This is a genomic window from Microbacterium sp. M1A1_1b (assembly GCF_053345565.1).
In genome coordinates this window covers 55467-110998 of record NZ_JBKFAJ010000003.1, presented here as the reverse complement: position 1 = coordinate 110998, position 55532 = coordinate 55467, and the positions used below count along the sequence as shown (strand labels likewise).

Here is a 55532-nt window from a genome sequence, read left to right as displayed (position 1 = left end):
CTCGTTGACGGTTCCCCGGGAGTCGGTCGAGCCCCGGTGCTCTCACGTGCCGTACAGCCTGCTCCTGGAACGGGCGGCGTGTCCGCAGTCGGAGCGAACACCCAGTCGGAGCGAACCCCCAGACGTCAAATCGCAACATCGCTCGGTTTTGTGCCAGGCTGGGGAAGCAACCCGCTCGCCGACGAACCGAGGTGCAGGCAATGACGCCAACGAACCCACGACGACCCATCACGAGACGACAGCTGTTCGGATTCGGGATCGGCGCCGCAGCGACCGGCCTGCTGGCCGGCTGCGCGGTACCGGGGTCGACCAACGTCAACAAGGCCGCACTCGTGCCGGCCGCAGCGAGCGGCGAGACCGTGACGCTCACCTACTGGGCCTGGCTCAAGGACCTGCAGAAGGTCTGCGACGTCTGGAACGCCAAGAACCCGAAGATCCAGGTGCAGGCCAACTGGATCCCCGGCGGCAACTCCGGCGGGTACCAGAAGATGTACTCCGCGCTGGCCGCGGGCGGCGGCCCGGACATCGGGCAGGTCGAGCTCCGGCAGATCCCCGAGTTCATGCTGGCCAACGGCCTGGTCGACCTGGCCCGGTACGGCGCGAAGGACTTCCAGTCGAAGTACGACGAGGCCGCCTGGGCGCAGGTCGAGTTCGTCGACGGGGTCTACGGCATCCCCCAGGACACCGGCCCGATGGGCTTCTACTACCAGACCGCGATCCTCGAAGCCGCCGGCGGCGAACCCCCGTCGACGTGGGACGAGTGGAAGGTGCTGGCCGACAAGGTCCGGAAGACCGGCAAGCAGAACTACCTCGAGGTGTTCCCGGTCGCCGACGCCTCACCGTTCGCGGCCTACGCCCAGCAGGCCGGGGCCCGGTGGTTCAAGGTCGACGGGGACGAGTGGGTCGTCGACATGACCGACGACGCCACCATGAAGGTCGCCGACTTCTTCGACGGCTGCATCGACGACGGGCTGGTCGACACCAGCGCCGGTGCGTACTCCCCCGGCTGGTACGCCGCGTGCGCCAACGGTCGGATCGCCGCGGTGACCAGCGCCAGCTGGGGTGACGCCCTGATCGAGTCGATCCAGGGCGGCAAGGGCAAGTGGAAGGTCGCCCCCATGCAGAAGTGGGACGCGTCCGGCTTCGGCTCGAGTGCGATCGGCGGTTCGAGCGCCGCGGTGCTCGCCAACGCCAAGCACCCGAAGGAAGCGCTCGAGTTCATCACCTGGATGACCACCTCGGAAGAGGGCATCAACGCGATGATCCAGTACTGCGGCATCGGCTGGTCCCCCGCCAAGGACTACATCGGCGCCCAGCGCCAGAAGCCCTCGGCGTGGTTCTCCGGCCAGAACTACAACGAGGACGTCTTCGTCCCCGCCGCCAAGGAGCAGAACGTCGACTGGTCGTGGTCGCCCGTGACGCAGTCCGCGTTCACGTCGCTGCAGAACCAGTTCCGCCGCAAGATCACCGGCAACCTCAAGCTCTCCGACGCCGTCGAGCTCGCCCAGGCCGAGATCGTGCAGTCGTTCAAGGAAAAGGGCCTCAGCGTCAGGACGGCACGATGACCACGCAGCAGACACGACCCGCCTTCCGCACCAGCACCAAGGCCACCCGCGCCCAGAAGCGCGCACCGTGGGTCCTGCTCGCCCCGTTCCTGGCGCTCTTCCTGCTGACGTTCATCATCCCGATCATCAGCGCCCTGTTCCAGAGCTTCACGACCGTCGACCGCAAGGGCCTGTTCGGCGAGGACGGCGTCACCGGGCGGTTCGCCGGGTTCGACAACTACGTCACCGCGCTGAACGACTCGGGCTTCGTCGCCTCGATCGGCCGGATGCTGCTGTTCGGCGTCGTGCAGGTCCCGGTGATGATCATCGCGTGCACGATCCTGGCGCTGCTGCTGGAGTCGGCGAGCGCCCGCTGGCCCGGTTTCTTCCGCGCCGTGTACTTCATGCCGTACGGCGTGCCGGGCGTCATCGCGACGATCCTGTGGTCGTTCCTGTACGTGCCCGGGCTGTCGCCGATCGTGTCGCTGCTGCAGTCGATGGGGCTGCAGCCGGACTTCCTCGGCGCCAACAGCGTGCTGTGGTCGATCGCGAACATCGTCACGTGGACCTACACCGGCTACAACATGCTCATCATCGTGGCGCAGCTGAAGTCCATCCCCGGCGAGGTCTACGAGGCCGCCAAGATGGACGGCGCCGGCCCGTTCCAGGTCGCGTGGCGCATCCAGATCCCGCTCATCGCCCCGGCCCTGGTGCTGACGACGGTGTTCTCGATCATCGGCACGCTGCAGCTCTTCGCCGAGCCGCAGATCCTGTCCACGGTCGCCCCGGCGATCGACACCGAGTACACGCCGAACTACGCCGCCTACACGAACGCGTTCGCGTTCAACGAGTACGGCGTCGCGAGTGCGCAGGCGGTCATCATCGCGCTGGCCGCGTTCATCCTGTCGTTCGCGTTCCTGGCGTTGACGAACCGGCCGCCCAAGAACGAGCGCGACCAGCGCAAACGGGCCAGGCGAGACGGCCAGGAGGCCCGGCGCGCGCTCCAGACGCGACCGTCCGCCGTCCGCACGGCCACCAACCAAGCCGACCAGGGCCTCCAGTCCGGGTCCGGAACGCAGCACGGAACGACGGGGGCACGCGCATGACCAGTGAACGACTCGACCCACCGCACTCGCAGGCTCCTGCGGCGCTGGCGTCGCGGCGCCGCTGGCGCGTCGCCCAGAGCTCCAGCGCGCGGTCGACCGCGCAGAGCGCGCCGCCCGTCGACACGACGTCCATCTCGGCGCACCAACGGCGCAGGCTCGACCGGTCCGGCAAGTCCCAGATCGTGGTGACCGGCATCCTGGTCATCGTCGCGATCTACTTCCTGGTGCCGCTGTACTGGGTCGTCATCGCGGCCACCAAGACCACCGGCGCGCTGTTCGCGACGAACGGGTTCTGGTTCGGCGGCGACTTCGCCCTGTTCAGCAACATCCAGCAGGTGTTCACGTACGACGGCGGGATCTTCGTCCGCTGGATCGCGAACAGCATCCTGTACTCCGGGGTCGGTGCGGTCCTGGCGACGTACTTCGCCGCCGCCGGTGGGTACGCCCTGGCCAAGTACGAGTTCCGCGGCCGCCAGCTGGTGTTCGGCACGATCCTGGGCGGCGTGCTGGTCCCCGGGACCGCCACCGCGCTGCCGCTGTTCCTGCTGTTCTCGACCATGGGCCTGACCGACACGTACTGGAGCGTGCTCATCCCGAGCCTGGTCTCGCCGTTCGGGCTGTTCCTGTGCCGGGTGTACGCGGCGGCCTCGGTCGACACCGCGCTGATGGAGTCCGCACGACTCGACGGTGCCAGTGAGCTGCGCATCTTCCACACCATCGTGTTGCGACAGCTGACCCCGGCCCTGGTGACCGTGTTCCTGTTCCAGGTCGTCGGCATCTGGAACAACTTCTTCCTGCCGCTGATCATGCTGGCAGACCAGAAGCTGTATCCGATCACACTGGGGTTGAACAACTGGCGGGCCCAGGTGGACCGGCTGCCCGAGTTCTACCAGCTCACCACCGGCGGGGTGCTCGTCTCGGTCATCCCGCTCGTCATCGCCATCATCGTCCTGCAGCGCTTCTGGCGCGGGGGCCTCACGGAAGGATCGGTCAAGGGTTGACCAACGCCGCCATCGACGACCTGCACACCACCACGCCCGGCTCGGCGTCCCGACTGGCACCACGTGCCTGGTTGCACACGGACGCTCCGGCCCTGTCACTGAACGGGGCGTGGGACTTCCGGTGGTCGCCGGTGGCGGAGGTGCCGCTGCCCGGAGCGGACGACTCGTGGGGCACGATCCCGGTGCCGGCGCACTGGGTGCTGCACGGACACGGCTCGCCGAGCTACACGAACCTGCAGTACCCGTTCCCGATCGACCCGCCGCACCCGCCGGAAGAGAACCCGACGGGCGACTACCGACGGACCTTCGAGGTACCGACGACGTTCGACGCCGCGGCCCGCGTGCTGCTGCGCTTCGACGGGGTGGAGTCGCACTTCCGGGTGTGGCTGAACGACACCGAGGTCGGCTGGGCGACCGGGTCGCGGCTGGCGACGGAGTTCGACGTGACGGACCTGCTGCGGCCGGGCTCGAACGACTTGCGCGTGCGCGTGCACCAGTGGTCGGCGGCGTCGTACCTGGAGGACCAGGACCAGTGGTGGCTGCCGGGCATCTTCCGCGACGTCACCCTGCTGGCGCGGCCCACGGCACCCATCGACGACGTGTTCGTGCGCGCGGGCTGGTCCGCGACGCTCGGCGACGCCGCGACCGCTGGGACAGCGGCCTCGGGTCGGCCGTCGACCGGCACGGGGACCATCACGGTCCCGACGCTCGACGCGGTGTTCCCGGTGCGGTTCGCCGTGCCCGACCTGGGCGTCGACGTCGTGTGGGCCTCCGCCGACCAGGTCGAGCCGATCGTGCTCGAGGGCGTCGAGCCGTGGAGCGCCGAACTGCCGAAGCTGTACGACGCGACACTGTCCTCGGGCAGCGCCGCCGGGGGCACCGAGGGCGGCGAAACGGTCGCACTCCGGCTGGGGTTCCGGACCGTGCAGATCGAGGGCGACCGGTTCCTGGTCAACGGCGAGCGCGTCGTGTTCCACGGGGTGAACCGCCACGAGACCCACCCCGAGCGGGGCCGCGTGTTCGACGAGGCCCACGCCCGCGCGGACATGGCGCTGATGAAGCGGCACAACGTCAACGCGATCCGCACCTCGCACTACCCGCCGCACCCCCGCGTGCTGGACCTGGCCGACGAGCTCGGCTTCTGGGTGATCCTGGAGTGCGACCTCGAGACGCACGGGTTCATCTTCACGGGATGGCAGGGCAACCCGTCCGACGACCCCGCGTGGGAGGACGCCTACCTGGACCGCATCGCCCGCACCGTCGAGCGCGACAAGAACCACGCGTCGATCGTGATGTGGTCGCTCGGCAACGAGTCCGGCACCGGCCGCAACCTGGCCGCCATGTCGAACTGGGTGCACGCCCGCGACTCGGAGCGGCCCGTGCACTACGAGGGCGACTACACGGGCGAGTACACCGACGTGTACTCGCGGATGTACCCGACGCTGCAGGAGACCGAGTCGATCGGTGGTGGCACCCCGACCCCGCTGCTGGAGTGCGGTCCCGCCGAGGCCGCACGGCAGCGGTCGAAGCCGTTCGTCCACTGCGAGTACGTGCACGCGATGGGCAACGGCCCGGGGCAGATCGCCGAGTACGAGGCGCTCGTCGACAAGTACCCACGGCTGCACGGCGGTTTCGTGTGGGAATGGCGGGACCACGGGCTGCTCACGCACACCCCGGACGGCACACCGTTCTACGGGTACGGCGGCGACTTCCACGAGGTCGTCCACGACGGCAACTTCGTGATGGACGGCCTGGTGCTGCCCGACGACACCCCGACGCCGGGGCTGGCGGAGTTCGCGGCCGTCGTGGCGCCGATCCGGATGTCGCTCGGCACGACGACGGTCCTGGTCGAGAACCGGTACCACTCGGCCTCGACCGCGGGGCTGCGCTTCCGGTGGACCCTGTCGCGGAACGGTGTCGTCGAGCACGAGGGACGCCTGGCACCCGGCATCGTCGCCGCACGGCAGTCCGCCACCGTGCCGGTCCCGACCGAAGTGCTCGAGGCTGCGGCTGGGCCGATCGCCCCCGGCGAGGAGCTCTGGCTCGACGTCGTCGCGGAGCTCGCCGGACCGACCGCCTGGGCGGACACCGGCCACGTCGTCGCCCGTGCCCAGACGCTCGTCGCATCGCGCCCGGCGGAGGCCCCACGCGCCTCCGCGCAGGGCTGGGACGGTGACCGACTGGGTGACGCGACCTTCACCGAGCGGGGCGACCTGTCCAGCTGGAAGGGGCACCAGGTCGCGGGCCCGCGGCTCGAGCTCTGGCGCGCGCCCACGGACAACGACCGGCTGGCCTCGCAGGGCGGGTACGAGACGGCTGACCCGGTGCTGACGCACGGTGTCGGTGATCCGGATGCGCCGGCCTCCGCGACGAAGTGGACGGCGCGCGGGCTCGATCGGTTGACGCACCGCCTGGTGAACGTCGAACGGACCGAGCACGGCCTGGTGCAGCGCGTCCGTGTCGCGGCGGCGAACAGCGGCGCCGGCGTCGACGTCACCCACCGGTGGACGCTGACCGACGACGGATTGCTGCTCGACACGACCGCGGTGCCGTTCGGCCCGTGGGGCATCACCTGGCCGCGGATCGGTGTGCGCATCGACCTGCCGGCATCGCTCGTGGACGAGTCCGCGGAGTGGTTCGGGACCGGGCCGCTGGAGTCGTACGCGGACTCGTCGCACGCGGCGCACGTCGGGGTGTTCGGCTCGCCGGTGGCGCTCCTGACCGCGAACTACTCGCGGCCGCAGGAGTCCGGCCACCGTCCGGACCTGCGCACGCTGCGGGTGGGCCCGTTCACGGTGTCGTCGGTCGGCACGAAGCGGACCGGCTTCACGCTCACACCGTGGACGGCACAGCAGGTCGCCCGCGCCGGCCACCCGCACGAGCTGCCGACACCGGGGGCGACCTACCTGTACCTCGACGCCGCCCAGCACGGCCTGGGCTCGCGCGCCTGCGGGCTGGACGTGCTGCCCGAGCACCAGCTCTGGCCCGCGACGACGTCGTGGTCGGTCCTGCTGGGCTGACTGGGTAGGTCGGGCGGATGCCCCCGTTCGACTTCGCCGCGGTGTTCCGGCGCGACCCCGATGCCGACGAGCCCGACCTGGTCACCATCGACGGCACCGACCGGTTCCTGCTGGACGAAGCACCGCACGTGCACGGCGACGCGCTCCGGCAGCCGGGGCAGGTCGCGGTCGTCGACGACCGGAACGGGGTGCTGACCCTCGGGCTGCTCACCGTGCACGGCGCAGCCGACGTCCGGGTCGTGCAGGACTCCCTGAGCGCCGAACGTGCCCTCGAAGCGAACGCGGGCACGTTCGGCCGGCGCGGGTTCCACCACCCGGACTCGCTGCAGGACGCCTTCCGCGGCGCCCGGCTCGTGTTGCTGCGGTTGTCGAAGTCGCTCGACCGTCTGGACGAGGTCGCGCGCGCCGTCGCCCGGTACGCCGCCCCGGACGTGGTGCTGCTGTGCGGCGGGCAGACCAAGCACATGACCCTGTCGCAGAACGACGTGCTGCGGCGGTCGTTCGGCGACGTCGTCGCGAGCCGCGGCCGCGGGAAGTCCCGGTTGCTCGTCGCGCAGGACCCACTGCAGGCGGCCGCGAACCGGGCCGCGCTGACCGCGCCGTGGCCGAAGCACGTGCACGTCGACGACCTCGGCCTGACGCTCGTCGCGCACGGCGGCGTGTTCGCCGGGGCATCGCTCGACCTGGGCACCCGGACGCTGCTCGACGTGCTCGACGACGCTGTGCCGACCGCCCGCGTCGCCGTCGACATGGGCTGCGGGAACGGGGTGATCGCGACCGTGCTGGCTCGCCGCCGCCCGGGCCTGAAGGTGATCGCGACCGACGTGTCCGCGATCGCCGTCGCCTCGACCCGCGCCACGGCGACCGTGAACGGTGTCGACGACCGGGTCCGGGTGCTGCGGACCGACGCGGGCGACGAACTCGATGCGGGGTCGGCGCAGCTGGTGGTCTGCAACCCGCCGTTCCACGCCGACAGCGCGGTCTCCACTGACGCGGCCGAGTCGATGTTCCGGAACGCGGCCACGATCCTGCAGTCCGGCGGTGAACTGTGGTGCGTGTGGAACTCGCACCTGCGCTACCGGCCGGTGCTCGAGCGCATCGTCGGACCGACGCGCCAGGTCACCCGCACGGCGAAGTTCACCGTGACGGCGTCGCGCGTCGGCTGAGCGAGCGGCGCTCGCGTGCGTGGTGCGGGCTCAGCCCTGCAGTGCGGGGATGACCGCCGGGTCGGCCCCGTTCAGGAAGTCGGTCAGGCGCTCGGGTTCGCCCGGCTCCTCGATCGCGATCGCGGCCCGGCGCAGCGCGAACAGGGAGCGCAGCACCCCGCGGTTCGGCTCGTGCGACCACGGCACCGGCCCGGCGCCACGCCACCCGGCCTTCCGCAGCGAGTCGAGTCCGCGGTGGTACCCGACGCGGGCGTAGGCGTAGGACTCGAGCGTGGCGCCACGCTCCCAGGCCTCGTCGGCCAGCAGCGCCCACGCCAGGCTCGACGACGGGTGCGACACGACGACGCTCGCGACCGGGGCGGCGGCGGCCAGGGCGGCATCGACCTCGGGGTCGGCGGGCAGCAGGGTCTCGGGGTTCGACGACGGGGTCGGCAGCAGGTTCTCGGGCATGGCTCCACCCTGTCACGCATGGCCGGGTGCTTGCGCACGCATCGCTCCGAGGCGTAGCGTCAGAGCACTCCGTCGTGACCGCGGAGCAGCGGTGCGGGAGACCGACCGCCGGCTCGGGTCACGGAAACGGGGGTGAACCGACGGAAGAAGTCGCCTTGCGCGTGATCACCGGGACTGCGTCCTCGCAGCAGCTGCCCCTGCGCTGACACCGTGATCACGCCCGACTCGTCGGGCCCGCCCGTTCGTCGGGTGATGCCGCCCCGCTGCGGCTGACGGTGTCGTGCGCCCGCATCGACATCCCGGAGGCACCTCCATGCCCGCGAACCCATCCGTCGTCCTGCACGACCTCACCTTCACCTGGCCGGACGGCACCCCGGCACTCGACCACCTGACCACCGCCTTCGGCTCCGGCCGGACCGGTCTGGTCGGGAGGAACGGGGCCGGCAAGTCCACGCTCGTCCGGCTGGTCACCGGCCGGCTCCAGCCCACGTCGGGCACCGTCACGACGTCGGGTCCCGTCGACCTGCTGCCCCAGCGGCTGGACACCGGCCCGGACGACACGGTCGCCGACCTGCTCGGCGTCGGCCCGCAGCTGCGCGCCCTGCACGCGATCCTGGGCGGTGACGCCGACCCGGCGCACTTCGACGTCCTGGGGGAAGCGTGGGACGTCGAGGAGCGCGCCGCCCTGGCGATCGCCGACCTGGGCATCGGCGACGACCTTGCCCGCCCCGTCGCCACCCTGTCGGGCGGGCAGGCCGTGCTGGTCGCCGTCGCCGGCATCCAGCTGCGTGCGCTGCCCATCGCGTTCCTCGACGAACCGACGAACAACCTGGACCGTCGGGCACGCGCGATGCTGCTCGACCTGGTGGACGACTGGCGCGGGACCCTGGTGCTCGTCAGCCACGACCGCGAGCTGCTGGAACACGTCGACGAGATCGCCGAGCTGCGTGCCGGCGCGATGGCCGTCTTCGGCGGGACGTACGCCGGGTTCGAGGAGCACCTGGCCGTGCAACAGGCCGCGGTCGAACGCGAGGTCCGCGTCGCGGCTCAGCGTCACCGCGCCGAGAAACGTCAGCGCATCGAGGCCGAGACGACCATCGCACGCCGGGCCAAGGCGGGCGAGAAGGCCGGGCGCTCGATGCCGGCGATGTTCCGGAACGAGATGCGCAAGCGTGCCGAGGAGACGGCGGGGCGACTCCGCACTGGGCACGCCGACGACGAGGCCACCGCGCTGGCGACCAAGCGCGAGGCCGAACTCCGGCTGCGCGACGACGAGTCCATCCACGTCGAACTGCCCGACCCGCACGTGCCGGCGTCACGGCGGATCGCGACGATCACCGTGCGCGGCCGGCCGAGCATCGTGCAGGGGCCGGAGCGCATCGCCGTCGGCGGGGACAACGGCGTCGGCAAGACGACCCTGCTCGAACAGCTGGTCGGGGACCCCGGCGCGCGGGAGCATCCGCTGCCGGACACCGGGGCCGTCGCGCACGTCGAGCACATCGCCTACCTGCCGCAGCGGAAGGACTCCCTCGACGACACCGCCACCGTGCTCGAGAACGTCCGACGCCGAGCGCCCGACGTGTCCACCGGCGAGCTGCGGAACCGGCTCGCCCGGTTCCTGGTCCGTGGGGACACCGTCGACCGCCCGGCCGGTGCTCTGTCCGGAGGGGAGCGCTTCCGGGTGGCGCTGGCGGGGCTCGTGCTGGCGGACCCACCGCCGCAGCTGCTGGTGCTCGACGAGCCGACGAACGACCTCGACCTGACGAGCGTCGACCAGCTCGTGGACGCCCTCGGCGGCTACCGCGGTGCGCTGGTCGTCGTCAGCCACGACGACGCGTTCCTGGAGCGTCTGGGGCTCGACGTCCGGCTGGAGCTGGGCACGCGGGCCGGGTGACGCGGGCCCGTTGCGCGCACGCGTCGGGCCCGCGTCAGCGCTTCCGGGTGGGGCGGATCGAGAGCGTCTCGATCGTGCCCCGCTCGGGCAGGTCCACGACCGTTCGGACCGCGTCGGCGACGTCCTCGGGCGCCAGGTAGTACGTGGTGTCGTAGTCCTCGCCGAGCTTCTCGGTGAGCTGGCGCTGCATGTCCGAGTCCGTCCGGCCGGGGTGCACGCTCGACACCCGCACGCCGTTCGCCCGCTCTTCTTCACGCAGTGCGTCGGTGAACGCCCGCAGCGCGAACTTCGACGCGCCGTACACGCCCCCGCCCGGACCCGAGACGAACCCCGATCCGGAGTTGATCGTCACGACGATGCCCCGGCTGCTGCGGAGCGACGGCAGCGCCAGGCGGGTGAGTTCGGCGACGGCGAAGACGTTCGTCGCGAACACGGCCTCCCACGTCGAGCGCGGGGTGTCGGCGACGCGGGTGCCCTGCTCGACGCCCGCCGAGTGCACGAGCACGTCGAGCCGGTCCGGCAGCGCGGGCATCGCGCCTGCGCCCAGGTCACCCACGAACGGCGCGGCGTCCGGCAGCGCGGCCACCACGGCATCGACGGCATCAGCGGAACGGCCGCCGACCAGCACGTGGTGGGTGCGGCCGAGGTCGGCCGCGATCGCGCGGCCGATGCCGCGGGTGGCCCCGGTCACCAGGGCGACCAGCCGGTCTGGAGTCGTGGAGTACGTCACGTGACCCACCCTACGGAAGCCGAGCCGGGCCTCCTGGCCGGAACCGCTGCCAGGGCCGCCTGCCGGGCCTGCAGCTCAGTCCTTCTCGCGCCCGGCGGTCTGGCGGATCTTGATGGCTTCGAGCACGTCCTTGGCGTGCTTCTCGTCCAGCTTGTCGATCTGGCGGGTGTCACGCTCGGGCAGCTGGATGTCCTCTTCGGCGCGGATGCCGGCCTGCAGCTGCCGACCGCGCTCGAGTTCGGCGTCGAACTCGGCACCGAACAGCAGCGCGTTGTTCGTGATCCAGATCCACAGCAGGAACACGATCACGCCACCGAGCGAGCCGTACGTGGCGTTGTAGTTCGAGAAGTTTCCGACGTAGAACCCGAAGCCGACGCTGGCGATGATCCAGATCAGCAGCGCCAGGATCGATCCGCCGCTGACCCACGTGAACTTGGGCTGCTTGACGTTGGGGGCCCAGTAGTAGAGCACCGCGATGATGACGATGCCGATGACCAGCAGGATCGGCCACTGCACGATCGACAGGACGGTGGCAGCGGCCTGGCCCAGGCCGATCAGGTCACCGACGCTACGGGCGAGCGGGCCGCTGACCAGCGCCAGCAGCCCCAGCACGAGCATGACGACCGTGAACACCGTGACGCCGAGCATCGTCGGGCGCAGCTTCCAGATCGGGCGGCCCTCGCGGACGTTGTAGATGCGGTTCATCGCGCGGCCGAAGGCACCGACGTAGCCCGAGGCGGACCAGATCGCGCCGACGATGCCGACGATGAACGTGACCGGCGCCGCGGGCGAGCGGACCAGTCCCTCGACGGGCTTGCGGATCAGGTCGACGACCTGCTCCGACCCGATGCTGCTGACGATCCGCAACAGGGTGTCGATCGTCTTCTGCGGATCCGACACCAGGCCGAGGATCGACACGATCGCCAGCAGGCCGGGGAACAACGCCAGCACGGTGTAGTACGTCAGGCTCGCCGCCAGGTCGGTGCACTGGTCGCCGGAGAACTCGCGCAGCGTCTTGCCGAGCGTGTACTTCAGGGTCGGCTTGGTCAGGTCGGTCGGGCTGTCCGGCTTGCGGGCGTCGTCCGCAGCGGGCTTGCCGTGGTCGTCGGCCATGGTCAGTTCGCCTTCGCGCGCTTGGCAGCCTGCTTGCGGTACTTGTCCGCCTGCTTGCGCACGCGGGCGGTGCGCTTCTGCTGGCTCGCGCGCATCTGGTGGCCCGGGTCCTGCGCGAGCGCTGCCGTGCGCGCCTTCCGACCTGCCCTGCGCGCCTTGCGGCCCTTCCGCCCCGGAGCGGACTCGTCGCCACCCCGGGCACCGAACGGCAGCAGCGCGGTGAACGCGGTCGAGGACGGCGGTGCGGCCAGGTGGCCGGCGGGCGTCCGGGCGATGCGGGCGCCGAGCACGACGGCTGCCACGCCCGCGGCGGCGATCGTGCCGAGGGCGACGAGCGGCGTGGGGTCGCGGTGCCACCGCTGCCGGGTCTTCGCCAGCGCCAGACGGGTGCGCGCGGGCAGGTCGACCTTGTGCCGGATGCGCTCGACCGTGTCGGTGATGCGTTCCCGGGTGCGGACGTTCGCGAGCTCGAGCTCGGGGAGACTGTCGTGCGCCATACCTCGTTCGTACACGGTCGTGGTCGCGGAGTCTCCCGACAGGCCGCGTGACGCGGCATGTGGCGGACGGGAGGCCCGGTGCCAGCCGGCACCGAGCCTCCTGTCCGAACGTGGTCGCGGTGGTCCGAACCGGGCCGCGCCGAGCGCGGGGCTCCGAGCGGGGCCGCGCGCTCCGCGCGTCGTCAGGACGGGACGACGACGTCCTCGGGCAGACCGGACGCGGCGGAGCGGGTGGCCGCCTCCATCAGCGCCAGGCTGCGCAGGTTGTCGCGGCCGCTGGTCTCCGGCGCGGGACCGCCCTGGATCGCCCGCGCGAAGGCCTGCAGGCCACCCTGGCGGTCGTGGTGCTCGGCCGTCGGCAGCTCGACCGACGTCGGCGCCTCGTCACCGGGCTTCCGGATCGTGACGACGTCGCCGGAGACGTCCCCGGGTTCGCCCGCGCGGCTGGTGAACCGCAGCTCGCCGTCCTCGCCCTGGATGCTCCACTCCCCCGCCCACGCGGTGTGCTCGGCACGGCTCAGCCAGCTGCCGCGGTAGCTCACGACCAGGCCGTCCTGCATCTCGATGAGCATCGACGCGACGGCCTCGTCCTGGTACCTGCTGAACGACGGGTAGGTGGCCTTGGCGAAGACCCGCACGGCCTCTTGCCCGGTGACCATGCGAAGCAGGTCGACGTGGTGGATCGCCATGTCGTTGAACATCGCGTGTGGGAAGCGGTAGTGCGGGTGGTCAGCGAAGGGCCGGTCGTTGTCCCACTGGCGGAAGTCGACGTTGATCGCCGACAGCTCACCCACGGCGTCGGCGCGCAGCAGGTCCCGGGTCACCTGCGGGGCGGGGTAGAAGCGGTAGTTCTGGCTGACCTGCAGCACCAGCCCACGTTCCTCGGCACGGTGGACGGCCTCGGCGGCTTCGTCGGCGGTGTTGGCGAAGGGCTTCTCGACCAGGACGTGCTTGCCGGCGTCCAGCGCTTCGAGGGCGAGCGGCACGTGGGTGACGGCCGGCGCCGTGATCACGACGGCGTCGGCGTCGACCGCGGCGAGCGCAGCGGTCAGCGAGGGGAACGCCGCAGTCTCGGGAAGCCCCAGGTCCGTCCGCACGGCGTCGAGGGTGTCGGCGCTCGGGTCGACGATGCCGACCACCTCGACCTCTGACACGGCGGGGATGGCCTCGCGGGCCCAGCTGCCGCCCCACCCTCCGAGACCGACGTGGATGATGCGGACCGGCATGCGGACACTCCTTCGTGATCGACGTGACACCGACCTCGGCGTCACGTCCATCCTGTCAGCAGGGCCCCGTCGAGGGAGCAGGAAACGTCGGGTGCGGGCGCGCTCCCCGACGATTGCTGCTCCCTCGACGGGCCGGGGCGCGCACGGCGGCGTCAGTGCGTGAAGGCGTAGGCGATGAGCGCCATCGTGACGATGAAGCCCGCCAGGTAGTTGATCCACAGGAAGCGCTTCCACCCCGCGTTCGCCGACTCCGCGGCGTCGTCGGTGACGTTCCACCACGGCAGCACGTTGAGCGCGTACGGGATCACCACGACGGCCGCGATGGGCCCCGGGAACGCCGCGAACAGCAGCGCGACGCCCGCGACGACGTACGCCACGAACGCCAGCCGGACGGTCGCCCGCGCGCCGATCACCGTGGCGACCGAGCCGATGCCGCCGGCCCGGTCGGCCAGGACGTCCTGCACGGCACCGAACGCGTGCGAGGCGACGCCCCACAGGAAGAACGCGATGCACACCGCGACGAGCTGCCCGGTCCAGTGCGGCCCGGCGAGCGCCAGGCCGTAGATCGCCGGGGACACGAAGTGCGTCGACGAGGTCAGCGAGTCCAGGAACGGCTTCTCCTTGAAGCGCAGCCCCGGCGCGGAGTAGGCGATGACCGCGAACACGCTGATCGCCAGGACCAACCACGACCACGGTCCACCCAGCAGCACGAGCGCGACCAGGAACGGCACGTTCGTCACGACCACGGCCCACAGGGTGGTGCGGTGCACGCTCTTGTCGAGCAGCGCGCCCTCGACGCCGCCCTTGCGCGGGTTCACCAGGTCGGACTCGTAGTCGAAGACGTCGTTGATGCCGTACATCGCCAGGTTGTAGGGCACCAGGAAGTACACGACGCCGATCAGGAACGCGGCGATCGAGAACCCGCCACCGCCGTCGACGCCGACCCCGCTGCCGAGCAGGTAGGCGGCACCGAACGGGTACGCCGTGTTCACCCAGCTGATGGGCCGCGACGACACGAACAGCGCGCGCATGGTGGACTGCCGGGAGGCAGGGGTCGCCGTCATCGCGGGTCCTCCGGTTCGGGGCGTGGCTGGGTGCGGGTCGTGGAACCGGTCCCGTGAACACGGTCGCGTCCGCCGCTGCGGTCGAACAGCACCCACAGGGCGGGCAGCAGGAACGCGGCACCGATCGCGTACGCCAAGTCCTCGATCGGGAACGCACCGATGCGCACCCCGCTGATCCGGGCCGGGTCGTAGGCGACGATGCTGAGGGTCACGATCACGTTGTTGAACACGACCGTCATGACGAGCAGTGCGACGCCGGCGACGAGCCCGCTCACCAGGGCGATCCGTCGGCCGCTGACCGCCCGGGCCCGTGAGCCAGCGCGACGTGCGGCGACGATGCCGGCGGCGACAGCGACCAGGACGGCCACGGCCAGGAACGGCACCGCGAGCAGCGCGTAGAGCCCGTTCACCGTGTCCTCCGACGAGCGAGTGCGCGCGCCACGACCGGCCGGACGGCGCCGGTCAGGTTCATCGTCGTGTAGCAGAGCAGCAGCAGGAAGAAGAGCTCCTCGAGCGGGACGTCGGGCGCGAGCAGCACGCCCGACAGCAGCTGTGTCGGGCCGATGAAGAAGATGCCGAGGGCCACCCCGGCGACGTCCCAGACCATGAAGAACGCGACGCCGACGACCATCACCGCGGTGGCCCGCCACGGCGCCCGCCAGAAGAACAGGCGGAAGCGGGCGTCGAGCACGACCATGCCCGTCAGCGAGACGAGCAGTCCGAGCAGGTACAGGCCGGGCATCACCCAGCTGCCGTCGCGGACGCGCGCTGCTTCGTCGCCCGCGGGGCCGGACGCGGGGGCACGCCCTCGGCGCGCACGAGCGGGGTCGGCAGGGGTTCGGTCGAGGTGTCGCCGTGGATGCGCTTCAGCAGGACCTCGGCCGAGATCAGGCACATCGGCAGACCGATGCCCGGGATCGTCGACGAACCGGTGTAGTACAGGCCCTCGACCTGCTTCGACTTGTTGCCCTCGCGGAAGAACGCACTCTGCTTGAGGGTGTGCGCCGGCCCGAGCATCGAGCCGCTCCAGGCGTTGTAGTCGTCCGCGAAGTCACGCGGCCCGATGGTCCGGCGCACGCGGATGCGGTCGCGCAGGTCCGGCACGCCCGAGCGCTCGGCGACGACGTCGATGGCACGGTCGGCGATCTGTTCGACCTCGTAGTCGCCGGCACCGTCGATGCCGCCCTTGCCGATGCCCACGTCGGCGGGCAGCGGGACCAGGATGAACAGGTTGCTCGTGCCGGGCGGGGCGACGGTCGGGTCGGTCTCCGACGGGGCGCAGACGTAGATCGAGGCGGGGTCCGGCACGTGCCGGTCGTCGCCGAACACCGCGCCGAAGTTGGCCTTCCAGTCCGCGGTGAACATCAGCGTGTGGTGCAGCAGCCCCGGCACCGGCCCGTCGACCCCGAGGTAGACCAGCACGGCCGAGGGGCCGGGGTCGCGCCGCTTCCAGTGCGACTCGTCGTGGGTGCGGTGCTCGCGGTCGAGCAGCTGCATCTCGGTGTGCCGCAGGTCGGCGGCGCTGACGACGACGTCGGCGGGTGCCACGTGCTGCTCGCCACGACGGTCGCGGTGCACCACGCCGGTGACGTGGCCCTCCTCGACCTGGATGCGCTCGACCTTGGCGCCGGCGACGATCTGCGCGCCCTCGGCCCGGGCGACGCGTTCGACGGCCGAGATCACCTCGGTGATGCCGCCCTTCGGGTACAGCACCCCGTCGGCCAGGTCGAGGTGGCTCATCAGGTGGTACATGCTCGGCGCCGTGTACGGGCTCGTGCCGAGGAAGACGGCCGGGTAACCCAGGACCTGCCACAGCCGGCGGTCGCGGACCGCACTCTCGGCGAAGGTCGACAGCGGCTCGAGCAGCAGGCGCGCGAGCTTGCCCATCCGCAGCAGCACGTCGGGGGCGGCGAGCTTCCGGAAGTCCTGGAACGTGCCGTACAGGAACCGGCGCACGGCCATGTCGTACGTGTCGGCGGCCGAGTCGAGGTACTTCGCCATCCGCTTGCCCGCGCCGGGCTCGACCGACTCGAACAGCGCCAGGTTGTCCTCGCGCGACGCCCGCAGGTCGATCGGGTCCTCGTAGCCCTCGCTGTAGACGCGGTAGCCCGGATCGAGCTTCACCAGGTCGAGCTGTTCGTCGGCGCTGGTGCCGAGCAGCTGGAAGAAGTGGTCGAACACCTCGGGCATCAGGTACCAGCTCGGGCCGGTGTCGAACCGGAAGCCGTCGCGCTCCCACGAGCCGGCGCGCCCGCCCAGCTGGGTGCGCTGCTCGAGCACGGTGACGGCGTAGCCGTCGCGCGCCAGCAGCGCGGCGGACGCGAGTCCGCTGATCCCGCCGCCGATCACGACGGCACGGCGCACGGGGACCTTGCGGGTGGCCTTCGGACCAGAGGCTCGTGGCGGGGTCATCGGGGGCCTCCAGGCTGGGTGGTGGTGACGGAACGGGAACGGAGCGGCGCGCGGCGCGCGAGCACCTGCGCGGCGAGCCGCGCCTTGACGGGGTTGGGGACGCGCACGCGCGTCGTGATCAGCCGGTCCGCCGGGGTGGCGGCGATCCGGTCGTTGAGCTCTTGGAACAGCGCGTGCGCGAGACCGACCGCGGCGCGGGCGTCCTTCGGCAGCAGCGGGACGGTGCGGGCCGCGGTGTCGAGGTCGGCCTGCACGTCCGCGACGAGTCGGCGCTTGGTGGCCTCGTCGAAGGTGCGGACGTCGACCCCCGGGAAGTACGAGCGGCCCAGCACCTCGAAGTCGGCGTGCAGGTCGCGCAGGAAGTTGACCTTCTGGAACGCGGCACCGAGTGCCCGGGCCCCGTCAACCAGCACGGTGTTGTCGAACGTCGGCCGGCCGGCCCGGTAGACGAACGCGCGCAGACACATCAGCCCGACGACCTCGGCCGAGCCGTACACGTAGGTGGCGAACGAGGCGTCGTCGTGCTCGGTCTGGTCGAGGTCCATCCGCATCGACGCGAAGAACGGCCGCGTCAGCTCGGCACCGAACCCGGTCGTCCGCGCGGTGCGTGCGAAGGCGTGCACCACCGGGTTCACCGAGAAGCCGTGCGTCATCGCGCGCTCGGTGTCCTGCTCGAGCTCGTCGAGGACCTGACGGGCGAGCACGGGATCCAGCCCGGCTTCGGTCGCCGGACCATCCACCACTTCGTCCGCCACCCGCACCAGGGCGTAGACGTTCGTGATGTGCTCGCGCGTGTCCTTCGTCAGCAGCCGGCTGGCCAGCCCGAACGAGGTCGAGTAGCGATCGATGACGACGGCGGACGCCGCTTCGGCCGTGGCGTCGTAGAGCGGGAGTCGCGCTGCGTGCGTGCTCCCGGTGCGGTTCGTGGTCACCGGACGCGCTCCACCAGTTCGGACACCAGGGCTTCGAGCCGGACGGCCAGGTCGTAGGGCAGCGCGGCCAGTTCGGCCCGGGCGAGCGCGGTGTGCTCCTGCACCCGTGCCAGGGCAGCGTCGTGGGCGCCGCAGTGCACGAGCAGGCGGCGCATCTCGGCCGCGCGTTCCTCGGTCAGGTCCGGGTCGCCCAGGTACGGCGCCAGCTCGGACCAGCACTCGGTGGTGGCGGCGTAGGCGATGAGCATGGTGCGCTTGCCCTCGCGCAGGTCGCCGATCGCGGTCTTGCCCGTCGCGGCTTCGTCACCGAAGACCCCGAGCAGGTCGTCGACCACCTGGTAGGCGATGCCGATCTCGCGGCCGAACGCCCCGAGCGCGGTGACGACCGCTTCGTCGGCCCCGGCCAGCACGGCCCCGGACTGCAGGGGCGCCTCGAACGAGTACACGCTCGTCTTCGCACGCTCCATCGCCAGGACCTCGTCCACGGTGGGCATCACGCCGTGGGTCAGGTCGACGTCGGCCATCTCGCCCGCGGCGCTGGCGAACACGGCGTCGTCGAACAGGTCGAGCAGCCGGGCGCGTCGTTCGCCGTCGGCACCGCTCGACTCGATGAACCGCGGTGCACCGGCGAGCGCCAGGTCACCGGCGATCACCGCTGCGCTGGTCCCCCGGTGCTCGGCCGTCGGCAGCGGCAGACCGCCCGTCGTGCCGGTGTCGCGGAACGCGCCGGCGACGTTCGGCTGCCCGCGGCGGGACCAGTCTCGGTCGATCACGTCGTCGTGCACCACGAGTGCCGTGTGCAGGAGTTCGTACGCCGCACCGACGTTCGCCGCTGCGTGCACGTCCGTGCCGCCGAGCCCGGCATAGGCGGTGAGCACCATGCGCGGGCGGAAGCGCTTGCCGCCCATGCTCGCCTTGCGGAGCACCCGCCAGAGTTCCTCGGAGGGGCGTCCGAACGCCTGGGCTCGGGCCGACGACACGGTGAAGAACCGTTCCAGACACTCGTCGACCAGCGCGAGGTCGATGTGCGCCACGGTGGCCGCTTCGTCCGTCATTGGCCTAATCTATCGAACTAGATGAACCACTTCCCTGAAACCGTCGTGCTGCTCGGCGAGGACCGTACCCCGATCGGCACCGCGGACAAGTTCGCGGTCCACACCGACCACACGCCGCTGCACCTGGCGTTCAGCTGCCACGTGACCAACAGCGACGGGGATCTGCTCGTCACACGGCGTGCCCTGTCGAAGAAGGCGTGGCCCGGTGTCTGGACCAACTCGTTCTGCGGACACCCCGGTCCGGACGAGTCGTTCGAGGATGCGATCGCCCGGCGTGCCGCCCGCGAACTCGGCATCACCGTCCGCGACGTCCAGCCCGTGCTGCCCGACTTCCGCTACCGCGCGGTCGATGCGTCGGGGATCGTCGAGAACGAGGTCTGCCCGGTGTTCCGCGCCGTGACCGACGACGTGCCCGCCCCGGCCGACGACGAGGTCTCCGAGTACGAGTGGCTGTCCGAGGACGCCCTGCGCAGCGCCGTGTCGGCCGCGCCGTTCGCGTTCAGCCCGTGGCTCGGGTGGCAGCTCGAGCAGCTGCCGGTCCGCGCGCTCGACTGATCCGATCGCCCGCGCGGGACCAGTGCGCGCCCAGGTCGGGACATCGACAATGGTGCGTATGACCCTGACGCAGCGCGATCCCGCGCAGGTGGTGCTCGAGGCCCTGCACGACGACCCGGTGATCGCCAGCGTCAAGGACGAAACCGCGCTGACCGAGGTCCTGCGCTCCGACCGGGCCGTCGTGTTCCTGCTGTTCGGCAGCGTGCTCGACGTCGCCCGGATCGTGCAGCGAGCGAAGGACGCCGGCAAGACCGTCCTGGTCGACGTCGACCTGCTGGACGGGTTCGCCGCGCGTGACGTCGTCGTGACGTGGATCGCCGAGCACACGGCCGCCGACGGCATCCTGTCGACGAAGGCGAACCTGGTCCGCGCCGCCAAGCGTGCCGGCCTGGTCGCGGTGCAGCGCTTCTTCCTGGTGGACTCGTTCTCGTACCACCAGCTCCCCCGCGTGGTCGAGCAGGCGAAGCCGGACGCGATCGAGATCCTGCCCGGGTGCATGCCGCGGGTGATCACCTGGCTGCGGTCGGACACCGACGTGCCCGTGATCGCCGGCGGCCTGGTGTGCGACAAGGCCGATGTGCTGGCCGCGCTCGGCGCCGGCGCGGTGGCCGTGGCGACGTCGAACCGCGACGTCTGGGACATGTGAACTGACGCACTGGGCGTGACCGTCCGGAGGCCCGGTGCCGGTCCGGCGGACCGGCACCGGGCCTCCAGGCGGTTCAGCCCACGATCGCGGCGGTGCGCCGGTAGAGCGCGTCGGTCTGCGCCGTCACGTCCGCGTGGACGCCGCGCAGGGCGTCGTACACCGCGGCGTGCTCGGCTCGCGGCGTGGTCCGGTCACGCTCGACGACCATCGCCCGGGTGGCCGCGTCGAACGACGGGTGCACCCCGGTCGCGACGGCAGCGCAGATCGCCGCGCCACGTCCGGCGGCGCTGTCGCCGACGACCCGGATCGACGGCAGCTGGAAGACGTCCGCCATCACCTGCATCATCAGGTCCGAACTCGACCCGCCGCCCGACACGACGACCCGTCGGAACCGGATGCCGAGCTCGTCGGCCATCGCGTCGGCGCGCTCGCGCATGGTCATCGCGATGCCCTCGAGGATCGAGCGGTACACGTGCGCACGGCCGTGCCGGGCGTCGAAGCCGAGGATGCTCCCCTTGCGGAAGGTCGCGTCCGACGGCGCCAGCCAGTCGAGCACCGTCAGCAGGCCGTCGGACCCGGCCGGGACGGCAGCGGCCTCGCGGTTGAGCAGGTCCTCGACCCGTTCGCCCGCGGCAGCGGCCTCGGCCTCGGTGCCGGCGCCGAGCAGGTCCCGGAACCAGCTGACCGTCCACATGCCCCGCCGGATGCCGCCGCTCTCGTACAGGTACCGGCCGGGCTCCGACCCGAAGTTCGCCCAGAACGAGGACGAGTCCGCGGTGTCGTGGTCGCCGACGGACATGCCGGCGATGTACGTGCCGAGCGACACGAGCAGCGTCGCGGGGTCGCGGAGGCCGCAGCCGAGTGCCTCGACGGCCTTGTCGTTCGCGGTGGCGACGACCGGCAGGCCGACGGGGAGGCCCGTGGCCGCTGCCGCAGCAGCGGTCACGGTGCCCAGGACCGTGCCCGGATCGACCAGTTCGAACAGCTGGTCCGGACGCATGCCGGTGCGGGCATACGCATCCGGATCGGTGGACCAGCGCCACGTGCCGGTGTCGATCGGCCACATGCCCTGGTGGTTCGCGGCGGTGTCCCGGAACGTCCCGGTCAGGCGGTGGCCGATGTACCCGGACGACGTCGTCACCCAGGCGACGTCGTCGTGCTCGGCGACGAAGGGCTGCTCGACGCGGGCGTCCATCCAGCTGAGCACGGGCTGCGCCAGGGACCCGTCGGCACGGAGCATCGCCCGGCAGAACCGGATGGTGCACAGGCCGACACCGGCGATGTCGGCCGGGTCCCCGGTGAAGGCGTCCATCGCGATCCGGCACGCGGCGGCGATGGATTCCCACAGGTCGTCGTCCGGGTGTTCGACGACGCCCGGCACCGGGGTGTGGTTCGGCCGGAGCGGCACACGCCCCTCGGCGACGACGACACCGTGTTCGTCGACGACCGAGACCTTGGACGACTGCGAGCCGTTGTCGATGCCGACCAGGTACCGGGTCACGGGCGCGACGCCACGAAGGTGGTGTCCGGGTCGGCGGCGGCCGGCTGGATGGCACCGGCCGCGGGGAAGATCGTGCCCTTGTTCATGATGCCCTTCGGGTCGAACTGCGCCTTGAGCCCCTGCATGATCGCGAACGCGGAGCCGTGCTCCTCTTCCACCCACGGCGTGCGGTACTTGCCGACACCGTGATGGTGGACCATCGAGCCGCCGTGGCGCAGCGCCTCTTCGACGATGATCGCGTTGAGCGGGATGTGGTACTTCTCGATCTCCTGCTCCGGCTCGCAGTTGATCACGTAGTCGTAGACGAAGTACATGTTCGTGCCGGTCTGGTAGCTGTGCGACGAGTGCCCGCCGAGCATGGTCAGGTCGTCGGCGTGCGGGTACTCGGTGCGGATGCGGTGCATGACCGCGTCGTAGACGTCCGCGACGGCCGACCAGTCCGCCGAGATCTCGGTCGTGTACCCGAGGCGTCCCTCGGTGAGCATGACCTGCTTCTCGGCGTCGATCTTGTCCTGGCCCCAGTTCAGGTCGTCGAACCAGGCCTGGATGAGCGCCGGGTCGACCGGCTCGTGCGGGTGCTGGGCGATGACGCGGTCGATCTCGGCGCTGGTGGCGTCGACGATGCCCTTCGGCCCCTCGGCGACGAAGACGACCACGCACTTGCCCTGCGAGAAGTGCGCGAAGTGCTGGTTGGCGTCCTCGGGCGAGTACAGCCGGACGACCGACGGGTGGAAGCCGTTCGTGATGACCTCGCGCAGGATCGCGATGCCCGTGCGCAGGTCGTCGACGAGCGCGCCGTGGAAGGTGTTGTTCTCGGGCTGGTACTTGAAGACCTTGACGGTGACCTCGGTGATGACGCAGAGCGCGCCCTCGTTGCCGATGACCACGTGGCGGATGTCCGGGCCGGCCGACCGACGGGGAACGGCCTTGATGCGCCGGACGGCGCCGCCGGGGAACACGGCCTCGAGTCCGACGACCATGTCCTCGATCGCGCCGTACAGGGTCGAGAACTGCCCGATCGAGCGAGTGGCCACCAGGCCGCCGTACTGGGCGAGCGGCTTGGACTGCGGCGAGTGCCCGGTGGTCAGGCCGCGCTCGCGCAGCGCGTCCTCCAACCGCTGCAACGGCACGCCGGCCTGCACCGTGACCTGCATGTTCTCCTCGTCGATGCGCAGGACGGCGTCCATCCGCGAGCAGTCGAGCACGATCGTGTCGACGACGCTGGTCTCGAGTCCGCCCTCGGTGCCGGTGCGGCCGGTGCGCGGGACGATGTTGACCAGGGCGTCGTTCGCGAACGCCAGCACGGCGGCGACGTCCTCGGTGGACTCGGCGTTGACGATCGCGACGGGCAGCGGGGCGTCGTGGATGCCGTGCACGGACTGGTACTTCTTGAAGCGGTCGACGCTGGCGTCTGCCAGGTGCTGCTCGTCGGTGTCGATCTGCTCGGGGCGGACGATCGTGGCGAGCTGGGCCAGGATCTCGGAGCGGTCGAGGGTGGCGATCGAGTCGATCATGGGGTGCCTTTCGTTGCGGGCTGGCGGGTCGGGAGAGGTCGAGGAGGGCGGTGGCGGTGGCGGGTCAGCGCACCAGGTAGCCGCCGTCGACGGTCAGGGTGTGGCCGTTGACGTAGTCCGATGCCGGCGAGGCCAGGAACACCGTCGCGCCCATCAGGTCGGCGAGCTCGCCCCAGCGGCCGGCGGGGATGTGGTCGAGGACGCGCTGGTTCGTCGTCGGGTCGGACCGTGTGGCCTGGGTGATCGCGGTCGCGAAGTACCCCGGGGCGATGGCGTTCACCTGCACCCCGTGCTGGGCGAGCTCGTCGCAGTACGCCTTGGTGAAGCCGACGATGCCGTGCTTGGTCGCCGCGTACGCCGGGGACCACTGGCCGCCCAGGAAGGCGAACAGCGACGCGATGTTGATGATCTTGCCGGAGCCCTGCGCCGCGAAGTGCTGGGACACGGCGTGGCCGAGGGCGAACGGGGCCGTGAGGTTGACGGCGACCATCGGGTCCCACTCCTCGCGGCCGAAGGCGTCGACGGTCGCGAGCTTGCAGATGCCCGCGGAGTTGACGAGCACGTCGATCCCGCCCATCCGCTGCAGGCAGGTGTCGACGATGCGGGCAGGAGCGTCGGCGGCGGTCAGGTCGATCTCGAGGAACTCGTAGCGGCGCCCCTCGGCCTCGACCAGCGCGCGGGTCGTGCCGTCGTCGTCGAGCACGCTCGGCACGAACACGTCGGCGCCGGCCTTGGCCAGGGCGAGCGTGAACGCCTGTCCCAGTCCGGAGTTGCCGCCGGTGACGATCGCGGTGCGGCCGGCGAGGGAGAACAGGTCGAGCGAGAAGTCGCGGATGTCCATGTGGGGTCCTTTCGGTGGAGCGGGCGGTGCAGGTGGAGCGGGCGGTGCAGGTCGAGCGGGCGCTGCAGGTCGAGCGGGCGCTGCAGGTCGAGCGGGGTCAGGCGGGGACGGCGTCGGGAGCGGTCGGGGTCGGGCGCCGGGCCAGGTCCCGCTGGCGGACGCGCATCGTGAGGGTGGTCAGGACGAGGCCGATGACGGCCGCGCCGACCAGCACGGCGAACATCGCGGTGTACCCGCCGCCCTGCTGCGGCACGTCGCTGGCAGGGTCACCGGCCCACCATGCGCCGATCGCCGGCAGGAACGCGTCAGGCAGGTAGGCGATCCCCGATGCCAGGCCGATCACGCCGCCGCGCTGGACGAGCGGGACCTCGACCTCGCCGACCTGGGCCCAGTAGACGCCGCGCGAGGTGAAGACCGCCAGGCACAGGACGACCATCAGCGCGATCGCGACCCACACCAGGGCGGGCGACTGCGGCAGGAGGACGAAGCCGAGCGCACCGGCACCGGCCACGACGAAGGCCCAGCGCAGGAAGGCGGGCGAGGACTTCGTCCAGCGGTCGACGAGCACGCCGCCGACCGGACCGCCGACGATCTGGAACACGTAGCTGCGCACGACGCCGATCACACCGAGCAGCGCGACGGGCACCGCGTAGCCGTCCTGCAGCAGCGGCGTCAGGTAGCCGAGCAGCGTGTAGAACGCGTGCATCATCATGATCGAGCAGCCGATCAGCCACGTGTACTTGTTGCGGGCCGCGGCACCGAGCTCACGGAGCGTGACGGTCTGCCGGGCGACACCGTCGAGCGCCGAGCGGTCGGTCCGCACCACCACGAGCACGAGCACCGCGAACACCAGGCAGAGCACGCCGTAGATCCGCATGACGTCCAGCACGCCGCTGGTGCTGGCGATCGCCGCGGCCACGATGCCCGCGCCGACGAACCCGACGATCGTCGACGTCACGCCGCGGATCCCCTCGAGGAAGCCGAACAGCTTGCCCTGCTCGTCGGCCGAGCCGAGCATCGAGACGAGCTTGACCAGCGAGGACCAGTACAGCCCCATCCCGAGCACGGCCATCAGCACGTGGGCGACCACGACGCCGCCGGCACTCGGGACGGTCGCCAGCCAGAGGTCGACCACGCCCGTGCCGCCGAGGGCGACGACGATGAGCGCCTTGGGCGGGAACCGGTCGGCGAACCAGCCGCCGCAGAAGTACATCACCACGGCGACGGCGCCGAAGATGCTGGTCACCTCGCCGTAGCGCTGGATGGTCAGGCCGAGTGCGTGTGCGGTGTCTGCCAGGAAGACGAAGCGGAGGTACGCCACCTGGAAGACGACACCACCGGTCATGGACAGGACGATGAAGCTCGTCAGTCTGCGGGACTTCGACAAGGCCACTCCTTCGTGGGCGGGCGGGGTCTGGTGGGTGGTGGGGTGCACCCCGGGCACGAAAAAAGAACAGCCGACACCCCAGCGTCGTGCGCTGTGGGTGTCGCTGTTCTCTGGTGTCTGGAGCGACTGCCGTCGGGTGAGGACGGCCGATGTTCGATTGTCGATGCATCCGACATACCGGATGCTGGGCAGCACGCTACCCGGTCGGTGAGCGCTTCCACAACTCAGGTGGCGCCCGGTCGCCGGACGTGCATAATGATCTGGCTCGGAATGTGAACGTGCACATGGGCGTGCCACGGCCCCGAGCGGGAAACGAGAACCAATGTCGTCGACGCGGACACAGCCACCGCGGTCGCCCAGCATCCGCGACGTCGCGCGGGTGGCCGGGGTGTCGCACCAGACGGTGTCGCGCGTGCTGAACAACTCCGACGCCATCCGCGCCGAGACCCGCGACAAGGTGCTGGCCGCGATGGAGCAGCTGCAGTACCGGCCGAACCGTGCCGCGCGGGCGCTGGTCACCAGCCGGACGCGCACGATCGGCGTCCTGACGGCCCAGCGCTCCCACTACGGACCCGCCGTCACGATGCAGGCGATCGAGGACGCCGCCGTCGGACGCGGCTACTCGATCACGACCGCGAACATCGCCGAGCCGACGGACACCGCAGTGCGCGACGGGCTGGGGCACCTGCTCGACCAGGACGTCGAGGGGCTCATCGTCATCGCACCGCAGCAGCGGGTGTTCGACCTGATCGAGGAGCTCGGGGTCCGCACGCCCTACGTCACCCTGCGCTCGAGCGTCAACGAGGACCCGACGGCGCTGTGGGTCGACCAGATGGAGGGCGCCCGCCTGGCGACGGCGCACCTGCTCGACCTGGGCCACGAGTACGTCCGGCACATCGCCGGACCCCAGGACTGGATCGAGGCCGACGCACGGATGCAGGGGTTCCTGCGCGAGATGTCCGACCGCGACAAGCCCGTGCAGCCCCCGATCCTGGGTGACTGGACGGCGGACTTCGGCTACCACGCCGGACGCGAACTGCTGCGGTACCGGGACTGCACGGCCGTGTTCTGCTCGAACGACGCGATGGCGCTCGGGGTGGTGCACGCGGCACGGTCGTACGGGCTCGACGTCCCCGGGGACCTGTCGGTCGTGGGCTACGACGACATCCCCGAGGCCAAGCACTTCTGGCCGCCGCTCACCACCGTGCAGGTCGACTTCGCGGACCTCGGCCGACGGTGCGTCGACCTGCTGCTGCCGGACGGCGACGACGAGCTGCGCCCGGTCGAGATCGTCCCGCAGCTGGTGGTCCGCGCGTCCACGAGCGCACCCCGACACCGCGGCTGAGCCCCAGGCTGCCGGGTCGGTCGGATCGCGCGTCCTCCGCCGCACGGGTGGTCGGATCGCGCGTGGTGACCGGGGAGTTCCGACCGCCAACGCGCGATTCGACGTCCTGCGCGCGGATCGGCACGGGGATCGGCGCGGCAGACCGCAGGGCGGGTCAGCGCTTGTCCGGGGAACGCGACCGGGTGGCGGACGGGAGGGCCGGTGCCAGCCCGCACCGTGCCTCCCGTCCGATCCGCGCCACGCCGGGGCAGGGCCCCACCTCGGGGGACACCGAGCGTCCGCCGCCTCGCGGACATGCGGACCGTTACCGAAACGCGACCAATCCGAATTGACACCGGCGACGACGCCATGCGTAGTATTACCTCCGTTCCAGCCGATGTGACCGTTCACATCACGTCACACGGGCTGGGGCACCGGACCCGACAACGAAGTCCGACACAGCACCCTGTGCCCCTTCGTTGCCGCAGCAGGACCACACGAAGGACTGCCGCATCGCAGCGGCAGAAGGAGATGCACTGTGGCGTCAAACCCGATCGACACCGGACTTCAGACCCGGTCGATCACCGCACCCGAGACCATCCTCGAGATGCGGTCGATCACCAAGGAGTTCCCTGGTGTCAAGGCACTGTCCGAGGTGTCGCTCAACGTCCGCGCCGGCGAGATCCACGCGATCTGCGGCGAGAACGGTGCCGGCAAGTCGACCCTGATGAAGGTCCTGTCCGGCGTCTACCCGTTCGGCACCTACGACGGCGAGATCGTCTTCGAGGGCGAAGAGATGCGCTTCTCGAACATCAAGCAGTCCGAGCAGGCCGGCATCGTCATCATCCACCAGGAGCTGGCGCTCATCCCGGAGCTCTCGATCACCGAGAACCTGTTCCTGGGCAACGAGCCGAGCCGCTTCGGTGCGATCGACTGGACCGCCGCGCAGCTGCGTGCGCAGGACCTGCTCGCCCGCGTCGGCCTGCGGGACGACCCGGACACGCAGATCAAGAACATCGGCGTCGGCAAGCAGCAGCTCGTGGAGATCGCGAAGGCGCTGCACAAGGACGTCAAGCTGCTCATCCTCGACGAGCCCACCGCGGCCCTGAACGAGAACGACTCGCAGCACCTGCTCGACCTGATCGTCGGGTTGAAGGCCAAGGGCATCTCCAGCATCATCATCAGCCACAAGCTCAACGAGATCGAGCAGATCGCGGACGAGATCACGATCATCCGCGACGGCAAGACCATCGAGACGCTCAACGTCAAGGCGGACGGCGTCAACGAGGACCGGATCATCCGCGGGATGGTCGGCCGCTCGCTCGAGTCCCGGTTCCCGGACCGCACGCCGAAGATCGGCGACACGTTCTTCGAGGTCCGCGACTGGACCGTGCAGCACCCGCTCGACTCGAGCCGCCTGGTCTGCAAGGGCTCGAACTTCCACGTCAAGCGTGGCGAGATCGTCGGCTTCGCCGGGCTGATGGGCGCGGGTCGCACCGAGCTCGCGATGAGCCTGTTCGGGCACTCGTACGGCACGTTCCTGGGCGGCACCATCCTCAAGGACGGGCGCGAGATCAAGGTCAACACCGTCCAGCAGGCCATCGACGCCGGCATCGGGTACGTCTCCGAGGACCGCAAGGCGCTCGGCCTGAACCTGCTCGACACCGTGAAGCGCTCGACCGTCGCGGCCGACCTGAAGAAGATCTCCAAGGGCGGCGTCGTCGACTCGCTCGAGGAGTACTCGGTCGCCGAGAAGTACCGCAAGATGCTCCGCACCAAGGTGCCCACGGTGGAAGAGAACGTCGGCAAGCTCTCCGGCGGGAACCAGCAGAAGGTCGTCCTGTCGAAGTGGATGTTCACCGACCCCGACCTGCTCATCCTCGACGAGCCCACCCGCGGCATCGACGTCGGCGCCAAGTTCGAGATCTACGGCATCATCCAGCAGCTCGCGGCCGAGGGGAAGGGCATCATCCTGATCTCGTCCGAGCTCCCCGAACTGCTCGGGCTGTCCGACCGCATCTACACCATCTTCGAAGGTCAGATCACCGCTGACCTGCCGGCCGACCAGGCCGATCCCGAATCGCTCATGCGCAGCATGACCTCCGCGCGGAAGGGCGCCACCGTCTCATGAACAAACTGAAACTGCTGTTCGGCAAGGGCAACAGCATCGGCCAGTACGGCATGATCATCGCGCTCATCGTGCTGCTGATCTTCTTCTCGATCACCACCCAGGGCCTGATCCTGCAGCCCACCAACGTGATCAACCTGTTCCTGCAGTACTCGTACATCCTGATCCTGGCGCTCGGCATGGTCATGGTGATCATCGCCGGACACATCGACCTGTCGGTCGGTTCGGTCGCGGCGGTCGTCGGCATCATCGTGGCGCAGTCCATCGCGGTGTGGCACTTCCCGGTCTGGACGGCGATCATCCTCGGCCTGGCCGTCGGTGCCGTCATCGGCGCCTGGCAGGGCTTCTGGGTCGCCTTCGTCCGCGTCCCGGCGTTCATCGTGACGCTGGCCGGCCAGCTGATCTTCCGTGGTGTCAACCAGATCATCGGCAACTCGACGTCGGTCCCCGTGCCGGACAGCTTCACCCCGATCGGCGCCGGCTTCCTCGGCGACTTCGGACCGGACTTCGGCTACTCGAACGGCACCCTGCTGCTCGGCCTGGTGACGATCGCAGCGCTCATCATCATCGAGGCCCGCGGCCGTGCCCGTCGCCGCAAGATGCAGGCAGAGGTCCCGCCGCTGTGGGTCTCCGTCGTCCGCACCGGCATCCTGGTCGCCGTGACGCTCGTCGCCACGTACCTGTTCGGCGCCGGCCCCGTGGGCACCTCGGTCCCGATCGTCGCGATCATCCTGGGCGTGCTGACGATCATCTACGGCTTCGTCACGAAGAACACGATCTTCGGTCGCCAGGTCTACGCCGTCGGTGGCAACTCCAGCGCCGCCGTCCTGTCCGGTGTCTCGGCCAAGAAGGTCAACTTCTTCGTCATGATGAACATGTCCGTCCTGGCCGCCGTCGCCGGCATGGTGTTCGTCGCCTACTCCGGTGCCTCTGGTCCCGCTGACGGCACCGGCTGGGAACTCGACGCGATCGCCGCCGTGTTCGTCGGTGGTGCAGCGGTCGCCGGTGGTGTCGGCACGATCTCCGGTTCGATCATCGGTGGTCTCGTGATGGCCCTGCTGTCGAACGGCCTGCAGCTGATGGGCCTGGAGTCCAACAAGGTGCAGATCATCCGCGGTCTGGTCCTGCTGGTCGCCGTCGCCTTCGACGTCTACTCGAAGTCGCAGGGACGCCCGTCCCTGATCGGCGGCATGCTCCGGCAGTTCCAGCGGAAGGACACCGAGCAGAACACGGTGGCCGCCCAGCAGCCGCGGTCCATCGAGGACCAGCCCGAGAAGGTCACCCTCCCCTAGCCCACCCATCCCCACAGCGGGGCCTCGGCCCCACCCCTCCTCAACGAAGAGAAAGCAATCACATGCGCAAGAAGATCGTCGCCGGCCTCAGCCTGGCGCTCATCGCGGGCCTCGCCCTCAGCGGCTGCTCGTCGCGTGGCTCGGACTCCGGCAGCGGTTCCTCCACCGCGACCATCAAGAAGGGCGACCTGATCGGTGTCGCACTGCCCGCGAAGACCTCGCAGAACTGGGTCCTCGCTGGTGCCGCGTTCAAGAAGTCGATCGAGGACGCCGGCTTCAAGGCCGACATCCAGTACGCCAACGCCGGCAGCCCCGTCCCGGACCAGCAGTCGCAGATCTCGGGCATGATCACCAAGGGTGCGAAGGCCGTCATCATCGGTGCCGCCGATGGTTCGCAGCTCACCTCGCAGGTCAAGTCGGCGAAGTCCTCGGGCGCCGTCGTCATCGCCTGGGACCGCAACATCCTGAACACCAAGAACGTCGACTACTACGTCGCGTTCAACAACTACAAGGTCGGCCAGCTGCAGGCCCAGGCACTGCTCAAGGGCCTGAAGGAGAAGAAGGGCGACGGACCGTACAACGTCGAGCTCTTCGCCGGTTCGGCCGACGACGCCAACGCCACCGTGTTCTTCAACGGTGCGATGAACGTCCTGCAGCCGAAGATCGACGACGGCACCATCAAGGTCGTCTCGGGTCAGACCACCTTCCAGAAGGTGCAGACCAAGGGCTGGCTCGCGCAGAACGCCCAGTCGCGCATGACCGACCTGATCTCGCAGTACTACACGGGTGACACCAAGCTCGACGGCGTCCTGTCGCCGAACGACACCCTGGCCCGCGCCGTCCTCACCGCGACCAAGGCCGCCGGCAAGGACAACCCCGTCGTGACCGGTCAGGACTCGGAGACCGCTTCGATCCCGCTGATCATGCAGGGCACGCAGTACTCGACGATCTACAAGAACACCACGGAAGAGGCCCAGGCGGCCGTCGACCTGGTCTCGACCCTGGCCAAGGGCGACAAGCCCGACACCAAGATCGACAAGACCAACAACTACAACGGTGTGAAGACGGTGCCGGCCATCGAGCTGACCCCGATCCTCGTCACCAAGGACAACGCCGTCGAGGCCTACAAGGGCAACTCGACCCTCGAGGACCTCGCCAAGCAGGGCTGATCCTCAGCACGACCCGACAGGGCCCCGTCCGCGTGAGCGGACGGGGCCCTGTCCTCGTTGCGGCTGGCGGAGCCGGCGAGACTCGGCCCGGCGGACACAACGCGGCCACCGGACGGCGCAACCTGTCCGCCGAGCCGAGACTCGGCTGCGGCGCGAGCGCACGCCGAACGGGAGGCGCGTGGCTGGCTGGCACCGGGCCTCCCGTCCGTCACGGTGCGCGCTGGCGGCGGGGCCGCTGCCCCGAGTCTCGGCCCGGCGGACACAACGCGGCCACCGGACGGCGCAACCTGTCCGCCGAGCCGAGACTCGGCAGTGGCTGGCGCCGTCCGTCAGCGGCTCCGCACCGCGTGGCGGGCGCGCAGGCGGCGCGCTGCCGCGCACAGGTGCGGGACGTCCACTCGGGCAGTCCCGAGCACCACCGCGGGCGTGGTGTCGAAGTAGCGGCGCGTGAGCCGCTCCCCCAGCAGCGAGACGCGCGACCAGGGGATGTCCGGCTCGGCAGCCGTGACCGCGACGGGGAGCATCCGCACGGCCTCGCCGATCTCGACCAGGCGCATCCGCACGGCGTCGTAGACCAGGTCGTCGGGCAGCGCCGGGTCGGACACGTACCGGGCGATCACCCCGCACGCCCGGATGACGTCGTCCAGGCGGTCGCCGAGCTCGCGGTTCACAGCGGGACCGCCGACGCGACGACGTCCTCGCTCATCCCGTCCGCGACCACGACGTCGACGCGGACCCCGAGGACGTGCTCGGCCGCGTCCTGGATCCGCATGAGCGCGAAGATCCCGTGCTCGGGCTGCAGGTCGACCATCAGGTCGACGTCACTGTCGGGGCCGTCCTCGCCCCGCGCGACGCTGCCGAACAGCCGCGGGTTCGACCCGCCGAGTTCGTGGACCAGGTCCACCAGCTGCTCGCGGTGTCGGTGCACGCGCTCGAGCAGGGACGGCCCCTCGGCGACGGGCTCCAGGTCGATCACCGTCAGGAAGCCCGCGGCCAGCAGCAGCCGCTGCAGTGCTGCCAGAGAGGGTTCGCGGCGACCGTTCTCGTAGGTGCTGATGACGCTCTGCGTGACGCCGGCACGGTGCGCGAGCTGGACCTGCGTCAACTCGGCGCGCAGGCGGGCGTCACGGATGAGTTCGGCCGCGGACGGTCGTTGGACGGGCCGTGGCAGGACTGCGGACATGGCGCCACGATACACAACATGCAACATGTTTTGTCGGATTGCGACCGCTCGTTCTACCCCGCCGGTGACCGCGGGCGCGGATCAGTCCCGCTGGGACACGTCCGCGCGGTGGAAGTTCTGCGCCGACCGCGACGGGGTCGGGCCGCGCTGCCCCTGGTAGCGCGACTGGTACTCGGCCGAGCCGTAGGGCTTGTCGGCGGGGCTCGAGAGCTGGAAGAAGCACAGCTGCCCGATCTTCATGCCCGGCCAGAGCTTGATCGGCAGCGTCGCCACGTTGCTCAGCTCGAGCGTGACGTGCCCGGTGAAGCCCGGGTCGATGAAGCCCGCCGTCGAGTGTGTGAGGAGCCCGAGGCGGCCGAGGGAGCTCTTGCCCTCGAGTCGCGCGGCGATGTCGTCCGGCAGCGTCACGACCTCGTACGTCGACCCGAGGACGAACTCGCCGGGGTGCAGCACGAACGCCTCGTCCGGGTCGGTCTCCACCAGCCGGGTCAGGTCGGGCTGGTCGATCGCCGGGTCGATGTGGGGGTACTTGTGGTTGTCGAACAGCCGGAAGTACTTGTCGAGACGGACGTCGATGCTCGACGGCTGGATGAGCGCCGCGTCATGGGGATCGAGGCCGATCCGGCCGGCGGCGAGCTGGGCGGTGATGTCGCGGTCGGAGAGGAGCACGCAACGGATCCTAGCGGCGGCGGCCGGTCCACCGATATGCTGCTCGGCTGCCCGCGCACCGTGCACGGCCAGCGGGAGGAACCGATCGTGTACCGCGTCACCGAACTCGACGTGCCCGCCACCATGACCGACGACCCGGCGAAGGTCCGGGCGTTCCGCGAGTGGGTGGACGTGTCCAACCGCTCCGAGATCGCGGTGCACGGCCTGGCGGAGCTGGCCTGGAAGGCCGAGGAGCAACTCCCCCAGCAGCACGACCCCGATGCCCCGAGCCGGCTGTTCCTGGTGCGTGACGAGCACGACACCGCGGTCGCCGCCGGCTCGTACGACTCCAAGACAGCGCCGGGGACGACCAACTGCTGGGTCTCGATCGGCGTCGACCCGGACCACCGTCGGCGTGGCGTCGGGACGCTGCTCGCCGACCACTTGGAGGGCATCGCCCGGGCCGAGGGACGCACGCAGTGGAAGACCTACGCCGTCTCACGGCAGGTCGGTCCGGCATCGGGCTCCGGGTTCGTGCAGGCCCCCACGGGCTTCGGCGCCGTGCCCGCGGACGAGGCCGGCGTGTGTTTCCTGACCGGACGTGGGTGGCACTTCGGCCAGGTGAACCGGATCAGTCGTCTGGCGCTGCCCGCGGACCCGACGCAGATCGGTCGGATCCGCGCCGAGGCCTCCGCGGCCGCAGGTGCGCAGTACCGCGTGCACACCTGGACGGGCGCGACCCCGGCGCGGTGGGAAGCCGACATCGCGGTGCTCGAGACCCGGATGAGCACCGACGCTCCGCAGGGTGGCATGGACGAGCCCGAGGACGTCTGGACCGTGGAACGCCTGCGGGAGCGCGAGGCCCAGCAGCTGACGGCGCCGCGGACGATGCTCACGATCGCCGTCGAGGACGTCGAGAGCACCACCCTGGCCGGTTTCAGTCAGCTCGCCGTGCCGCACGACGACACGCAGCCGGTGTTCCAGTGGGACACGCTGGTCCTGCGCGAGCACCGGGGACACCGACTCGGGTGGCTGCTCAAGGTCGTCGGGATCGAGACCGTCGAGCGCGACCACCCCGGGCACCCGTCCATCGTCACGTTCAACGCCGAGGAGAACCGGCCGATGCTCGACGTCAACGAGGCGGTCGGGTTCGTCGGCGTCGGCAGCGAAGGCGTCTGGGAGCGCCGCGTCGACGTCCCTGCCCTGTAGCGTCGGACGCATGACACGCTCGCGGGGCTTCGACGCACTGGTCACCGACGGGGTCTTCCTGGCGTACGAGGCGCAGCTGCAGTTCGCCGATCGACACGACGACCACGACCACTGGGACATCGACCTGGCCGCGGGGACGCTCCGCTTCACCGGGCCGCAGCCCGGCGAGTTCCGCATCCAGCTGCTCGGCTCGGCGGCGCCGGGTCCGCGCAGCTGGCTGTGGGGCTGGGCGAACCCGTCGCATTTCCCGCCGTCGGTGCTGGCCGCCGCGACCGCGACCCGGGCGTTCGGCGAGCAGTACGACGTGCCGGAGCTGACGCAGCCCGAGGTGCCGTTCGGTGAGCAGCGCCAGGCCGATCCCGCCGAGGCCGGCTACGAGTTCGGGTGGAGCCTGTCGATCGCGGCACGCCTGGCCACCGGGTCGTGGTTCGCGTTCGGGGCTCCGGTCGGTGGTGGCACACGGGCGTGGGTGCTGCTCGAGGGGATGCTCTTCGACGCCCCGAGCGTCCCCCGCATCGTGCGGGTGTTCGGCGAGGCGATCGGCACCATCGACGTCACCGACCACCGTCGCGCGGTGGGCAGTTGGGCGTCGCTCCGGGGTGTGCCGTGGGACGGCCGGACCCTGACCCTGCCCGACGGCACCGTGTCGGTGGAGTTCGACGAGCTGGGCCGCATCCGGAACCTGCAGGGCTCGGCCGGCCCCGCCTGACGCAGCAGCGGCTGAGGCGGACCGCAGGCGGCGGGGCGGACGTCCGCCGGGCCTCCAGGCTGGAGCGCCTACCATGGAGGGTCCGCGGAACCGCGGACGCACGCACCGCTGGAACAGGTTGATGACCGTCACCACCTCCGAAGCCCCCACGCCAGGCGCGGGTCCGGAATCCGCGCCCCGCACCGCTCGCACCTCGACCGTCGCGACCGTGCTCGCGATCGCGGTGCCGCTCGCCGTCGCGTGCTCGATCCTCGGCATGACCGTGACCGGCGCGTTCACCGCCGACCAGCAGCTCGTGTCCGCCGGCGACCTGGTGCAGTACGGCCTGCCGGTCGCACGCGCCGTGCACGACACCATGGCCGCGCTGACCATCGGGCTGCTGATCGTCGCGGCGTTCGCGCTGCCCGCGCAGAAGGCCGACCACGGGGCGATCTCGAGCGTGCAGCACCGCGCCGTGCGCTGGGCCGCGACGACCGGTGCCGTGTGGTTCCTGGCCGCGGTCATCGGCATCGTCTTCACCGGCGCCAACACGCTCGGGTCCTCGATCACGTCGCCGCTGTTCGCCCGCAACTTCATGGTCTTCGCGTTCCAGGTCGAGATCGGGCAGTCGCTCGTGGTGTCGGCGGTGGCGATCCTGATCGCGACCGTGCTGGCCGCATTCGCCACCCGGGTCACGACGCTCGCCGTCGCCACGGTCTTCGGCCTGTTCGCGCTGCTGCCGCTGGCCCTGTCCGGGCACGCCGCCGGATCACTCGAGCACGCCAACGCGGTGAACTCCCTGGCGATCCACCTGATCGGGGTGTGCGTCTGGGCCGGCGGCCTGGTCGCCGTGCTGCTGCTGCGCACGCGGACCAAGGGCGCCACGGGCCGGGTCGTCGCGCGCTACTCGACGCTCGCCGGGTGGTCGTTCGCAGCCGTCGCGTTCTCGGGCATCGTCAACGCGTCGCTCCGCCTGACCGGCCCGCTCGACCTGGTCACGACGACGTACGGCGCGCTCATCAGCGTCAAGGCCACGATCCTGGTGCTGCTCGGCCTGGCCGGGGTCGTCCAGCGGCGCAAGCTCGTCCCCGCGCTGCTGCGGTCGCCGCTCGACCGTCGCTCGTTCACCCGGTTCGCGCTGGCCGAGGTCGTGTTCATGGCGGTCGCGATCGGTGTCTCGGTCGCCGTCTCGCGCAGCCAACCACCGATCCCGCAGACCCCGGAGACCGGTGAGGACACCCGCTCGGGACTGATCGGCTACCCGTACCCGCCGACGCAGACGCTGCACACGTTCCTGACCCAGTGGCACATCGACTGGGTGTGGCTCGCGCTCGCGGTGGTCGGTGCCGGCTGGTACCTGTTGGCGGTCCGCAAGCTCCGGCAGCGCGGGGACGCCTGGCCGGTCGGCCGGACGATCTCGTGGCTGATCGGGTGTGCGATCTTCATCTGGACGACGTCGGCCGGGCCCTCGGTCTACGGCATGATCCACTTCTCGTCGCACATGATCCAGCACATGCTGCTGATGATGTTCGTGCCGCTCCCGCTGGTGCTCGGCGGCCCGGTGCTGCTGGCGCTGCGGACCCTGCCCGTGCGCAACGACGGGTCCCGCGGTGCCCGCGAGTGGCTGATGCTGTTCGTGCACTCGCGGTACATGCAGTTCATGGCGAAGCCGGCCGTCGCGGGCGTCATCTTCGCCGGGTCGCTCGTGGTGTTCTACTTCACCCCGGCGTTCCAGTTCGCGATGCAGTCGCACGAGTGGCACGTCGCGATGGTCGTGCACTTCGTGTTGAGCGGCTACCTGTTCTTCTGGGTCTTCATCGGCATCGACCCGGGCCCGAAGCGTCCGGCCTACCCGATCCTGATCATCGCGCTGCTGGCGACCCTGGCGTTCCACGCGTTCTTCGGCGTCGCGGTGATGACCTCGCAGTCGGTGTACGCGGCCGACTGGTTCCACGCGCTGGGACAGACCAACGACGTGGGGCTGCTCGCCGACCAGCACACCGGCGGCGGCATCGCCTGGGGAGCGTCCGAGCTGCCGATGGTGTTCGTCGCGCTGCTCGTGGTGCGCAACTGGGTGCGGTCGGACAAGCGCGACGCCAAGCGGCTGGACCGGCAGGCGGAGCGGGACGGCGACGCCGAACTCAAGGCGTACAACGAGCGTCTGGCGGCGATGCGCGACCGCGACTGACGGCGGCGCGCGGCGGGGTGGGCGCGGTCGGGGCCGGGTCGGGGGTCGCGGGCGGAGCACGGTGCGACGTTGATGGCTGGTGCGGTGTCAGTGGTTCCGTGCGAGGTTGTTCCGCCGCACCGAGCCGTCAACCGCGCACGGGGTCCGAACCGAGCACGGTGCGCGGGCTCCACCGAGCCGTCAACCCCGCACGGTGCGCGACCGCGACAGCAGTCAGCGCCCTCAGTCCCCGTGGACGATGCAGACCGCGTCCAGGTCGAGCGCGGCCTCGAGCGCAGCGGAGATGCCCGACTCGCCGTCCGCCCCGGCCGGTGTCACGGTGTCGACCCACCACAGCGGCACAGCGAGCGCAGGAGCATCGGGCAGGATCCGCACGACCTCGTCGAGCGTGTCCACGCGGCGGACACCGAGCACCGTGATGACGGGATGCGTCGCGTCACGGCAGACCTGCAGCATCGGGCCGTCGTCGAGCGCACGGACACCCCACGAGTCGTCGTGCCGCAGCAGCGCCTCGGCCACCTCGCGCACCTCGACCTCGCCGCGGCACAGCAGGGTCACGTCACGGGGCACTGCGGCCACCCGGCAGGCTCGCGCCGACGTGGCCGTCGAGGGTCCCCTCGTCGTGCGCCGGATCGAGCGGAGCTCCGCCGACCAACTGCGCGAAACGGTCTTCGTCGATGCGGTCGAGGAAGGCCTCGAGCGCACCCCAGCCGTCTTCGAGCCGGACGATCAGCCCGTGGTCGTCGCCGGTCTCACGACCGCCGAACGTCGACGTCGAGGTGCGTGGCGGGGGCCAGACGTCGCCGCGGTCGAGGAACGAGGCCGCTTCGGGCCCGACGATGACGGCGAGCGGCGACGGCTCGCCGTGCGCGACCGCCCGCACCAGGTGGTCGGTGTCGCCGCGGCGCTGCATGACGACACCGAACACGGGCACGACGTCCTCGGCGACACGGTGCACGGCGTCGAGCAGGCGTTCCGCCAGCTGCGGGTCGGCGCCGGACTCGGGGATGGTGAGCACGGCGGACATCGTCTCGATCACGACGGTGTCGGTGATGTGCGCGGTCATCGTGGCCGAGAAGCCCTCGCCGACGGCGTACGAGGTGCTGATCCCCGGGGCTTCGTGCTTGGCGTACTGCGTCACGACCCAGCGGTCCCACGGCATGGCGAGCGGCTCGACCGTGCCCCAGCGGTCGGGGCAGGCGCCGACGGTGTGGCACAGGGCCTCGATCGCCGAGCCGATGTCGATCGCCCGCTCGGGGTGGTGCCGCAGCGTCAGGTCGATGCTGATCTGGCGGACGGAGCCGGAGGCCTGGGGGTGCGCGCTCGACGGCGGACCGAGCAACTCGGGTCCGTGCTCGACGAAGTCCTCGATGTGGGTGGCGCGGACCCCGGTCCGCCCGTCGCGCAGGATGCCGTCGGGGTCGACGACGGCCCATGCCGCTCCGTGGGCGCCGAGGGCGTGGCGGAGTGCTGGCGTCAGTGCGGCCCGGGGGCCGGTGCGCAGGACGACGGTGCGTCCGGCGGCCGACGCGCGGTGCAACAGCGACGCGAACGCCTCGGTCAGCCACACCACCGGCGAGTCGGAGTCGACCACGATGGCGGAGCCGATCACGTCGTCGATGAGGGGATGTCTGACCATCCGTGTCCTCCTCGGTCGGGGTCGCTGGAACCCCCTGGACGCTACACACGACCCCGACACCTGTCCGTCAGAGCGCCCGGCTCACAGAAGAGACACGGGAGGCTCGGGGCGGGTCCGACGGAACGGCGCACGGCGGGCGTTCGGCTGGCTTCCAGCGCAGAATCCGCTAAGGTGGTCGAGTCCCGCTGAGCGGGTCTGCGAGTGTAGTTCAATGGTAGAACTCCAGCTTCCCAAGCTGGTAGCGCGGGTTCGATTCCCGTCACTCGCTCCACGTTCTCCCCCGTCGGCTGCCGCTCGCCGTCATGTCCGTCGGAACACCTCAGCGAGCCAAGCGGGGGAAGAGCTGCTCGGCAGCAGAGCGGTGCACCTGTCCCAGTCGGTCTGCGCCCGGGCCGTCGTAGGTGTCCAGTTCGCGGTCGAAGCGGGCGCTCCAGTTCGGGTGCGCGTACGGGAGATCACTGCCGTACAGGACGTGGCCGGGCTCTGCGAACGCCAGCAGTGACGGCAGCGAGGTGGCTGATGCTGACAGCGCGGTGTCGAAGTAGAACCTGCGCAGGCCCGCTTGCATGCGCTCCGGCGTGGTTGCGGGGTTGAACATGGCGGCGGCGCTGAACCGGCTGGCGGCGTAGGGCAGGAACCCGCCGGCGTGGGCGAGGATCACGCGGAGATCCGGGTACCGGTCGAAGACCCCGTGCGCGACGAGGTCCACGGCAGTGCGTGTGGTGTCGAACGGGAAGTCCAACAGCGCCGTGGGCATGCCCGGCAACGGCGTGATCGGTGGGGCAGTGGGGTGCACGAACACCACGGCCGAGCGCGCGGCGAGTTCTGCCCACAGCGGCTCGTACGCGGGGTCTCCGAGGTACCGCCCGTGCGCGTTCGACAGCATCAGGACGCCGTCGGCGTGGAGTTCGTCGAGTGCTCGCACGGCTTCGGCGACGGCGCCGTCGAAGTCGGGCAGCGGCAGCACGGCGAAGTGCCCGAACCGGTCCGGCTGTTCCCTGACGAGTTCGGCCTGGTCGTCGTTCAGTTCGCGGGCGAGTTCACGGGCGGCGGCGTCGTCACCGAAGTGGACACCGGGGGCGCTGATCGACAGCATCCCGGTCTCGATCCCCGCCGCGTCCATCATCGCGATCGCCGATCGGGGGCTCCATTCCGGCATCGCCCAACCGCCGATGGTCCGAGGGCCCCGTCGCGGCGCCGTCCCTCCGCGTTCACCCCACGGATCCCACTGCGCGGTTCCGCCGGTCGCCGCCGGTGGGCCCCCTCGCGCGCCGGCTGTGGCGCCGGAACCCATCGCCCGCGCTCCTGCCGCAGCCAGCGCGTCGAAGTAGCGGGGTGGAAGCAGGTGCTGGTGAACATCGATCTTGCCGGGCATGGTGCGGTGCTCCGATCGCCCTCGACAACGAGGGCTGGTTGTGTGCAGGAGTGGATGTCGTGATGCGCTCCACCGGTTCACCGGCAGCGCTCTCGTACGTCTGGTCAGCGCCCGGGAACCGACGGAAGCGATGTCGACCCGTGCGTGACCGCGGTGAGCTCCGTGTCGGCACCCGACGGTGCAGCTGCCTGGCGGGAACCGCGCTCGGGGTGGAGACCGTGCATCGATCGGGCCGCAGCGTCGCGTCGGTTCCGGATGAGCATCGCCGTCAGGGTGAGCAGGACACCGGCCACCGCCCAGATGGCCAGCCGGATGATCGGGGCGGCGACCGCGGCGCCGTCGAAGTACTGCACGGACCGCAGCAGGTCGAGGGCGCCACCCTGCGGGAAGACGGCGTAGAGCGTCTGGAAGAAGTCGTTGAGGACGTGGATGCCGAGCGGGCCACCGGACGACGTGTTCCCGAGGATCACCAGGGCGAGCGTCATCGCCAGAGCCGCGATGGTCCCGCCCAGTGCGGCGACGCCGGTGACTGCGCCCCCGATGGCGACCCCGGTCAGCCAGAGCACCCCCATCACGGCCCAGGGGCCGACGGTCACCGCCCCGAGTGCGGAGTCGATCCACAGGGTGATCAGACCGGCGAGGAGGCCGGCGTAGAGCACGAGGACGACGCTGCGCTCGACGAACTTCGCCGCCGTGTCGACCGTGCCGAGGATGCGCCCGAACACCGTCGCACCGAGGGCCGCTCCCAGGCCCGCGAAGAGGATCGCGTAGAACTCGATCGATCCGACCGGGTCCTTGGCGGGCAGGGGTGCGAGGTCGGTGGTCGTGTTGGTGGCCTGCAGCTTCGCCGCGATCGAGTCGCCGATGCCGGAGACCGCCTGGCCGAGGCCGCGTCCGCCGCCGCTGGCGATGTACGTGGTGACGGCGGCACCCTTCCCCGGTGCTGGCAGGACGACCGCGCCGTCGACGACTCGGTCGAGCACCGCGGTTCGCGCCTGCCGTTCCGATGCCACGACGGTGATGTCCAGCGATCCGTGCTGCTCGAGCGCAACGATCGCGGCCGCGTCGCCGGTGACCGCGAGGTGGACGTTGTTCGGCGTCGGATTGCCGAACGCGCTCGAGTAGCTCGTCAACATCGCCATCGCGAGGAGCAGGATCGCGATCCCACCGAGGATCACGTTCCGGTAGCGGTGAGCTGTCCCCGGCCCTTCGGAGTTCAGCGCGCCGCCCGCGACCGCCGCTTCGTACTCAGGGTGCTGCGGGCCATCGCCCCGGCGCGATGCCGGCTCGGTCACGTGCGTCATGGTGTCCTTTACAGTTGTCCAGTAGATGACGAACGTACATCAGTACGCACGCTCTGACAAGATGGGGGCATGACGGAGGGAACGAGCTCGGCGCCACTCGCGAGCCACCGGGTGGACCCGCGCGTCACGCGCACCCGCGCCGCCCTGATCCGGGCAATGGCCGCGCTGGTGTCCGAGGCGCCGAAGGGCGAGACGATCACGATGAGCGCGGTGGCGCAGCGCGCCGGCCTGAGCAGGCAGGCGCTCCACAACCACTACGGCAACGTCGGTGATCTGGCGACGGACGTCTGGATCAGCCGGCTCCTCGACGACTGGCTCCCGCTCGATACGGGCGCGGCGAACCTCGCGCAGGCCCTCACCGATGCGGTTCGGGAGCGCGGGATCGAACCCTTGCTCACCGCTGGGCGAGCGGATCGTGACTTCTTCGACAAGCTCCGCGCGGTCCCACGGGGCGAGCGCGTCGCCGAGGTCCTCGCCGCGGCGATGACGACCTGGCTGACGGAATCCGATCACGACGGCTCGCAGCCGGTGACAGCGCTCACCGGGGACGCTCGGACCTTCACCATCGGCGGCATGATCGCGCTGGTGTCGACGTGGCAGATGGCCGACGCACCGCCGAGCACCGCCGAGCAGGTCGCCACGCTCCGCAAGTTCGCAGCCGCAGCCGCAGCCGCCGGTGCCGGGACCGGCTGACCTCCGGAGCGCGACCACACACGGATCCCGGCGGAGGCCCGCCGGGTCGGCTGGCCCGGACAGGAGACGCGTCAGCCGTCGTACGCGACGTAGTGCAACTCGGCGTCCCGCCGCTCGTCGTGCAGCCGCACGTACGACTGCGCGATGACCGCGGGTTCAGCGTCCGGTCGACCCCCTCCGATCAGCGCCGTGATGGCGACGAAGCCGACGTAGACACCCTTCGGGGCGAGGGCGGTGTTCAGGTTGAGGGTCCAGTTCCGGAGTCCCGCGGCGGCGATGTTGACGTTTCCCCGGACCGGCGTCTGGGCGAGCGCGCCACCACCGGTCGTGACGAGGACCGTCCCGGTGCCCGCGGCGACCATGTCGGGCAGGACCTCTCCGATGGCTGCGATGGCACCGCCGAGGTAGAAGTCGATCTGTGGCTGCAGGTTCTCCATCGTCACGTCGAGTGCATCGACCGATTCGAGGGTCCGGTCCGCCGGCGAGAACTCGAGGACATCGATCGGACCGAGCGTCTGTCGGATCGATCGGAGCGCACTCCGGATCGTGTCCGGCTCGCTGACGTCCGCGGCGAACCCGCGAGCGTGGATGCCCTCCGCGACGAGCTCGCTCGCCAGCGCATCCACCCGCGCCTGGTTGCGAGCCACGAGCGCGACGTCGAAGCCCTTGCCGCCGAAGGCCCGAGCGATCTCGAGCCCCAGCCCGGGTCCCGCTCCGATGATGGTGATGAGGGGCATGATGCGTCCTTCCGTGGCCCACCGCCGGGCCGGCTGTGCTGGTGCGGTATGTTGAGGGCGTCCTCAAATCGACTTCAGCATATGTTGAGGTTGACCTCAACATCCTTCGGAGTCGCTGTGAGCACCCCTCCCCGCCTGCGTCGAGACGCGCAGGCGAACGTCGAGAAGCTGCGCGCAGCCGCGATTGCGGTGTTCTCGCAGCGGGGGTTGTCCGCTCCGCTGGAGGACATCGCTCGGGAAGCCGGCGTGAGCATCGGAACCCTGTACAACCGCGTCGGTTCGCGGGAGGAACTCATCGACGCCGTCGTGCCCGACATCGCAGGCGCGAAACTCACGACCCTCCGCGAACGGACACTGGCACAGATCACTCCCCGCGCGCAGCTGGAGACGTTCATCGCCGAGATGATCGACCTCCAGCGGAGCGACCCGGCCATGAACGACGCGATGCTGCGGCGGTACCCCGAGGCGGTGCTCCTCATCAACGCATGTGAACGATCGATGGCGCTCGGAGCGCAACTCGTCGACAACGCCCACACCGCCGGGGTTCTCGCTGAGGACTTCACGACCGAGGACCTGATGACCGTTCTGTGGCTGGCCGGGACGGCAAGCCGCGAACCGACCGCTCCGGAGGGGTGGCGTCGCGTCGTCGACCGCATCGTCGCCGGAGCCTGGACGACGACCGACTGACACGCGGAGAAGTCGACCACCACCAGTTCGACGAACAGCGGACCGGGGCCGGCCAGGTCGCCTCTCGCGATGTGCGCGAGCGTCGCCTCAGGTCGAGCTGACTCGGAGCACGGTGTCCACCAGGCGCTCCGTGTCCTTCGCCGGGTCGAGGGGGGATCCGAGCTGGGCCCACAGGTACGCGGGTGCGATCACGATCTCGATGCACCCCATGCCGTCGATCGCGGTGACACCCGCTGCGTCGAGCATCGCCTGGAAGTCGGCCACCCGCGGCTGCACGAGTTCGGCGAGCGTCCGGGGATCGGGCGATGAGCGCGACGCAGCGAGGAGCGCCCGGAGCAACCCGAGCGCGTGCGGTCCGCGCAGGCTCGTGAGGAGCTGATCGACGTACGTCGTGAGGTCGGCGCGGAGGTCACCGGTTGCCGGGATCGGTGAGGACCGACGCACGTCGCTGACCACGACGTCGAGCACGAGGGACTCGATGGTCTGCCACCGCCGGTACACCGTGGTGGCGTGCACCCCGGCACGCTGCGCGATCCCCGGCACGGTGAGCTCCGCGGCAGGATCGGCCAGTGTCTCGCGGACGGCGTTCAACACGGCTTCCCGCGTCCGAGCGGTGCGCCCACCCGGGCGGAGGGAACCGGCGACTTCTGGCATGGCTGCAGTCTATTGCACAACGGGTTGCGTTAGGTATGGTGGGGTCTACTAACGCAACGTGAGTTGCAAGAACGGAGCACCATGTCGAACGTCCTCATCGTCGGAGCCGGGATTGCCGGTGACACCCTCGCGCTCTGTCTCGCCCGCGACGGATGGCAGGTCACCGTGGTCGAGATCGCCCCCGCACTCCGGACGGGCGGGCAGACCGTCGACCTGCGTGGCGACTCGCGGCAGGTCCTCGTCGACCTCGGTCTCATCGACGCCGCACTCGAACACGTGGTCCCGCAGCGCGGCATCGCCTGGATCCGTGCTGACGGCAGCCGGATGGCCGAGATGCCGGTCGAGGCGTTCGGAGGACAGGGACTCATCTCGCGCGAGGAACTCCTGCGGACCGACCTGGCAGGTCTCCTGCACGACGGAGCGCGTGACGCCGGTGTCGTGCACCGGTTCGCAGAGACGATCGATGCCCTGTCGGACACGGTCGAGGGCGTCGAGGTGCGGTTCCGGTCCGGGCAGGTCGCCGTGTTCGACGTCGTCGTGGGCGCGGACGGCACGCACTCCCGGACGCGCGCCCTGCGATTCGGCCCGGAGGACCGCTTCCGGAAGCCACTCGGTCTCGCGCACGCCTGGTTCACGCTGCAGGAGCGGCCGGAGACGCCTCGGTTGCACGGGTGGGCGCTGTCCTACAACGAACCGGGACGTCGGGGAGTCACGGCTCGCCCCGGACATGCCGGCCGACAAGAGGTCGGGATGACGTTCGCCGCATCCACCGTTCCCCGCGATCGTGACGAGCAGCTCGCGCTCCTCGGCACGGTGTTCGCCGGCGCCGCTTGGCGTACGGCCGAGTTCCTGGACGCGGCGCAGACCGCGCCGGACTTCGCACTCGACACCTACGACCAGATCCACGTCCCCGACAGCTGGTCTGACGGACGCGTGGTGCTCATCGGCGATGCCGCCTGGTGCGCCAGCCCCCTGAGCGGCCTCGGGACCGCTCTCGGTCTCCGCGGCGCGGCAGAACTGGCACAGGCGCTCCGCCGTCACGACGTGCACGCGGATGCGTCCGACGAGCGGGTCTCCGCAGCACTGCGGGCGTTCGAGGCAGCCATGCGACCCCGGGCCGCTGCGGCGCAGAAACTCCTCCCGGGACGCGTCGCCATGGTCGCTCCGGAACATCGATGGGGCATCCACGCGAACGCTGCGGCGATGCGCTTGCTCCAGGCCCGCGTCCTGCTGCCCCTCGTCGGGCTCCTCGCGGGCAGTCGTGGTCACGATGCCGCTCTGCCCACGCCCGCGCCCGCGGCCCGGTAGCGGATCGGCGACCAGACAGTACGATCGCGACATGAGCGAGCACCACGACCACGTCGTCATCGGCGGCGGTGTCGTGGGGGCGGCGGCCGCGCGTTCCCTGGCGGCCCGGGGTGCCCGAGTGCTGCTGGTGGAGCGGTTCAGCCGCGGGCACGACCGAGGATCGTCGCACGGGGGCAGCCGCATCTTCCGGATGGGCTACGCGGACCCCGAGTACGTCGCGCTGTGCCAGCTGGCCCCCGACGCGTGGCGTGCCCTGGAGTCCGCGAGCGGTCGGACGTTGCTCGACCTGACCGGTGCGGTGGACCACGGGCGCCCCGAGCAGGTCGACGCGATCGCCGCCGCGCTGACCGGTGCCGGCATCGACCACGAGCGGCTCACCCCGGAGCAGGCGAGCGCACGGTGGCCGGGCCTGGCGCTCGAGGGCTCCGTCCTGACGCATCCGTCCGCGGGCCGCATCCGCGCGGCCGACACGATCGAGGCACTGCTGGACCTGGCGGCGTCCGACGGCGCCGACCTGCGGTTCGACACCCGGGTCACGAACGTCGAGGACCACGGCGACACCGTCGCGCTGACGCTCGACGGCCCGGACGGCACCACGTCGGTGACCGCGACCAGCGTCGTGGCCGCCGTGGGGTCCTGGGCGCCCGCCGTGGTCGGCGAGCTGTTCGCCGGACGCGGGGCGGGCCTCCCGGCGCTCCGTGTCACCCAGGAGCAACCCGCTCACTTCCCCAGCCACCTGCCGGAGTCGGCCTGGCCGAGCTTCGTGCACTGGCAGACCGACGGACCGGACGTGTACGGGCTGCTGACCCCGGGCGAGGGCGTCAAGGTCGGCTTCCACGGCACCGGCGCCGTCGTCGACCCGGACACGCGCGACTTCGCCCCCGAGCCGGATCAGGTCCGTCGGCTGCAGGAGTACGTCGCACGGTTCGTGCCGGGCGTCGACGCTGCCGCGCCGGAACTGATCAGCTGCCTGTACGACAACTCCCCCGCCGAGGACTTCGTGCTGGACCGCCGCGGACCGGTGACGGTGGCGACGGGGTTCTCCGGGCACGGGTTCAAGTTCGCGCCGCTGCTCGGCGAGATGCTGGCCGACCTGGCGACCGGCGGTGCGCCGCACCCGCGGTTCGCGCTGCCCGCGTGAGGGCTGCCCGCCTGAGCACCAGCCGCGCGCACCACCCGCCCGCGCACCGCCCGCTAGCGTGGTCGCCGTGCACGTCGTGATCGCTCCGGACTCGTTCAAGGGGACCGCCACCGCCGCGGCCGTCGCCACCGCGATCGCCTCCGGCTGGGCCGAGGAACGCCCGGACGACGTCCTGACCCTGGTGCCCATGGCCGACGGCGGCGAGGGCACGCTCGACGCCTTCGCCACGGCGTTCCCCCGGGCACGACGCATGCCGATCACCGTGACGGGTCCTGCCGGCACACCGGTCGACACGTGGTGGTTGTCGCTGCCGGACGGCCGTGCGGTCGTCGAGCTCGCCGCGACCAGCGGCCTGCCGCTCCTGACGACACCCGAGCCGGACCGCGCACAGACGACCGGCTTCGGGCAGGCGATCGCCGCCGCGCTCGACGCCGGGGCCACGGGGCTGGTGCTGGGGATCGGTGGGAGCGCCTCGACGGACGGCGGTGCCGGGTTGCTCGGCGCGCTCGGGCTGGTCCTCGGCGACACCGGTGCAGGCAGGTCGCTGCTCGACGCACCCGGCGACGGACCACTCGACACGACCACGCTCAGGCCGCTGCCGCCGCTCGGGGTCACGGTGCTGACGGACGTCACGTCCCCGCTGCTGGGGCCCGATGGCGCCGCGGCGGTGTTCGGGCCGCAGAAGGGCGTCACGCCGGACCGGGGGGCCGTGCACGAGGCCCGCCTGGCGCGGTGGGCGGCACGGTTCCCGGACGTCGACCCGACGACCGCCGGTGCCGGGGCCGCTGGCGGTGCGGGCTTCGGGCTGCTGGTGTGGGGTACGCAGCTGGTGGGCGGGGCGCTCGGGGTCGCCGAGGTGCTCGGACTGCCGTCGGCGATCGCGCACGCCGACGTGGTCGTCACCGGCGAGGGGCGCTACGACGGGCAGTCGGCAGCGGGCAAGGTGCCGACGGTGGTGCAGGACCTCGCTGCGGGGCGACCGACGATGCTCGTCGCCGGGGACGTCGACGCGCCGGTGGACGCGTTCGCCGCGGCGGCCTCGCTGACGGTCATCGCCACGCAAACGACCGGCGAACCGGACGACGCCATGACCGATCCGCTGCGGTTCGCGCGCATCGCGGGACGGCGACTCGCGAGCCGCGTCGGACAGCACGACTGACCCCGTCGGGACACCACCCCCTGACCCGCGGGGGGCACAGCCGCGGCGCGTAACCTCGAGTTCATGGCACGTACCTGGATCCGCCGGCCGCACGTGCTCGTCCTGATCGGGGTGGGAGCGCTGGTGGTCGCGGGCATCGTGCTGTTGCTCAGTCCACTGGACGGCGGCTTCGACGCGCTCGCCTGGGTGCTGATCGTCGCGGCGGTGGTGCTCGGCGCGCTGACGCTGTTCTTCTCACGGGCTCCGCGGAGCTAGGGTGCCGTGCTGGGACGAACCGGGACGGGCACTCAGACGACGGGCTCGCCGAGGAAGTCGGCGTAGGTGGGTTCATCAGCGTCGAGGAAGTGAACGAGACGGGCTTCGACGAGTGCGGTGATCTCGGCCGGTGAGCGCAGGCCGCGGCGGTGCCATTCGTGGGCGGGCAAGAGTGCTGTGGCGGTCATGAGGACTGCCCTTCGTGAGCGATGAAGCTCGAACTGACCGGGTCGTTCCGCTGTGCCAGGGATCCGCAGTCGCGGACGGCATCGTGGCGACGGATTCGGTGTCGACTCGGTGTGGTCCCAAACCTACGACCGACGGCGTCGACCGCCAAAGCCGTTGCGCGAATGGGACGGCCACGCTGCCGCCCCAGTCCGGGGTGCCCTGATGGGACCTCCCACGGTCAGGAGCGCTCCAGCAAGATGGATGCGGGCCGCACCCGGCCCTGACCCGACCCCCACGAGGAGACCATTGCGAACCGTCAACGCGTACGCGGCACCGTCTGCCACCGAGCCGCTCGTCAAGACCACCATCACCCGTCGTGACCTCGGCCCGGACGACGTCATGATCGACATCGCCTACGCCGGCATCTGCCACTCGGACATCCACACCGTCCGTGGCGAGTGGGGCCCCATCCAGTACCCCCAGGTCGTCGGCCACGAGATCGTCGGCCACGTGACCGAGGTCGGTGCGAACGTCACCAAGCACAAGGTCGGCGACCGTGTCGGCGTCGGCTGCATGGTGAACTCCTGCGGCGAGTGCGAGCAGTGCCTCGCCGGCCAGGAGCAGTACTGCCTCAAGGGCAACATCGGCACCTACGCCAGCGTCGACCCCGCCGACGGCTCGATCACGCAGGGCGGCTACTCGCAGGCCGTCGTCGTGAACGAGGACTTCGTCCTGCGTGTGCCCGAGTCGCTCGACATCGAGAAGGTCGCGCCGCTGCTGTGCGCCGGCATCACGACCTACTCGCCGCTGCACCACTGGAAGGCCGGCCCCGGCACGAAGGTCGCGGTCGTCGGCATGGGTGGCCTCGGCCACATGGCCGTCAAGATCGCGGTCGCGCTCGGCGCCGAGGTCACGGTCCTGTCGCAGACCACGTCGAAGGAAGCCGACTCGCTGCGCTACGGCGCGAAGGCCCACTACGCCACCAAGGACGCCGAGACCTTCGACAAGCTGGCGGGCTCGTTCGAGCTCATCATCAACACGGTGTCGGCCAAGCTCGACATGCAGGCCTACCTCGGCCTGCTGCAGGTCGACGGCACGCTGGTCAACGTCGGCGCTCCGTCCGAGCCCCTCGAGGTGCCGGCGTTCGCGCTCATCCCGCGTCGCCTGAGCTGGGCCGGTTCGGCCATCGGCGGCATCGCCGAGACCCAGGAGATGCTCGACTTCTGCGCCGAGCACGGCATCCTGCCGGAGACCGAGCTCATCAGCGCCGACCAGGTCAACGAGGCCTACGAGCGCGTGCTGTCCTCGGACGTGCGCTACCGCTTCGTGATCGACGCGGCGACGCTCGCGTAGTCACCACCTGCGGAACGGGAGGCCCGGTGCCAGCTGGCACCGGGCCTCCCGTCTCGGCCGACGCGCGGAACGTGACGGCCGGGGCGACGACCCGTCAGCCGACCTCGTCGCCGCTCGGCAGCGCGCCGCACCAGTCGACGGCCTGGCCGGCGAGCGACGCCTCGAGAGCACCGCTCGACGCGTCGACGACGCTGACCAGGGACGCACCGCGCGAGCGGGTCTCGACCGCGACGAACTGGCTGTTCGGCGACGGGCAGACTGCGGTCAGCGTCGCGTCGTCGGGGATCGCGACGGGCAGCCGGGAGGCCCTGGTGCCGTCCACACGCACGATGCGGCTGGCGATGGTGCCGTCGGACCGGACCGACCCCACCGTCCGCAAGTAGGTGTCGTCCGTCAGCTGCGCGATCCGCCCCAGGTACGCCGCGTCGGTGCTGCCGACGGGCGCGGTGATCGCCGCGCGCTTGCCGTTCGTCAGGTCGAGTCGCTGGATGCCCGTGCCGGACTCGACGACGGCGGTGGTGCCGGTGCCGACGAAGCCGTGCAGGTACGTCGCCGAGCCGAGTCGCACGGCGGCGACCCGGCCGCTCATGTCGACCAGGAACAGCTCGTCGGTGCCGGTGCGGACCAGAGCGCTCTCGGTGCGCGGGACGTAGGCCCACTGCGCCACGGTCATCGGCACGGCGCCGGTGGTGGGCTTGCCGTCCGCGGCGATCGCCTGCGGCTGGTGGGTGCCGGTCATGTCGACGACGTACAGCCCGACGTCGCGGGACTGCCCGGTCGAGGTGTCGGCGTACCGGAACCCGAAGGACGCGCCGTCGTCGGCCGCGTGCAGGGCGGTGGCCGATCCGCGGCTGCTCGGCAGGGTGATGTGCTCCACGGGGGCGTCGGGGTCCTCGACACCGTTCCGCAGCGGGACGATGTCGATCCGGGAGTCCCCCACCGCGGTGTCCCGGAGGACGACCAAGGCGCGGCTCAGCCGGGCGTAGCCGGTGATCCCGTCCCCCTGGTACACGGTCGTGGCTCCCGCAGCGTCGAGTGACCGCCGGACGATGCGGTCCTTGCCGCCGTCGGCCGCGGGCACCAGCGCGAGGACGTCGGTGCTGCCGGTGCGGATCGTGGCCCGCAGGTCGGCGGTCGCGGCCTGTCCGGGTGCCCGCGCGTCCGACACCGTCACCGTGTAGTCGCGGTCGTAGTCCAGCGGCCCGGCGAACTCGACCGCGACGGTGTTGCCGCTCGACGTCACCGTGTGCGCGGCGGCGGGGCTGACGCGGACGTCGCGTGCGGGGACCCGCTGCAGTGCCTGGTTCGCGGTGATGATGACGCGCTGGGCCGGTCGCGACACGATGCCCGTCGCGTCGTACGACACCGCCCGCAGCCGCGGGCCCTGCTGCGACCCGACGACCGCGGCGAGCGCTGCCGCGACGACCAGCACGAGCACGACGGCCACGAAGCGGCGTCGGAAGCGTGTCGCGACGGGGCGGCGCTCCGGCTCAGTACTCATACGGGTCCTCGGGCTGTGCGACGGTGCGCACGGTGGCGGCCCGGATGACGATCCGGACGTCCGAGGCCTGGTCGGGGTTGTCGACGAACGCCCCGGTGACCCGGACCCACTGGTTCTCGCGCGGGACGACACCGTCGGTCGTGACGCCGAGCCCCACGGGCTGGGCGTCGACGGCGCAGCAGCTGATCACGAACCTCGTCAGGGTGAACGAGTCCCCGGAGCCCGGCACGACGAACCCGGTCAGCGTCACCCGCTTGCCGACGAGCTCGCTGGTGTCCGTCGTCTGCCGGATGATCGCTGCCCAGTCCTTCACGCCGTAGCCCGACGTGTCGACGGCACTGCTGCCGAGCAGTGACACGGGGGCGTTCGAGCCGGTGGCGTTCGACAGCGACGCCGAGTCGACGGCGCGCTGCTGGGCGGTGCGGGCCGACAGCGTCGTCGGGGGCAGGACCAACATCGCGGCGGTGACCCCGACCGTCACCAGTGCCGCGATCCCGCCGAGCACGAGCCGCACTGCGCCTCTGGACCGCGCGGGTGCTGCATCGTCCGGACCCGCGTGGTCGTGTGTGTGACCCGCTCCCCGCGCCACGACGAGCAGTCCCGCGACGCTCGCCGGCACCGCGACCCCGGCGAGCACGACCGTGAACACCGAGTACCGCGGGTTGATGTACAGGTCCAGGTGACCGCTGGCGGCGAGCCAGATCGTGCAGAGGGCGACCGCCAACACCGACCCCAGGCCGAGCAGTGCCGGAGGGCGCCGGTCGTGTTCCGTGTCAGACGAGGACATTCATCACCAACCCCACGGCAGCGGCGAACAGGACGCAGACGACCGACAGCAGCACCAGGAACCGCGTGCGGAAGGTCGTCCGGAGCAGGGCAATCATCTTGACGTCGATGATCGGCCCGATGATCAGGAAGGCGGTGAGGGCCCCGGGCAGGAACGTCGACGCGAACGACAGCGCGAAGAAGGCGTCGACGTTCGAGCAGAGCGACACCGTCATCGCCAGCAGCATCATCGCGAGCACGGAGAGCACGGGGTTGCTGCCGATCGCCACCAGCGTGCTGCGCGGCACGGCGACCTGGATCGCGGCGGCCAGCCCCGCACCGACGAACAGTGCGGGCATCATCGTGGCCGTCTCGCCGCCGAACTGCGCCGCGCTCTCCCGCCAGCGGTTCCGCGGCACTGGGGCTCCGACGGCGGCGCGGCACCGGGCCTCGAAGGCGGGGAGCAGCAGGTCCGTGGGGCGACGGTGCGCGGCGACGATCCAGCCCACCAGGTTCGCCACCACGAACCCGCCGACGATCCGGACGGGCAGGATCCAGCCCGACCAGCCGAACGCCTGCGCGGTGCTGACGATGACGAGCGGGTTGAGGATCGGCGCCGCGACCAGGAACGTGACGGCCTCGGCGGGCGTGAAGCCTCGGAGCATCAGGCCGCGCGCGAGCGGGACGTTGCCGCACTCGCACACGGGGAACAGCATGCCGATCAGCGAGATCACCGCACGCCGGGGCATCGGGCGGCTCGGCAGGATGCGCTCGAGCGCACCGTGGGGCACCCACACCTCGACCACGATCGACAGCACGATGCCGAGCACCACGAACGGCAGCGACTCGACGACGACGCTGATCGCGAGCGTCAGGAAGTCCTGCACCACGTCGGGCAGTCCGGCGTTCCCGACGTTCGGCGTGACGAGCCGGATGCCCAGCAGGACGACGACGGCCAGCAGCACCAGGCCCGGGCCGGTCAGGGTCCGGCTGCGCTGCTGCGGCGGCGTGGTGGTGCGCGTCGTCACCGGGACAGGATAGGCGGCGTCAGTGTCCGACCAGCGCGGCGACGTGCCGGTCGAGCAGGTCGATCGCCCAGCTGGTGTCGGCGTCGGGCGGCAACCGCACGACCTGCATCGCGAGCCCATCGATCAGCGCGTGCAGCCGGCAGGCCTCGTACGCCATGTCGTCCGGTGACACCCCGACGGCACCGAGGACCTGCCCGCACCAGTCCTGCATCTCGGCGACCACCCGGTCGTGGAACGGCCGGAGCTCGGGATCGGTCAGTGCCGCGGTGCCCAACGCCAGGTAGACGTCGAGCTCGATGCGGCGTTCGTCGTCCAGGGGCAGCAGCTCGACGAGCACCGCGTGTGCCAGTGCGCGCCCGGTCAGGTGGTCGGGGAGCGCCTGGATGCGCGCTGCCGTGCCGTCGAAGACCAGGTTCAGTGCGTGCTCGCGCACGCTGGCCTGGGTCGGGAAGGTGTAGCGGACGGTGCTCGGCGCCAGTCCTGCCTCGGCGGCGACGTTCCGCACGCTCAACGCACCGAGACCGTCGCGCGCCAGCACCCGGCAGGCCGCTTCGGAGACGGTCCTGCGGCGTTCGTCGACGTCCATGCTGCGAGCCACCCGATCATTCTGGCACGACTGTGCGACTTCGTGCTAGAACTGGTCTGGTCGTTGTCGCACAGTCGTGCGGGAATGTTGATCGAAGGAGGAACGTCATGGTCTGGATCGTCCTGGTCCTGTCCGGCGTGCTCGAAGCCGTGTGGGCCACGGCGCTCGGCGCGTCGAACGGGTTCAAGAAGGTGGTGCCGTCGATCGTCTTCGTCGCTGGCATGGCCCTGAGCATGATCGGCCTGGCGTTCGCGATGACCGCGATCCCGGTCGGCACGGCCTATGCGGTGTGGGTCGGCATCGGCGCGTCGCTGACCGTGCTGGTCGCCGTCGCCCGTCGACAAGAGGCCGCGTCGTTCGCCCGGATCGGCCTGGTGCTCGGACTCGTCGCCTGCGTCGTCGGGCTCAAGGTGGTGAGCTGAGATGCCGTGGATCGTGCTGTTCGTCAGCGCCACCCTCGAGACCGTGTGGGCGACCGCCCTCGGTGCGAGCAACGGGTTCACCGAGCTCGGCCCGACACTGCTGTTCGCCGTGACGATCGCGATCAGCCTGGTCGCGTTCGCGTACGTGCTCAAGCACATCCCGATCAGCACCGCCTACGCCGTGTGGACGGGGACCGGGGCCGCGCTGACCGTGCTGTGGGGCATGGCGACCGGCGCCGAGCCCGTCACCGTGCTGCGCCTGGTCTTCATCGCCGGGATCGTCGGGTGCGTGGTCGGCCTGAAGCTGCTGTCGGCACGCCCGCCGGCACCGCGCGCCTGAGCCCCCGTTCCCCTCCGAAAGCGACAGATCACCGCGGACGGTCGGCGCAGATCTGTCGCTTTCGCGAAAGCGACAGATCAGGCCGGACGGTCGGGGTGGTTCTGTCGCTTTCGCAGGGTGGACCGGACCACAGACGGACGGGAGGCCCGGTGCCAGCTGGCACCGAGCCTCCCGTCCGTCATGGTCGTCGGATCAGACCGACGCTCCGGTGAACTCGTCGACGGCGGCGACGTGGTCGCTGCCGACCGCACCCGCTGCGCGGGCGGCGGCGACGCGCTCGGCGTGGCTCGGCGGGTTGCTCGGCACGTGGGCCGGGCGGTCACCGTCGTTGATCGCACGCAGGGCGGGGACGATGTCCTCGGCCAGGATGTCGATCTGCTCGAGCACCGTCTTGAGCGGCAGGCCCGCGTGGTCGATGAGGAACAGCTGGCGCTGGTAGTGGCCGACGTGGTCCTTCATCGCGGCGTACCGGTCGATGACCTGCTGCGGGGAACCGACAGTCAGCGGGGTCTGCTCGGTGAAGTCCTCCATGGTCGGGCCGTGGCCGTAGACCGGGGCGTTGTCGAAGTACGGGCGGAACTCGGCCTGGGCGTCCTGCGAGTTCTTCCGGGCGAAGAACTGCCCACCCAGGCCCACGATCGCCTGGTCGGCACGGCCGTGTCCGTAGTGCTCGAAGCGCTGACGGTAGAGCCCGACCATCTGCTCGGTGTGCTGGATCGGCCAGAAGATGTTGTTGTGGAAGAACCCGTCGCCGTAGTAGGCGGCCTGCTCGGCGATCTCCGGTGTGCGGATCGAGCCGTGCCAGACGAAGGGCGCGACGCCGTCGAGCGGGCGCGGGGTCGACGTGAAGCCCTGCAGCGGCGTGCGGAACTTCCCCTGCCAGTTCACGACGTCGTTCTCCCAGAGCTGGCGGACGAGCGCGTAGTTCTCGATC

At 70.8% G+C, this 55532-nt stretch carries 54 protein-coding genes and 1 tRNA gene (1 of these 55 only partly in view); 25 read left to right on the top strand and 30 right to left on the bottom strand.

Translation table 11 applies throughout. From position 1 onward, the window contains the following. Positions 1–200: 200 nt before the first annotated feature. From ACLBWP_RS09145 to ACLBWP_RS09125, 5 genes are read left to right on the top strand one after another with little or no spacing between them, the layout of a single operon-like run. Positions 201–1565 carry an ABC transporter substrate-binding protein gene (locus ACLBWP_RS09145; RefSeq protein ID WP_447654923.1) on the top strand — a complete coding sequence of 455 codons (1365 nt, stop codon included), beginning with the start codon at positions 201–203 and terminating at the stop codon, positions 1563–1565. Beyond that, positions 1562–2650: a carbohydrate ABC transporter permease gene (locus ACLBWP_RS09140; RefSeq protein ID WP_243562241.1), complete on the top strand. Its 1089-nt coding sequence runs from the start codon at positions 1562–1564 to the stop codon at positions 2648–2650. The genes ACLBWP_RS09145 and ACLBWP_RS09140 overlap by 4 nt, the downstream gene beginning before the upstream one ends. Next, positions 2647–3651 (top strand): carbohydrate ABC transporter permease, encoded by a 1005-nt coding sequence (locus ACLBWP_RS09135; RefSeq protein ID WP_447654922.1) that lies wholly within the window; start codon positions 2647–2649, stop codon positions 3649–3651. The genes ACLBWP_RS09140 and ACLBWP_RS09135 overlap by 4 nt, the downstream gene beginning before the upstream one ends. After that, positions 3648–6671, top strand: coding sequence for a glycoside hydrolase family 2 TIM barrel-domain containing protein (locus ACLBWP_RS09130; protein WP_447654921.1), 3024 nt, complete (start codon positions 3648–3650; stop codon positions 6669–6671). Before ACLBWP_RS09135 ends, ACLBWP_RS09130 begins: the two co-directional genes overlap by 4 nt. Positions 6672–6688: 17 nt before the next feature. Continuing rightward, positions 6689–7837, top strand: coding sequence for a class I SAM-dependent methyltransferase (locus ACLBWP_RS09125; RefSeq protein WP_243562238.1), 1149 nt, complete (start codon positions 6689–6691; stop codon positions 7835–7837). Positions 7838–7867: 30 nt separating this feature from the next. Here ACLBWP_RS09125 and ACLBWP_RS09120 read toward each other — a convergent pair whose 3' ends face one another. Further along, positions 7868–8287, bottom strand: coding sequence for a DUF3151 domain-containing protein (locus ACLBWP_RS09120; protein ID WP_447654920.1), 420 nt, complete (start codon positions 8285–8287; stop codon positions 7868–7870). Between the two features lie 313 nt (positions 8288–8600). Here ACLBWP_RS09120 and ACLBWP_RS09115 point away from each other — a divergent pair, with 313 nt between their 5' ends. Next, positions 8601–10181, top strand: a complete 1581-nt coding sequence (locus tag ACLBWP_RS09115; protein ID WP_447654919.1) for an ABC-F family ATP-binding cassette domain-containing protein — start codon at positions 8601–8603, stop codon at positions 10179–10181. A 34-nt stretch (positions 10182–10215) separates the two neighbouring features. On the opposite strand, the gene ACLBWP_RS09110 is transcribed toward ACLBWP_RS09115, so the two are convergent. From ACLBWP_RS09110 to ACLBWP_RS09065, 10 genes are all read right to left on the bottom strand, one after another. Beyond that, positions 10216–10911 carry an SDR family oxidoreductase gene (locus ACLBWP_RS09110; RefSeq protein WP_447654918.1) on the bottom strand — a complete coding sequence of 232 codons (696 nt, stop codon included), beginning with the start codon at positions 10909–10911 and terminating at the stop codon, positions 10216–10218. A gap of 75 nt (positions 10912–10986) precedes the next feature. Next, positions 10987–12024 (bottom strand): YihY/virulence factor BrkB family protein, encoded by a 1038-nt coding sequence (locus ACLBWP_RS09105; protein WP_447654917.1) that lies wholly within the window; start codon positions 12022–12024, stop codon positions 10987–10989. Positions 12025–12026: 2 nt separating this feature from the next. Beyond that, the gene (locus tag ACLBWP_RS09100) at positions 12027–12521 is read right to left on the bottom strand and encodes a hypothetical protein (RefSeq protein ID WP_447654916.1); all 495 of its coding nucleotides are present in this window, start codon (positions 12519–12521) and stop codon (positions 12027–12029) included. Between the two features lie 182 nt (positions 12522–12703). Further along, positions 12704–13747: a Gfo/Idh/MocA family protein gene (locus tag ACLBWP_RS09095; RefSeq protein ID WP_447654915.1), complete on the bottom strand. Its 1044-nt coding sequence runs from the start codon at positions 13745–13747 to the stop codon at positions 12704–12706. A 152-nt stretch (positions 13748–13899) separates the two neighbouring features. Further along, positions 13900–14811, bottom strand: coding sequence for a prenyltransferase (locus ACLBWP_RS09090; RefSeq protein WP_447654914.1), 912 nt, complete (start codon positions 14809–14811; stop codon positions 13900–13902). Further along, the gene (locus ACLBWP_RS09085) at positions 14808–15221 is read right to left on the bottom strand and encodes a lycopene cyclase domain-containing protein (protein ID WP_243562230.1); all 414 of its coding nucleotides are present in this window, start codon (positions 15219–15221) and stop codon (positions 14808–14810) included. The genes ACLBWP_RS09090 and ACLBWP_RS09085 overlap by 4 nt, the downstream gene beginning before the upstream one ends. Then, positions 15218–15553, bottom strand: a complete 336-nt coding sequence (locus ACLBWP_RS09080; RefSeq protein ID WP_243562229.1) for a lycopene cyclase domain-containing protein — start codon at positions 15551–15553, stop codon at positions 15218–15220. The genes ACLBWP_RS09085 and ACLBWP_RS09080 overlap by 4 nt, the downstream gene beginning before the upstream one ends. Next, entirely contained in the window at positions 15553–17223 is a 1671-nt protein-coding gene (gene crtI / locus ACLBWP_RS09075) for a phytoene desaturase family protein (RefSeq protein WP_447654913.1), read from the bottom strand. The genes ACLBWP_RS09080 and crtI overlap by 1 nt, the downstream gene beginning before the upstream one ends. Further along, complete coding sequence (locus tag ACLBWP_RS09070) at positions 17220–18155, bottom strand: phytoene/squalene synthase family protein (RefSeq protein ID WP_447654912.1); 936 nt, start codon at positions 18153–18155, stop codon at positions 17220–17222. Before ACLBWP_RS09070 ends, crtI begins: the two co-directional genes overlap by 4 nt. Next, the gene (locus ACLBWP_RS09065) at positions 18152–19210 is read right to left on the bottom strand and encodes a polyprenyl synthetase family protein (RefSeq protein WP_243562226.1); all 1059 of its coding nucleotides are present in this window, start codon (positions 19208–19210) and stop codon (positions 18152–18154) included. Before ACLBWP_RS09065 ends, ACLBWP_RS09070 begins: the two co-directional genes overlap by 4 nt. 21 nt (positions 19211–19231) lie before the next feature. Here ACLBWP_RS09065 and idi point away from each other — a divergent pair, with 21 nt between their 5' ends. Beyond that, a complete protein-coding gene (gene idi / locus ACLBWP_RS09060) occupies positions 19232–19765 on the top strand; it encodes an isopentenyl-diphosphate Delta-isomerase (protein ID WP_243562225.1) in 534 nt (177 codons plus the stop codon). Between the two features lie 58 nt (positions 19766–19823). Next, on the top strand, positions 19824–20411 hold the full coding sequence (locus ACLBWP_RS09055; RefSeq protein WP_447654911.1) for a glycerol-3-phosphate responsive antiterminator: 588 nt from the start codon (positions 19824–19826) through the stop codon (positions 20409–20411). A gap of 73 nt (positions 20412–20484) precedes the next feature. On the opposite strand, the gene ACLBWP_RS09050 is transcribed toward ACLBWP_RS09055, so the two are convergent. The 4 genes from ACLBWP_RS09050 to ACLBWP_RS09035 form a co-directional block, all read right to left on the bottom strand. Further along, on the bottom strand, positions 20485–21912 hold the full coding sequence (locus ACLBWP_RS09050) for an FGGY-family carbohydrate kinase (RefSeq protein WP_447654910.1): 1428 nt from the start codon (positions 21910–21912) through the stop codon (positions 20485–20487). Beyond that, positions 21909–23426 carry an FAD-binding oxidoreductase gene (locus ACLBWP_RS09045; protein ID WP_447654909.1) on the bottom strand — a complete coding sequence of 506 codons (1518 nt, stop codon included), beginning with the start codon at positions 23424–23426 and terminating at the stop codon, positions 21909–21911. The genes ACLBWP_RS09050 and ACLBWP_RS09045 overlap by 4 nt, the downstream gene beginning before the upstream one ends. A gap of 64 nt (positions 23427–23490) precedes the next feature. After that, positions 23491–24267 carry an SDR family NAD(P)-dependent oxidoreductase gene (locus ACLBWP_RS09040; RefSeq protein ID WP_447654908.1) on the bottom strand — a complete coding sequence of 259 codons (777 nt, stop codon included), beginning with the start codon at positions 24265–24267 and terminating at the stop codon, positions 23491–23493. Positions 24268–24364: 97 nt separating this feature from the next. Then, positions 24365–25654 carry an MFS transporter gene (locus ACLBWP_RS09035; protein ID WP_447654907.1) on the bottom strand — a complete coding sequence of 430 codons (1290 nt, stop codon included), beginning with the start codon at positions 25652–25654 and terminating at the stop codon, positions 24365–24367. A gap of 322 nt (positions 25655–25976) precedes the next feature. Between ACLBWP_RS09035 and ACLBWP_RS09030 the strand changes: the two genes are divergently transcribed. From ACLBWP_RS09030 to ACLBWP_RS09015, 4 genes are all read left to right on the top strand, one after another. After that, positions 25977–26999: a LacI family DNA-binding transcriptional regulator gene (locus ACLBWP_RS09030; RefSeq protein ID WP_243562219.1), complete on the top strand. Its 1023-nt coding sequence runs from the start codon at positions 25977–25979 to the stop codon at positions 26997–26999. Positions 27000–27585: 586 nt separating this feature from the next. Then, on the top strand, positions 27586–29109 hold the full coding sequence (gene mmsA, locus ACLBWP_RS09025; protein ID WP_243562418.1) for a multiple monosaccharide ABC transporter ATP-binding protein: 1524 nt from the start codon (positions 27586–27588) through the stop codon (positions 29107–29109). Then, positions 29106–30398 (top strand): multiple monosaccharide ABC transporter permease, encoded by a 1293-nt coding sequence (gene mmsB / locus ACLBWP_RS09020; protein ID WP_243562218.1) that lies wholly within the window; start codon positions 29106–29108, stop codon positions 30396–30398. The genes mmsA and mmsB overlap by 4 nt, the downstream gene beginning before the upstream one ends. Positions 30399–30460: 62 nt before the next feature. Further along, positions 30461–31567, top strand: coding sequence for a substrate-binding domain-containing protein (locus ACLBWP_RS09015; RefSeq protein WP_447654906.1), 1107 nt, complete (start codon positions 30461–30463; stop codon positions 31565–31567). 329 nt (positions 31568–31896) lie between these two features. Here the strand turns inward: ACLBWP_RS09015 and ACLBWP_RS09010 are convergent, their stop codons facing one another. The 3 genes from ACLBWP_RS09010 to dcd form a co-directional block, all read right to left on the bottom strand. Then, a complete protein-coding gene (locus ACLBWP_RS09010) occupies positions 31897–32238 on the bottom strand; it encodes a HepT-like ribonuclease domain-containing protein (protein WP_447654905.1) in 342 nt (113 codons plus the stop codon). Continuing rightward, positions 32235–32750, bottom strand: coding sequence for a helix-turn-helix domain-containing protein (locus ACLBWP_RS09005; RefSeq protein ID WP_447654904.1), 516 nt, complete (start codon positions 32748–32750; stop codon positions 32235–32237). Before ACLBWP_RS09005 ends, ACLBWP_RS09010 begins: the two co-directional genes overlap by 4 nt. 81 nt (positions 32751–32831) lie before the next feature. Next, positions 32832–33419, bottom strand: a complete 588-nt coding sequence (dcd, locus tag ACLBWP_RS09000) for a dCTP deaminase (RefSeq protein WP_243562214.1) — start codon at positions 33417–33419, stop codon at positions 32832–32834. An 87-nt stretch (positions 33420–33506) separates the two neighbouring features. Here dcd and ACLBWP_RS08995 point away from each other — a divergent pair, with 87 nt between their 5' ends. From ACLBWP_RS08995 to ACLBWP_RS08985, 3 genes are all read left to right on the top strand, one after another. Continuing rightward, positions 33507–34607: an N-acetyltransferase family protein gene (locus tag ACLBWP_RS08995; RefSeq protein WP_447654902.1), complete on the top strand. Its 1101-nt coding sequence runs from the start codon at positions 33507–33509 to the stop codon at positions 34605–34607. 10 nt (positions 34608–34617) lie between these two features. Beyond that, positions 34618–35316: a DUF6882 domain-containing protein gene (locus ACLBWP_RS08990; protein ID WP_447654901.1), complete on the top strand. Its 699-nt coding sequence runs from the start codon at positions 34618–34620 to the stop codon at positions 35314–35316. Between the two features lie 121 nt (positions 35317–35437). After that, positions 35438–37483 (top strand): cytochrome c oxidase assembly protein, encoded by a 2046-nt coding sequence (locus ACLBWP_RS08985; protein WP_447654900.1) that lies wholly within the window; start codon positions 35438–35440, stop codon positions 37481–37483. A 222-nt stretch (positions 37484–37705) separates the two neighbouring features. Here the strand turns inward: ACLBWP_RS08985 and ACLBWP_RS08980 are convergent, their stop codons facing one another. Further along, a complete protein-coding gene (locus ACLBWP_RS08980) occupies positions 37706–38062 on the bottom strand; it encodes a hypothetical protein (protein ID WP_243562210.1) in 357 nt (118 codons plus the stop codon). Next, positions 38043–39122 carry a DUF6177 family protein gene (locus ACLBWP_RS08975; RefSeq protein WP_447654899.1) on the bottom strand — a complete coding sequence of 360 codons (1080 nt, stop codon included), beginning with the start codon at positions 39120–39122 and terminating at the stop codon, positions 38043–38045. The genes ACLBWP_RS08980 and ACLBWP_RS08975 overlap by 20 nt, the downstream gene beginning before the upstream one ends. A gap of 197 nt (positions 39123–39319) precedes the next feature. Between ACLBWP_RS08975 and ACLBWP_RS08970 the strand changes: the two genes are divergently transcribed. Next, positions 39320–39393, top strand: a tRNA-Gly gene (locus tag ACLBWP_RS08970). A 48-nt stretch (positions 39394–39441) separates the two neighbouring features. Here the strand turns inward: ACLBWP_RS08970 and ACLBWP_RS08965 are convergent. Further along, the gene (locus tag ACLBWP_RS08965; protein WP_243562208.1) at positions 39442–40497 is read right to left on the bottom strand and encodes an amidohydrolase family protein; all 1056 of its coding nucleotides are present in this window, start codon (positions 40495–40497) and stop codon (positions 39442–39444) included. A 104-nt stretch (positions 40498–40601) separates the two neighbouring features. Further along, positions 40602–41792, bottom strand: a complete 1191-nt coding sequence (locus ACLBWP_RS08960) for a hypothetical protein (RefSeq protein ID WP_447654898.1) — start codon at positions 41790–41792, stop codon at positions 40602–40604. A 78-nt stretch (positions 41793–41870) separates the two neighbouring features. Here ACLBWP_RS08960 and ACLBWP_RS08955 point away from each other — a divergent pair, with 78 nt between their 5' ends. Beyond that, complete coding sequence (locus tag ACLBWP_RS08955; RefSeq protein ID WP_447654897.1) at positions 41871–42494, top strand: TetR/AcrR family transcriptional regulator; 624 nt, start codon at positions 41871–41873, stop codon at positions 42492–42494. Between the two features lie 71 nt (positions 42495–42565). Here ACLBWP_RS08955 and ACLBWP_RS08950 read toward each other — a convergent pair whose 3' ends face one another. Next, on the bottom strand, positions 42566–43231 hold the full coding sequence (locus ACLBWP_RS08950; RefSeq protein WP_243562205.1) for an SDR family NAD(P)-dependent oxidoreductase: 666 nt from the start codon (positions 43229–43231) through the stop codon (positions 42566–42568). A gap of 48 nt (positions 43232–43279) precedes the next feature. Between ACLBWP_RS08950 and ACLBWP_RS08945 the strand changes: the two genes are divergently transcribed. After that, positions 43280–43918: a TetR/AcrR family transcriptional regulator gene (locus ACLBWP_RS08945; protein WP_308221882.1), complete on the top strand. Its 639-nt coding sequence runs from the start codon at positions 43280–43282 to the stop codon at positions 43916–43918. 87 nt (positions 43919–44005) lie between these two features. Here ACLBWP_RS08945 and ACLBWP_RS08940 read toward each other — a convergent pair whose 3' ends face one another. Next, the gene (locus ACLBWP_RS08940) at positions 44006–44572 is read right to left on the bottom strand and encodes a TetR/AcrR family transcriptional regulator C-terminal ligand-binding domain-containing protein (RefSeq protein WP_243562204.1); all 567 of its coding nucleotides are present in this window, start codon (positions 44570–44572) and stop codon (positions 44006–44008) included. Between the two features lie 81 nt (positions 44573–44653). Here ACLBWP_RS08940 and ACLBWP_RS08935 point away from each other — a divergent pair, with 81 nt between their 5' ends. The 4 genes from ACLBWP_RS08935 (at position 44654) to ACLBWP_RS08920 (ending at position 48435) form a co-directional block, all read left to right on the top strand. Then, complete coding sequence (locus ACLBWP_RS08935; RefSeq protein WP_447654896.1) at positions 44654–45880, top strand: FAD-dependent monooxygenase; 1227 nt, start codon at positions 44654–44656, stop codon at positions 45878–45880. A gap of 31 nt (positions 45881–45911) precedes the next feature. Then, positions 45912–47021 (top strand): FAD-dependent oxidoreductase, encoded by a 1110-nt coding sequence (locus tag ACLBWP_RS08930; protein WP_447654895.1) that lies wholly within the window; start codon positions 45912–45914, stop codon positions 47019–47021. A 67-nt stretch (positions 47022–47088) separates the two neighbouring features. Beyond that, positions 47089–48180 (top strand): glycerate kinase, encoded by a 1092-nt coding sequence (locus ACLBWP_RS08925; RefSeq protein ID WP_447654894.1) that lies wholly within the window; start codon positions 47089–47091, stop codon positions 48178–48180. A 63-nt stretch (positions 48181–48243) separates the two neighbouring features. Next, a complete protein-coding gene (locus tag ACLBWP_RS08920) occupies positions 48244–48435 on the top strand; it encodes a hypothetical protein (RefSeq protein ID WP_243562199.1) in 192 nt (63 codons plus the stop codon). Positions 48436–48467: 32 nt separating this feature from the next. On the opposite strand, the gene ACLBWP_RS08915 is transcribed toward ACLBWP_RS08920, so the two are convergent. Next, positions 48468–48623, bottom strand: coding sequence for a hypothetical protein (locus ACLBWP_RS08915; RefSeq protein WP_447654893.1), 156 nt, complete (start codon positions 48621–48623; stop codon positions 48468–48470). Positions 48624–48909: 286 nt separating this feature from the next. Here ACLBWP_RS08915 and ACLBWP_RS08910 point away from each other — a divergent pair, with 286 nt between their 5' ends. Beyond that, positions 48910–49956 carry an NAD(P)-dependent alcohol dehydrogenase gene (locus ACLBWP_RS08910; protein WP_447654892.1) on the top strand — a complete coding sequence of 349 codons (1047 nt, stop codon included), beginning with the start codon at positions 48910–48912 and terminating at the stop codon, positions 49954–49956. 94 nt (positions 49957–50050) lie between these two features. Here ACLBWP_RS08910 and ACLBWP_RS08905 read toward each other — a convergent pair whose 3' ends face one another. Genes ACLBWP_RS08905 through ACLBWP_RS08890 form a run of 4 tightly spaced genes read right to left on the bottom strand, consistent with a single transcriptional unit; the run spans position 50051 to position 53848 of the window. Next, entirely contained in the window at positions 50051–51457 is a 1407-nt protein-coding gene (locus ACLBWP_RS08905; RefSeq protein ID WP_447654891.1) for a hypothetical protein, read from the bottom strand. Beyond that, positions 51447–52244: a TIGR03943 family putative permease subunit gene (locus tag ACLBWP_RS08900; RefSeq protein ID WP_447654890.1), complete on the bottom strand. Its 798-nt coding sequence runs from the start codon at positions 52242–52244 to the stop codon at positions 51447–51449. Before ACLBWP_RS08900 ends, ACLBWP_RS08905 begins: the two co-directional genes overlap by 11 nt. After that, entirely contained in the window at positions 52231–53250 is a 1020-nt protein-coding gene (locus ACLBWP_RS08895; protein ID WP_447654889.1) for a permease, read from the bottom strand. Before ACLBWP_RS08895 ends, ACLBWP_RS08900 begins: the two co-directional genes overlap by 14 nt. A 19-nt stretch (positions 53251–53269) precedes the next feature. Then, the gene (locus ACLBWP_RS08890; protein WP_447654888.1) at positions 53270–53848 is read right to left on the bottom strand and encodes a TetR/AcrR family transcriptional regulator; all 579 of its coding nucleotides are present in this window, start codon (positions 53846–53848) and stop codon (positions 53270–53272) included. A gap of 95 nt (positions 53849–53943) precedes the next feature. Here ACLBWP_RS08890 and ACLBWP_RS08885 point away from each other — a divergent pair, with 95 nt between their 5' ends. Together ACLBWP_RS08885 and ACLBWP_RS08880 are read left to right on the top strand one after the other, a co-directional pair. Further along, positions 53944–54258 carry a DMT family transporter gene (locus tag ACLBWP_RS08885; protein WP_243562192.1) on the top strand — a complete coding sequence of 105 codons (315 nt, stop codon included), beginning with the start codon at positions 53944–53946 and terminating at the stop codon, positions 54256–54258. A gap of 1 nt (position 54259) precedes the next feature. Continuing rightward, positions 54260–54598 carry a DMT family transporter gene (locus ACLBWP_RS08880; RefSeq protein ID WP_447654887.1) on the top strand — a complete coding sequence of 113 codons (339 nt, stop codon included), beginning with the start codon at positions 54260–54262 and terminating at the stop codon, positions 54596–54598. A 192-nt stretch (positions 54599–54790) separates the two neighbouring features. On the opposite strand, the gene ACLBWP_RS08875 is transcribed toward ACLBWP_RS08880, so the two are convergent. Beyond that, positions 54791–55532 carry the 3' portion of a CE1758 family FMN-dependent luciferase-like monooxygenase gene (locus ACLBWP_RS08875; protein ID WP_243562190.1) on the bottom strand. The gene runs 398 nt beyond the window's last position, so only the last 742 of its 1140 coding nucleotides appear in the window; the start codon falls outside the window, past its right edge — the gene reads right to left on this strand; the stop codon is at positions 54791–54793.

Coding starts and splice junctions, on each gene's coding strand:
- ACLBWP_RS09040 (WP_447654908.1), bottom strand. CDS start 24,267: ATGGACATCCGCGACTTCTCGCTCGACCTGTTCTCCCTCGCCGGCCGC.
- ACLBWP_RS09120 (WP_447654920.1), bottom strand. CDS start 8,287: ATGCCCGAGAACCTGCTGCCGACCCCGTCGTCGAACCCCGAGACCCTG.
- ACLBWP_RS09015 (WP_447654906.1), top strand. CDS start 30,461: ATGCGCAAGAAGATCGTCGCCGGCCTCAGCCTGGCGCTCATCGCGGGC.
- ACLBWP_RS09030 (WP_243562219.1), top strand. CDS start 25,977: ATGTCGTCGACGCGGACACAGCCACCGCGGTCGCCCAGCATCCGCGAC.
- ACLBWP_RS09105 (WP_447654917.1), bottom strand. CDS start 12,024: ATGGCCGACGACCACGGCAAGCCCGCTGCGGACGACGCCCGCAAGCCG.
- ACLBWP_RS08985 (WP_447654900.1), top strand. CDS start 35,438: ATGACCGTCACCACCTCCGAAGCCCCCACGCCAGGCGCGGGTCCGGAA.
- ACLBWP_RS08885 (WP_243562192.1), top strand. CDS start 53,944: ATGGTCTGGATCGTCCTGGTCCTGTCCGGCGTGCTCGAAGCCGTGTGG.
- ACLBWP_RS08950 (WP_243562205.1), bottom strand. CDS start 43,231: ATGCCCCTCATCACCATCATCGGAGCGGGACCCGGGCTGGGGCTCGAG.
- ACLBWP_RS09045 (WP_447654909.1), bottom strand. CDS start 23,426: ATGATCGACTCGATCGCCACCCTCGACCGCTCCGAGATCCTGGCCCAG.
- ACLBWP_RS08915 (WP_447654893.1), bottom strand. CDS start 48,623: ATGACCGCCACAGCACTCTTGCCCGCCCACGAATGGCACCGCCGCGGC.
- ACLBWP_RS08990 (WP_447654901.1), top strand. CDS start 34,618: ATGACACGCTCGCGGGGCTTCGACGCACTGGTCACCGACGGGGTCTTC.
- idi (WP_243562225.1), top strand. CDS start 19,232: ATGAACCACTTCCCTGAAACCGTCGTGCTGCTCGGCGAGGACCGTACC.
- ACLBWP_RS09095 (WP_447654915.1), bottom strand. CDS start 13,747: ATGCCGGTCCGCATCATCCACGTCGGTCTCGGAGGGTGGGGCGGCAGC.
- ACLBWP_RS08940 (WP_243562204.1), bottom strand. CDS start 44,572: ATGCCAGAAGTCGCCGGTTCCCTCCGCCCGGGTGGGCGCACCGCTCGG.
- mmsB (WP_243562218.1), top strand. CDS start 29,106: ATGAACAAACTGAAACTGCTGTTCGGCAAGGGCAACAGCATCGGCCAG.
- ACLBWP_RS09055 (WP_447654911.1), top strand. CDS start 19,824: ATGACCCTGACGCAGCGCGATCCCGCGCAGGTGGTGCTCGAGGCCCTG.
- ACLBWP_RS09140 (WP_243562241.1), top strand. CDS start 1,562: ATGACCACGCAGCAGACACGACCCGCCTTCCGCACCAGCACCAAGGCC.
- ACLBWP_RS09135 (WP_447654922.1), top strand. CDS start 2,647: ATGACCAGTGAACGACTCGACCCACCGCACTCGCAGGCTCCTGCGGCG.
- ACLBWP_RS08935 (WP_447654896.1), top strand. CDS start 44,654: ATGTCGAACGTCCTCATCGTCGGAGCCGGGATTGCCGGTGACACCCTC.
- ACLBWP_RS09125 (WP_243562238.1), top strand. CDS start 6,689: ATGCCCCCGTTCGACTTCGCCGCGGTGTTCCGGCGCGACCCCGATGCC.
- ACLBWP_RS08965 (WP_243562208.1), bottom strand. CDS start 40,497: ATGCCCGGCAAGATCGATGTTCACCAGCACCTGCTTCCACCCCGCTAC.
- ACLBWP_RS08975 (WP_447654899.1), bottom strand. CDS start 39,122: ATGGTCAGACATCCCCTCATCGACGACGTGATCGGCTCCGCCATCGTG.
- ACLBWP_RS08880 (WP_447654887.1), top strand. CDS start 54,260: ATGCCGTGGATCGTGCTGTTCGTCAGCGCCACCCTCGAGACCGTGTGG.
- ACLBWP_RS08930 (WP_447654895.1), top strand. CDS start 45,912: ATGAGCGAGCACCACGACCACGTCGTCATCGGCGGCGGTGTCGTGGGG.
- ACLBWP_RS08945 (WP_308221882.1), top strand. CDS start 43,280: ATGTTGAGGGCGTCCTCAAATCGACTTCAGCATATGTTGAGGTTGACC.
- ACLBWP_RS09065 (WP_243562226.1), bottom strand. CDS start 19,210: ATGACGGACGAAGCGGCCACCGTGGCGCACATCGACCTCGCGCTGGTC.
- mmsA (WP_243562418.1), top strand. CDS start 27,586: ATGCGGTCGATCACCAAGGAGTTCCCTGGTGTCAAGGCACTGTCCGAG.
- ACLBWP_RS08900 (WP_447654890.1), bottom strand. CDS start 52,244: ATGTCCTCGTCTGACACGGAACACGACCGGCGCCCTCCGGCACTGCTC.
- ACLBWP_RS09005 (WP_447654904.1), bottom strand. CDS start 32,750: ATGTCCGCAGTCCTGCCACGGCCCGTCCAACGACCGTCCGCGGCCGAA.
- ACLBWP_RS09080 (WP_243562229.1), bottom strand. CDS start 15,553: ATGCCCGGCCTGTACCTGCTCGGACTGCTCGTCTCGCTGACGGGCATG.
- ACLBWP_RS09090 (WP_447654914.1), bottom strand. CDS start 14,811: ATGACGGCGACCCCTGCCTCCCGGCAGTCCACCATGCGCGCGCTGTTC.
- ACLBWP_RS09145 (WP_447654923.1), top strand. CDS start 201: ATGACGCCAACGAACCCACGACGACCCATCACGAGACGACAGCTGTTC.
- ACLBWP_RS08955 (WP_447654897.1), top strand. CDS start 41,871: ATGACGGAGGGAACGAGCTCGGCGCCACTCGCGAGCCACCGGGTGGAC.
- ACLBWP_RS08905 (WP_447654891.1), bottom strand. CDS start 51,457: ATGAGTACTGAGCCGGAGCGCCGCCCCGTCGCGACACGCTTCCGACGC.
- crtI (WP_447654913.1), bottom strand. CDS start 17,223: ATGACCCCGCCACGAGCCTCTGGTCCGAAGGCCACCCGCAAGGTCCCC.
- ACLBWP_RS09100 (WP_447654916.1), bottom strand. CDS start 12,521: ATGGCGCACGACAGTCTCCCCGAGCTCGAGCTCGCGAACGTCCGCACC.
- ACLBWP_RS08920 (WP_243562199.1), top strand. CDS start 48,244: ATGGCACGTACCTGGATCCGCCGGCCGCACGTGCTCGTCCTGATCGGG.
- ACLBWP_RS09115 (WP_447654919.1), top strand. CDS start 8,601: ATGCCCGCGAACCCATCCGTCGTCCTGCACGACCTCACCTTCACCTGG.